This is a genomic window from Ruminococcus sp. AF20-12LB (assembly GCF_003478985.1).
In the GTDB taxonomy this organism is placed as follows: Bacteria; Bacillota; Clostridia; order Lachnospirales; family Lachnospiraceae; genus Blautia_A.
Genome location: NZ_QUGH01000009.1, coordinates 115,343 through 172,484, shown reverse-complemented (window position 1 = coordinate 172,484; position 57,142 = coordinate 115,343). Strand labels below are relative to the sequence as shown.

Genomic DNA, 57,142 nt, shown 5'->3' with positions numbered 1-57,142 from the left:
TGCCACGATTTTATCATGTCCCTTCCGGAGGGTTACGATACGGTTCTCGGAGAAGGTGGTGGAACTCTTTCCGGTGGCGAAAAACAGCGGATTTCCATTGCAAGAGCCATGCTGAAAGATGCGCCGATCATTATCCTGGATGAGGCAACTGCAAGTGTGGACCCGGAAAATGAGGCGGAGCTGCAGAAGGCAATCGATGTGCTGATTCATAACAAGACCATTATCATGATTGCCCACAGACTGAAAACAGTCCGAAATGCGGACCAGATCCTGGTATTAAACGGAGGAAAGATCACCCAGAGAGGAACCCACGAGGAACTTTCCGCCCAGAGCGGCCTTTATGCAGATTTTATTCATGCAAGAGAAGAGGCAGCCAGCTGGAAACTGGCGTAAGGCAGATTTATGCCTGAGATAAAATAAGGGGTATTGCCGGCAGTTCTTAACGACTGCCGGCAAAATGGTGTTCAGGAGATGTTTACAATTCCGGGAGAAAGTGCTATATTACTAGAGTTTGTATTTTTAAACATAGGCAGGCGTTCATTTATCTACAACAGATAATCCAGAGAATGTCTGTTATTCTGTAGTAATATTGTATAAATATGGAGATTAGGAGTTGTAAATAATGATCGACCAGACACTTGCACAGGCTCTGCAAAAAGAAATTCCCATACTTACAGCCCAGATCCGCAGCCTTTATGCGGAATTTGATAAAAAATTTCATCTCAATGGAGCGAAGATTCCCATTACCTTTGGTATGGAGACAGATCTTCTGGGATCCTATACAAGAGGCAGTTACCACGAAAAAGAGCATTTTCATTTTTCCCTGCTGTTTATCGGCTACGCGGTAAAAAATCCTCTGAAAAAAGAGGACAGGCTGGACCTTTACAAACATGAATATGCCCATTATATGCAGCATAATTTTCACATTCCCCAAGAGTATCAGTGGCAGCACGGAACCCACGGAAGTGCCTGGAAATACTGCTGCTCCCTGACCGGCGCGGCGCCAACGCCATATTATAAGGCAGGGGAAGCCCTGATGAAACACGACTACGAGAAAAAGCTCCGAAGCCCAATCCATGACCGGACAGTAACAGTACGGGATACTTACCGGAGAAAGCAGCAGCATGAAAATACCCGGAACAGCATTGTGCGCTACGAGATCGGAGAAGATGTGAGCCATCCGAAATTCGGAACCGGAAACATTGAACATGTGGAGCAGCTTCCAGGCTCAGTAAGGCTTCATATCCGGTTTGGAGAAGAATTGAAAGTGATCGATCAGAAGTGGCTTCTCCGGACAAAATATAAATAGAACAAAATGGTATAAAAAAATCTCCAGCACAGAAAAACTGTGATCCGGAGATTTTTGAATTTTATAAATTCGATATTTTATTCAGAAACTTTCACAAACTGGCTGTTATAAAGATTCTGATAGAATCCGCCTTTTGCCATAAGTTCCTCGTGATTTCCCTGCTCAATGATACTTCCGTCTTTCATGACAAGGATCTCATCCGCATTACGGATAGTAGAGAGACGGTGGGCAACAATGAAGCTTGTTCTGCCCTGCATCATCCGGTCGAAGGCTTCCTGGATCAGCATTTCAGTACGGGTATCAATGCTGGAGGTTGCCTCGTCAAGGATCAGCATCGGTGGCAGGCACAGCATGACACGGGTGATACAGAGAAGCTGTTTCTGTCCCTGGCTTAAGCTGTCTTCATAGAGAATGGTATCCAGGCCATTTGGAAGACGGCGGATAAATTCCCAGCTGTGGGACATTTTTGCTGTCTGGATCACTTCCTCATCAGAAGCATCCGGTTTTCCGATACAGATGTTATCACGGACAGTTCCATGTTTGATCCAGGTATCCTGGAGAACCATGCCATAGCTTCCGCGGAGGGCATGTCTGGAAACTTCGGTGATTGGTTTTCCGTCTACGGAGATACTTCCGCCGGTGACGTCGTAGAAACGCATTAGCAGGTTGATAAAAGTTGTCTTACCACAGCCGGTAGGACCTACGATGGCGATTCGTCGGCCAGGCTCTGTGTGAAGGTTAAATCCTTCAATGAGAGGTTTGTCCTCTTCGTAGCGGAAAGAAATATTCTGGATATCTACGGCACCTTTTACATCATCAAGAGTTCCGGACGGGTCCGGGCTTTCCGGTTCTTCTTCCAGAAGGTCAAAGATCCTGGTAGCGCAGGCCAGAGCGTTCTGAAGCTCTGTAATCACGGAGCTGATATCATTAAATGGTTTCATGTACTGGTTAGCATAGGCCAACAGGACGGAAAGCCCACCTACCGTCAGATGACCGCCCGGGATCAGGAATGCACCTACAAGAGCTACACCTGCATAGATGATGTTGTTGACACATCGTGTGGACGGGTTGGTGAGACTGCTGTAAAAAACAGCTTTCTGGCTGGCATTTCGAAGCTCCTCGTTGATCGAAGCAAAACGCTCCGAAGAACGGTTCTCATAGCCAAATGCCTGAACCACTTTCTGATTTCCGATCATTTCCTCGATCAGTGCAGTCTGACGTCCACGGGCATCACTCTGTGCACGGAACATCTGGAAGGAATGGGAGGAGATGAATTTTGCCACAAAAAAGCTCACCGGTGTCAGGACAATGACCATCAGTGTGATCCACACGTTTTTGGAAAACATGAAGATCAAAGTTCCGATGATGGTGATGATACCGGAAAACAGCTGTGTAAATCCAAGGAGCATACCATCAGAAAGAATATCCGTATCCGCAATGACACGGCTGATGATATCACCGGTGCTGTGTCCGTCCAGGTAGGACAGCGGAAGTTTCTGGATATGGCGGATGGATTTCGCACGGATATCCTGTACTGTGCGGTAGGTCATACGGTTGTTGATGATGCTCATGACCCAGGTGGCAATACCGGAAAGCACGATCATGACAAGAATACGGGAAAGATAGAATCCCATTCTGCCAAAATCAACTTCATGGGCAGCAACCACCTCATCAATGGCATAGCCGAAAAGTACGGGAACATACAGCTGCAAAATTACGGTAACTGCGGCAAGGATTACACTTAAGACAAGAAGAAAACGGTATTTTCCGATAAAGCGGAGCACCTTGAAGAAGGTTGCCATGCTGTTTTTGTTCTGGGATTTTTTGTCTGTTTTGCTCATGCCAGGACCTCCTTTCCGGTTGCTTTTTCATATTTGATCCGTTCTTCCGGGAACTGTGAGAAAAAGATCTCACGGTAAGTTTCACAGGTGGAAACCAGCTCCTGGTGGGTCCCTTTTCCGGCGAGCTGGCCATCGTCCAGTACCAGGATCAGATCGGCCTGACGGATGCTGGCTGCTCTCTGGGATACCAGGAAGGTGGTGGTGTTTCCGCCAAGCTGGTGGAGGGATTTCCGAAGTGCCGCATCTGTGGCAAAGTCAAGAGCACTGGCACTGTCATCCAGGATCAGGATCTCAGGTTTTTTCACAAGAGCACGGGCGATGGTAAGACGCTGGCGCTGTCCTCCGGAAAGGTTCCGGCCGTTCTGCTCCAGGCGGAAATCCAGCTGTCCCTGTTTCTTTTCCACGATCTCACTGGCCTGGGCAGTAGTAAGAGCCTCCCACATTTCCTCATCTGTGGCATCTTCCCGTCCCCAGCTTAAGTTTTCACGGATGGTTCCCTGGAAAAGAGCTGCTTTCTGAGGAACCACGCCGATCTTTTCACGGAGCTCTTTCTGAGAGTAGGTCTGTACATTCTGGCCGTCAAGGGTGACGGTTCCACTGCTTGCGTCATAGAAACGGGCGATGAGATCCACAAGGGTGGATTTACCGCTTCCGGTACCGCCGATGATTCCAATGGTAGAGCCTTTTTTTGCGGAAAAAGTGATGTCCGAAAGGCTGGGTGCGCCGGTTCCTGCATAGGAGAAGGTCACATGGTCAAAAGCAACGGCACAGTCGTTCTTTGCAGCTGCCGGTGCGGAAGTTTTCTCCGGGTAAGTCATGGTGGAATCTACTTTCAGGATTCCGGCAACACGGTCTGCACAGGCCATGGATTTGTTCAGGGTGATGATCAGGGAAGCAAGTTTGATCAGCTCCACGATCATCTGTGCCATGTAGTTGTAAAGGGCAACGACTTCACCCTGTTGCATGTTTCCAAGATTGACCTGTACGCCTGCAGTCTGGATCAGGATCACGGTTGCGATATTGATCAGTACATAGGTGGCCGGATTTAAAAGTGCGGAGATTTTTCCCACAAACTCATTCAGCTTTGTGAGAGCAAGGTTACTTTCGTCAAACTCCGCAACTGCGTGATCTTCCCGGCAGAATGCACGGATCACACGGACACCGGTCAGGTTTTCTCTGGTAAGGCGTGTGACAGTATCCAGGCGTCCCTGTACTTTTTTGAAAAGAGGGATACTTAAGAACATGATCACAAAGACAACCAGGAACAGTACCGGGATGGCAACTACGAAGATCAGCGCACAGCGCACGTTGATGGTAAAGGCCATCATCATGGCACCGAAAACAATGAACGGGCTTCGAAGAAGAAGACGAAGGCCCATGTTTACACCGTTCTGTACCTGGTTTACATCGTCAGTCAGACGGGTGATCAGGGTATCGGTTCCAAGGGTATCCAGCTCCGTATAGGAAAGCTTCTGGATGTGGTCAAAGACTGCCTGGCGTACTTCTGTGGCAAAACCTACGCTGGCTTTTGCCGCAAAAAACTGGGCCGTGATGCTGACTGCCAGTCCTGCGGCTGCCATCAGTATCAGGATAAAGAATTTCTGTACGATGTAGCCGTGATCGTTATGGGCAATACCCACATCAATGATCTGGGCGATGACGATAGGCACCAGCAGGTCAAACACAACTTCCAGAAACTTGAAAAAAGGAGCCAGAATGCTTTCTTTTTTGTAGTTTCGAAGATATTTTGCGAGTGTTCGCATTTCTTTTTCTTTCCTCCATTTCCTTTTTATTACAATAAACCTCTGTTATTATACTCCCTCCGGGATGATACGTATAATATTGTTTTTAATGTATTATAATATAAAAATTATATTGAAGAAAACGTGAGTTTATGGGAAGATGATCATAGTATCTGCAAAAATGAAAAAATCATTAGTATGCAGTACAGAAGAATATAGATTGCGAATATCCGCTTGACACAAAGACAGAGAGTGTTTGATGCGGATCATCCGGGAACGGAATGCGGAAATTACAGAAATTATTATATGCAATTAAAAGGAGAAGGATATGGAGATCAGACAGTTGGAATATTTTCATGAGATCGCGGCAACGGGAAGTATCCATGAAGCCGCAAGAAGGCTGAACATGTCCCAGCCGCCCTTAAGCTACCAGATCAAACAGCTGGAAGCAGAGCTGAATGTGAAGCTTTTTGAGCGGACCAGGGCAGGGGTGACACTGACAGAAGCGGGAAAGCTTCTTTATGACAGGACAGAGAATATTTTGAGCTACGTTCGTTCCACAGAACTGGAAGTATCCAAAGCAGGGAAAAAACAGGTTTTACGTATCGGGATCACGCCAACCACAGTGACCACTATTATGCCTTATATTTCCAGATTTTCCAGGGAAAATTGTGATGTAAATTTTGAGGTAAGGGATGCGATCACCTTTACACTTCTGAATTATCTGATGGATGGGATCATTGATGTTTCGGTAGTGCGTACACCTATCAAGCTGGAAGGTTTAAATTATCTGGAACTGGATGAGGAACCCATGATCGCGGTCCTTCCTCCGGAGATCCCGGAAAATGAGACAAAAAAAGAGGGCATCAGCCTTAAAGAGCTGACCGGATGCCCTCTCATTATTTACCGGCGGTACGAAGAATTTCTGATGAAAGCTTTTGGAGAAAAAAATCTCCAGCCGGATATTTTCTGTGTCTGCGACGATCCCAGAGATGCCATGCTCTGGGTGCAGGAAGGTCTTGCAACCGCCGTTTTTCCAAGATCCATGGAAGATCTCTGTACAGATCTTCCGATCCGCATCATTGAAGAAGAGAAGCTGAAGACCAGGATCCTTCTTGCCTGGAAAAAGGATCGCAGGCCTTCTGCCGTGATGCAGGATTTTATCAATATCTGTGAGAAATATGCAGGAAACCCTGCAATCTGATCATGGACCTGGAAAGGGGATGTATGCAGAAATCAGTCTTTGAGATGCTCTTCCTTCCAGTGCTTCCATTTCTGAACAGCTTCCGGATTCTGCTTTTCCAGCCGTTCTTCCAGCTTTTTCCGGCGCTGTTCCAGCCGTTCCAGGACTTCCGGATGCTCAGCAAGGATTTTTTCTTTCAGCTTGCCACGGCGCTTTTCCAGAAGCTGAAGGATCAGTTTCCGGTCGGAAGTTAATTCTTCAGGCAGCTCATCCATATGTAATTCAATTCTTCGAAGCAGTTCATCCTCATCCAGAACACCCAGCCCATGCCAGTTATCCAGAAGCTCTTCCAGACCTTCTTCGGAGAGACGTTGGATATCCGGGATCTGGTGCAGCTGTTCGATAATGTGATGGACAGATTCTTCAATCTCTTTTACTGCATCGTCACCAAAAGCCCAGGCGAACTCTTCCAGGGTATTTTCTTCCTCTGCCGGAAGAAAAGCAATACTGCGGCGCAGAAGCTTTGTCTCGTCTTCCTTTGGAACATCCAGCTCATAAGGAGCTTCGATCCCTGCGTCATGCAGAGCAGCAAGAATGGTACGGCGGACCATACCGTCCTTGATCATATGCCCGATGCCGAACTGACGCAGCTGGTCATTGATCTGGGTAGAATGCTCTGTGAGGTAAAAACGGATCCCACGTTTTTTCAAGCTTGCGGAGATGGCATCCAGGCGGTCTGCTGCTGTGACATCAATGCTGTTGATAGCACTGGCATCTACGATCACCACCCTGGTGTCTTTTTGGATGCTGTTCTCAATATCTTCCTGAAAAATCTTTATATTTGCAAAAAAAAGGTTTTCACTGAAACGGTAGATCACAACGCCTTTAATAGGGTAGGCGAAACGGTTTCTGGACAGATCAAAATAAGCATCTCTTCCAGGGATCATACCACGGAAGGAGCGCGGCGGGTTGGTGGCCTTCAGAATCACAGCTACGAAAGAGAGCAGGATACCAATGATAACCCCATAAATGGTTCCGAGACAGAGTACACTGAAACCGGCAGCCATGAAGATGTAGAATTCTGTACGGCTTACTTTGAAAAGACGTACAGCCAGATGGGTTTCCACCACATCCATCAAAGCAGAGATCACTATGGCTGTCAGTACAGGAACCGGAAGATATCCGATAAAACCGGTGCCGGAAAGAAGGATCAGAGCCATGGTGATCCCGGCAGTGATGGAAACCGCCTGAGATTTTCCACCGTACTGTTCATTGAGGGAGGTGCGGGAGATACTGCCGTTTACCGGGCAGCAGCCTACTGCGGCGGCAGCAATATTTCCGGCGGCACAGGCCAGGATTTCCTGACGGTCGTTCAGCTTATAATCATTGCGGAACGCAAAAGTATTTTCTGCAAGAAGAGTTTCTGCCATAATGACAACGGCAACCATAAGACCGCGGCCTGCCGCCTGGGTCAGATCAACATTTCCGAAATCCGGGATCATCAGGGAGGGAAGCCCACGTTCTACAGACTGCAGGAGGACTACGCCTTTTTCGTCTACATGAAAAACAATAGTGGAAAGAACACCCAGAGCCATAATAACGATGGCCATGGGGAATTTCGGTGCCAGCTTTTTAAATGCGCGGATCAGCAACAGAGTACCAAGCCCCATGAAGAGGGAAAGCCAGCTGATATTTTTGGCGGCAGCAAAAATATGCTCTGCCAGTTCCAGGAGTTCTCCGGATCCTGCAGGACTTCCCATAAGTTTCGGGATCTGCATCAGGATGATGGTAACTGCGATACCGCTGATAAAACCGCCCATAACAGGTGTGGAGATAAAGTCCACGATCTTATCTGCGTGGAGCAGAAAAAAGATAAACAGCCACAGACCTGCAAAAAGTGCGATGGCAGGAACATAATCCATGGCAGCTTCCGATTCAGCAGCAATACTCAGAGTAGACAGTGCACCGCCTACAATAGCAGCGGGGGCAGCATCAACTCCGAATATAAACTGTCTTGAAGTGGAAAATAGAGCAAACAAAAGGATCGGCAGAACAGAACCGTACAGTCCGTATACCGCGGGGATCCCGGAAATCTGGGCATATCCCATAGAAATAGGGATGGAAACAGCTGCTATGATGATGCCGGAGAAAATATCTTTGGGAAGGTATTCCTTCCGATATCCACGCAGCGTGGAAAACAGGGAAAGTTTCATATAGTCACATCCTTTTCTGAAAAATATTTTCTATTATATACCAAAGAGAGTCTGCAGGAAAGAAGCAAAGCAAAGGTTCCGGGTGAAAAATCGTGGACAAAGAATAACTGCCATATTATAATAAATGCGAAATTGCAGTAACCGTAAGAGAATACAGGCTGCAAAACTGATAAATCATCAATCATCAGGAAAGGTTAAGATATAAATGAAAAAAGCGATCATAGCAATGAGCGGCGGTGTAGACAGCTCCGTGGCAGCTCTTTTGACAAAGGAATCCGGTGACGAGTGCATCGGCGCTACCATGAAACTTTACAACAACGAAGATATCGGTGTCCGCAGGGAAAAGACCTGCTGTTCCCTGGACGATGTTGAGGATGCCAGAAGTGTAGCCTATCAGATGGATATGCCTTACTACGTGTTCAATTTTACCGCAGATTTCCATACAGAGGTTATGGACAGGTTTGTGGAGGCCTACGAAAACGGCTGCACACCCAATCCATGTATCGACTGTAACCGATATTTGAAATTTGATAAAATGTTCCACCGTATGCAGGAGATCGGCTACGATTATATTGTAACCGGACATTATGCAAGAGTGGAGTACGATGAGAAACGAGGCCGCTACCTTCTGAAAAAAGCAGTGGACGATACAAAGGATCAGTCATACGTTCTCTATATGTTGACCCAGGAACAGCTGGCACATGTAAAGCTTCCGCTTGGAGGTCTCCGGAAGGACCAGGTCCGTGTCATTGCCGAAAAACATGGCTTTATCAATGCCAGAAAGCATGACAGTCAGGATATCTGTTTTGTCCCGGACGGCGACTATGCGAAATTTATTGAAAAGTATACAGGTAAAAAAACACCTGAGGGTGATTTTGTAGATAAAGAGGGAAACTATATCGGACGCCATAAGGGAATCATCCATTACACGATCGGCCAGCGTCGCGGTCTTGGCATTCCGGCAGCCAGTCGTCTTTATGTCTGTGAAATCTCTCCGAAGACCAATACGGTAGTTCTCGGGGACAACGCAGATCTTTTCAGCAGTGAACTTGAGGCAGACAGTGTAAATCTGATTTCTGTGGACAGTTTAACTGAGCCGAAAAGAGTGACTGCCAAGATCCGTTACCGTCACAAAGAGCAGCCTGCCACTGCATGGCAGACACCGGATGGTATCCTTCATGTGAAATTTGATGAACCGCAGAGAGCCATCACAAAAGGTCAGGCTGTGGTGATGTATGACGGAGATGAGGTTGTAGGTGGTGGCGTTATAAATAAAATCTATAGCCAGTCATAAATAAAGGTGAGAACCTAAACAGATAAATCCCATTGACATACTAGGAAAATGGTGATATGATTGCATCATCAAAAAACGGAGCACACAAAACAAGGTGAGCAACGTGATGATCAGGAGGAAATCATGAAGGTTTTACAGAAGTCAACAAGGGTGTTTATCGAAGAAAAGCGAATGTGTTGTTGTCGCTGATAAGCAGATGATCATAAGATAAGAAATTACTATTTTATCGAATATAAGAATAAAAGAAAAGAGGACAAACACATGAGCAAAATTACAAGAGATCAGAGAAAATTCAAATTTGAAACATTACAGCTTCACGTAGGACAGGAACAGCCGGATCCGGTTACAGATGCAAGAGCAGTACCGATCTACCAGACTTCTTCCTATGTATTCCGCAACTGCGATCATGCAGCAGCACGCTTCGGACTTGCAGATGCCGGTAACATTTACGGACGTCTTACAAACCCGACAGAGGACGTATTCGAGAAGAGGATCGCAGCACTTGAGGGTGGTTCCGCAGCACTTGCAGTAGCATCCGGCGCAGCAGCTATCACATACACAATCGAGAACCTTGCACAGCAGGGAGATCATATTGTAGCAGCCAAAAATATTTACGGCGGTACAACAAACCTTCTGGAGCATACGCTTCCGGCATACGGAATCACAACAACATTTGTTGATGTATTCAATCTCGAGGAAGTGGAGAATGCGATTCAGGAGAACACAAAAGCTGTTTATATTGAGACTCTTGGAAATCCAAATTCTGATGTTGTAGATATTGAGGCTCTTGCAAAAATTGCTCACAAACATAAAATTCCGCTTGTTGTAGATAATACATTTGCAACACCATACCTCGTAAGACCGATTGAGTACGGCGCAGATATCGTTGTTCATTCCGCAACAAAATTCATCGGTGGCCACGGAACTACTATTGGTGGTGTGATCGTAGAGAGTGGTAAGTTCGACTGGGAGGCATCCGGTAAATTTACATCTCTTACAGAGCCAAACCCAAGCTATCATGGCGTAAGCTTCACAAAAGCATGCGGACCGGCTGCATTTGTTACAAAGATTCGTGCGATTCTTCTTCGTGACACAGGAGCAACAATTTCTCCGGTGAGCTCTTTTATCTTCCTTCAGGGACTTGAGACACTGTCACTCCGTGTAGAGCGTCATGTTGAGAACGCACTGAAGGTTGTACAGTATCTGAATGCTCATCCACAGGTAGAGAAGGTTCATCATCCGTCTGTATCCGCAGATCCAAGCCAGCAGGAGCTTTATAAGAAGTATTTCCCCAACGGCGGCGGTTCCATCTTTACATTCGAGATCAAAGGAGATGCGCAGAAGGCAAAGGATTTCATTGATAACCTTGAACTGTTCTCACTTCTTGCAAACGTTGCAGATGTGAAATCCCTTGTTATCCATCCGGCTACTACAACACACAGCCAGTGCACAGAGGAAGAGCTTCTTGATCAGGGAATCAAGCCAAACACGATCCGTCTTTCCATCGGAACTGAGAATATCGATGATATCATCCAGGATCTTGATGAGGCATTCAAGGCTGTCCAGTAAATAAGACAATTGAATAAGAAGAACACCTTCTGAAATCAATAGCACAGAAAAATCTGCCCCGGGATATATGAGAATATAGTCCCGGGGCAGATTTTTTTGTGTTTTTTCAGGCGGATCCCGATGCCACAAGTTCTTCTAATGTTCCAAATGTATATTCCATCTTTTCCCATTTTGTCAGCAGCTCATCCAGAATGGAAGCATTGGTGGAAGAGGTGCTGTGCAGCAGCACGATGGCACCCGGGTGGATCCGTCCCAGAAGCTTTTCAAAAGCTTCTTCTTTCGAAGGCTGATTATCCTGATACCAGTCCACATAAGCCAGACTCCAGAAAAAAGTGTGATATCCAAGCTCTTTTGCCATTTCTAAGTTTTTCGTGCTGTAGATGCCCTGGGGCGGCCGGTAAAATTTTGTCATTTTTTTCCCAGTGGCTTCCTTATAAAGAACCTCCACATCTTCAAGCTGCTTCTGAAAGGCTTCCTTTGTGGAGATGCCGGACATATCCGGGTGTGTCATGGTGTGGTTGCCTATGGTATGGCCTGCATCTACGATCTCACGGATCAGTTCCGGTTTTTCACGGATCAGAGTCCCCACAACAAAAAATGTGGCATGCACCTGATGCTTATGTAAGGCATTCAGAATGGCAGGCATATTTCCATTGTCATAGCCTGCGTCAAAGGTAAGATATATTTTTTTCTCATCGGTATCGGCTGCATACCAGGCATTGTATTTTTTTAATTCTTCAATAGAAGAGTTTCCTGTGGGTCGTTTGCCTTCTTCCTGAAAACCGAGTCCCCAGTTTTCGTTTTGGAATGTCATAGAAGCAGAAGAGGTCTGGCTGTTTTTGGCAGAATTCGGATCGGATCGTGGGTCGGAAGTAAAATGAGAATAGATCTTTCCTGCAAGACTGCCAAGAGCAAAAGCCATGACAAAGAAAAAAATAAGACGGTAGATGTGTTTTTGTTTCATGGGAACCTCAGAGAAAGTGGAGTTATTAATATGTTTATGAACACGAAGCAGAAGATATGAAAGCAGAAGATCATGAGATCATGTCTGTGAGACAGAGGTTAAAATAAGTAAAAAATAAGAGTCATCAGCGATGGATTTCTTCTGCCGATGACTCTTTTAATTTTCATTATCCAATGGAATATACCTCTCATTTCTTAGATTTAAAACTTATACGGAATTAAAATTTACGTTCTCGGTGGTCCGTACCTCCTTGTTTTAATTATAATGGAAAATCTTTAAATCTTCTGGTGGACTGTACCTCTCTTTCTTAGATTATGGGAAGTAAGTTATGTTTTCGGTGGGTTCACGCTCCTTTTTGATTTAGTTTTTTGTTTTCCGTTTGTTTTATTTGATGGTTAAACTATAACAGATAAAATAGATATTGTCAATACTGAATTTGAAAAATAATAAAAATAAATTTAAAAAGAAAAATAATACAAATAAAATAACTGAAAAATCAGATAATATCGGAACCAGATAAAAGGTATAGACCAAAACCTTTTAGGACAAGCTACCCTCATAAACATAAGAAGAAAATCAGAAAGTGCAGGAGATCATAAACAGTATTATTATTTTCAAGGAGGGAAAAACTTATGCTACGTTATCTGCCTGTTCGAAAAGTTCATGCAAGACAGGTCCTTGATTCCAGGGGGAATCCTACAGTGGAAGCAGAAGTGACTGTAGGTGAAGGAATTGTGGGGATCAACGGATACACAGGAAGAGCCATGGTGCCGTCCGGAGCATCTACAGGTAAATTTGAGGCTGTGGAGCTGCGGGATGGAAACCGTGAGGAATATCTGGGCCAGAGTGTAAAAAAAGCAGTGGAAAATATCAATACACGTCTGGCAGATGCCATTATCGGAGAGAATGCCCTGAACCAGGCATGGATCGACCATCTTCTGATCGAAACCGACGGAACGGAGAACAAAAGCAGTGCAGGAGCCAATGCCACACTGGCAGTATCTCTGGCAGCAGCCCGTGCAGCAGCCGGGGCCCTTCGGCTTCCTCTTTATCAGTATCTGGGCGGCTGCCATACCATGCAGCTTCCGGTACCGATGATGAATATTTTAAACGGGGGAAAGCATGCGGACAATACGGTAGATCTTCAGGAGTTTATGATCATGCCAACCGGAGCTGACTGCCTGGAAAAGGGTATCCGCATGTGTGTGGAAGTCTACCAGCACTTAAAGCTTCTTCTCCGGGAAAAAGGACTCTCCACAGCGGTTGGAGATGAAGGCGGCTTTGCTCCGGATCTTTCAGATTCGGAGGAAGTGCTTACCCTGATCGTTCACGCTATAGAAAAAGCAGGATATAAACCAGGAGAAGAGATCACCATTGCCATTGATGCAGCCTCCAGCGAGCTTTATGATGAGGAAAAGGGCGTGTACTTTTTCCCTGGGGAGAGCCGCATGAAAGGAGAAAAGATCTACCGGGATGCTGGTGAGATGACAGAGTATTATGAAAAACTTGTGGAAAAATTTCCCATTGTTTCCATTGAAGACGGTCTCTGGGAGGATGACTGGGAAGGCTGGAAATATCTGACGGAACACTTGGGAAAAAAGATCCAGCTGGTAGGCGACGATCTGTTTGTCACCAATATCAAACGGCTGCACTGCGGCATCGGGCTTGATGTTGCCAATGCTATCCTTATTAAGGTAAACCAGATCGGAACTCTCACGGAAACTCTGGATGCGGTGGAGATGGCTCAGCATGCCGGGTATCGTGCAGTGATCTCTCACAGGTCCGGGGAAACAGAGGATTCCTTTATCGCAGATCTGGCAGTTGCCTGTGGGGCAGGACAGATCAAAACTGGCGCACCCTGCCGTTCGGACCGGAATGCCAAATATAATCAGCTTCTGCGGATCCATGAACAGCTAGGAATTCTTGGAAGATATACAGATCCTTTTGCAAAAAAATCTCAGAAAAAGCCCTGCATAAAATAAACGGAAAATGGTTGAAATCCCGGTTTAGCTATGGTAAAATAACCTCTAGTTGATTAGGAGGTGTAACCGCGTGAACATTTTGAAGATTATTCTGACTGTAATTTATGCAATAGATTGTATCGCTCTGACTGTTGTCGTACTGATGCAGGAGGGCAAGCAGCAGGGTCTTGGCTCTATCGCCGGAGTAGCTGATACTTACTGGGGTAAGAATAAGGGCCGTTCCATGGAAGGTGGTCTTGTAAGAGGTACCATTATCATGGGAGTTATTTTCTTTGTACTGTCAGTCGTACTGAACATTATCTGATCTGCCAGGGGCAGAACGGAAGTTGGTAACACTCTTGCTGCGTTAGCATGCAGAAGAAACTCGGATGGGGACTTCTTTTGTTAATCAGCAGGAGTGTTTTTGCGTTGATACAGGGGCACGGGTGAGCCTTCCTTCGGAATGATAACAGGGTAAAAATGAAATATAAATATGAAACAGGAGAAAATGTGAAAAGATCGAAAAATTTTGAAAAAAGAAAAAAATTTATAATGGAGCTTCTGGGAGATCCGCTGTATAAGCCCATGCGCCTGCGTGAGATCGCATCCCTCCTTCAACTGGATAAGAGTGAGAAAAAAGAACTTTTTGACGTGCTGGACGAGCTTTGCGCCCAGGGCAAGGCTGAAGTAGATAATAAAGGAAGATACAGCAAGATTTCCGGCAAGCGCAGAGACAGACGAAAGAATAAAGAAGCTCTGAAGGCAGAAAAGCCGGAGCGTGGCCGTAAGGGAAGAGAACACAAAGAGAAGAATCATGAGGAATATCGTTTCTCTGAGAAGGACGGAACCCTCATGGAGGGAACTTTTATTGGCCATTACAAGGGCTTTGGCTTTGTGGAAGTGGAGGATCAGGAACAGGATATTTTTATTCCGGAAAATGACACGGGAAGCGCCATGCATCAGGATAAGGTGCAGATCCTTGTACGGAACGGACATAAAGAGGGAAAACGTCAGGAAGGTGTTGTGCTGAAGGTTCTGGAAAGGGGAATGCCTTCGATCGTGGGAACATACCAGAGCAGTCGTGATTATGGCTTTGTGATCAGTGATAACCCCAAATTTTCCAAAGACATCTTTATTTCCAGAAAAAACTCCATGGGAGCAAAGGACGGAGACAAGGTAGTTGCAGAGATCACAGATTACGGCTCGAGAAACCGGAAGCCGGAAGGAAAGATCACAGAGGTGCTGGGAAACTTACGTTCACCTGGAACAGATATCCTTGCTATTGTGAAGAGCTTTAACATACCAAGTGTATTTCCTGACAAAGTACTTCGCCAGGCTGATCGTGTGCCGGATCATGTACAGGAAGCGGATCTGGATGGAAGACTGGATCTCAGAAATCTTGTTACAGTTACCATTGACGGTGAGGATGCAAAGGATCTGGATGATGCAATTTCCCTGACAAAGGAGGATGGAATCTACCATCTGGGTGTGCACATCGCAGACGTGAGCAACTATGTTCAGGGCGGCAGTGCCCTTGACAGAGAGGCACTGAAGCGAGGAACTTCCGTCTATCTTGCAGACCGTGTCATTCCCATGCTTCCGGAGCGACTTTCCAACGGTATCTGTTCTCTGAACCAGGGACAGGACCGTCTGACTTTAAGCTGTCTGATGGATGTTAATGAAAAAGGAAAGGTGATTTCCCATAAGATCGCAGAAACAGTGATCCGTGTAGATGAGCGTATGTGTTACACAGATGTGAAAAATATTCTGGAAGATACCGATGATGTGGCGAAGAAACGCTATGAAGCTCTGATCCCTATGTTTTTCCTGATGAAAGAGCTTTCCGGGATCCTGCGCAGTTGTCGACATACAAGAGGTTCCATTGATTTTGATTTTCCGGAGAGTAAGATCATCCTGAATGCTGCAGGAAGAGCTATTGATGTGCAGCCTTATGAGGCCAATGTGGCAACCAGGATCATTGAGGATTTTATGCTTCTTGCCAATGAAACAGTTGCACAGGAATACTGCACCGGAGATTATCCTTTTGTATACAGAACTCATGAAAATCCGGATCCGGAAAAGATTGAAAGTCTTCTGATGCTTCTTCATAATGAAGGAGTCAACATACAGAAATCCGGACAGGAGATCACGCCTGGTGAGATCCAGGAGATCCTGGAAAGTATTGAGGGAATGCCCAATGAGGCACAGATCAGCCGCCTGACCTTGCGTACCATGAAACAGGCAAAATATACTACGGAATGCAGCGGACATTTCGGACTTGCAGCGAAGTATTACTGCCACTTTACTTCTCCGATCCGAAGATATCCGGATCTTCAGATCCACAGGATCATCCATGACCGTCTGAGAGGCCGACTGGTAAGGGAAGGACGTACCGAGCATTACAAGGAAATCCTGGATGAAGTGGCACGCCAGTCCAGTGTATGCGAACGGCGTGCAGACGAAGCGGAAAGAGAATCCGATAAGCTGAAGAAAGCAGAGTATATGTCCTATCATCTTGGAGAGGAGTATGAGGGGATCATTTCCGGCGTTACAGGATGGGGACTTTATGTGGAGCTTCCGAATACCGTGGAAGGACTGATCCATATCAATACATTACGAGATGACTATTATGTATTTGACCAGGATGCATATGAACTGCGGGGAGACATGACAGGAAGGATCTTCCGCCTTGGGCAGAAGGTCCGTGTCCGTGTGGCAGATGCGGATAAAATGCTGAAAACCGTGGATTTTGTCCTGGCTGAGGAAGACTGAGGGAGCGCGAAATGGCAAAAAAAACAGGAATGAAACTGATCGCAAATAATAAAAAGGCTTTTCATGATTATTTTATCGAGGATACTTATGAGGCCGGGATCGCACTTGCAGGAACCGAGGTGAAATCCTTACGTTCCGGTAAATGCAGCATCAAGGAGGCCTTTGTCCGTGTGGAAAACGGAGAAGTTTATGTATATGGAATGCATATCACTCCTTATGAGAAAGGAAATATTTTTAACAAAGATCCTCTTCGTGTGCGTAAGCTTCTGCTGCATCGCTACGAGATCAATAAGATCGAAGCTAAATTAAAGGAAAAAGGACTGACTTTGGTACCACTGAAGGTTTATTTCAAGGACAGTCTGGTAAAAATAGAGATTGGCATGGCGCGTGGTAAAAAGCTTTACGACAAGCGCCAGGATATTGCAAAGAAGGATCAGAGAAGAGAAGCGGAGCGGGACTTTAAAGTAAAAAATCTTTATTGATCAGCTGATTTCAACCGAAAAAATAAAAGTATGATAAAATGCGGGGAATGAGAAATGACAGAGGTACAGGACAGACGTAAAAAAACGGTAGAAGCATCAATGACGGAGCAGGTTCATCTGATCATGCAGCAGCATCTGAACGGAGGCGGAAGACTTTTTGGCGGAGCACTGATGCAGTGGCTGGATGAGGTTGCCGGAGTGGTAGCTATGCGTCATGCGGAGACATATCGGGTAGTAACTGCGGCAGTGGACAATCTTCAGTTCAAGCATGCGATCTATGAGGGAGAGATCGTAGTACTTAAGGGATATGTGACTTATGTGGGAAGAACTTCCATGGAGGTTGAGATCGATACGTATGTGGAACAGCCGGATGGCATGCGTCATACTGTAAACCGGGCATTTTTTGTGATGGTGGCTGTAGATGAAGACCAGAAACCGATCCAGGTACCGGAACTGATCATTACCACAGAAGCGGAAAAAGCCCGGAATGAAGCTGCGAAAATGCGTCGTGATATGCGCAGGCAGCGAAAGGAAAACGGATTCTGACCTCAGCTGTTCCAATTAGAAACATCAAGACGTACCGCGCGAATTATGCGATCAGCATAAGTTCTGTGCATCGCGAAGCGTGTTGCTGAGAACGGAATGAACAGTAACAAAATATCTAAAGATTCTGTGAAATTCAGAACGGTCAGGTTGACAAGAAAGTGATACTCTGTAATAATAGAAAAGGAAAACCTGACAGAGAATAGGACCATTTAATATGGAGGAGATATAATGAAAAAACGCTATTTGATTCTTGCCGGAATTCTTGCAGCGAGCATGCTTGCAGCCGGTTGCGGAAAGAAGAACTCTGTGGCACCGGAGCAGAAGGTGGAGGCAACGGCAACCCCGACGGTAACGGAAGCTGCAAAAACGGATGTGGTGGAGATGCAGACCTCTGCTGATGAAACAGCAAATATCAAGAATGTAATGGGAACCAAGAGTGAGACCACTACCAGTATTGTATTTACCAACAAGATGAACTCCACGATTTCTGCAATTTATGTCCGTCCTACCAGAGATGATGGCGATGACAGCGATGAGACCTGGGGAAGTGATCTTGTAAATGGTAAATTCACACTGGCTTCCAACGACAAGGCTGTTTATTATATGGAGAAGAGCCAGAAGGATGATAACGGGGATACAGCAACAAGTTTTGATGTAAGAATCACATTTTCTGACGAAGATCAGAATGAATGTTTCTTCCGCCAGCTGCCGCTTCTGACAATCTCACAGCTGAGTCTTTGTATGGATGGTGAGGGTGAAGACGGAATCCCATATGCTACATATCTGGCGAGCGGAAGCACCAAAGAGGTGTCTACCCTGAAGGATGTAAAGGCAAGGCTTGGCATTGAGGATGAAAGTGACAGTGACAGTACAGATTCTTCGGACAGTACGGTCGTGACTCCGACTCCGAAGAACTCTGATAATAATGGAGGCAGTACAGACAGCAGTTCGTCCGGCATTTCGGACTCCACATCCACACCGGATCATCCAACATCTGCACCGGCTTCCTCTGATTCTTCTGATGCACCGGATCCTACGGAAGCACCATCCGGCGAGGATGATCCGTCATCTGTAGCAGCAAGATATATTGGTCGGCCCATGTCTGAACTTGAGAATGCATGCGGCAGCCCAAATGGTAGTGATTATGAGGACGAGCCGGAGTCCGGTAAGACAGGTTATTATTATTATGATACGTTTACGGTATCCACAACTTTTGATGATGACGGCAATGAAGTTGTATCCGGCGTATGGTAAAGGAGAATAAACATATGAAAAGAGTGTTACTGAAATTAAGCGGAGAGGCTCTTGCAGGAGAGCAGAAGAGAGGCTTTGATGAAGCAACTGTTACAGAGGTTGCCAAACAGATCAAGACTATAGTGGATGAAGGACTTCAGGTTGGTATCGTGATCGGAGGCGGAAATTTCTGGAGAGGACGTACCAGCGGAGCCATGGACAGAAGCAAGGCAGATCAGATCGGCATGCTTGCTACTATCATGAACTGTATCTATGTGTCTGACATCTGCAGATATGTGGGACTTAAGACAGAGGTGTTCACCCCGTTTGTATGTGGCGCATTTACCACACTTTATTCCAAGGATGCGGTAGAGGAGAGCTTCGCAGAAGGAAAGGTTGTATTCTTTGCAGGTGGTACCGGCCATCCGTATTTCTCTACAGATACAGCTACTGTACTTCGTGCTGTTGAGATCGGCGCAGATGCCATTCTTCTTGCCAAGGCTGTTGACGGAATCTATGACAGTGATCCGAAGGTAAATCCGGATGCCAAGAAGTATGATGAGATTTCCATTGATGAAGTAGTTGCAAAGAAGCTGGCAGCTATGGATCTTACCGCTTCCATCATGTGTATGGAGCAGAAGATGCCGATGCTGGTATTCGGCCTTGATGAAAAGGACAGCATCGTCAATACCGTACATGGCAAGTTCTCCGGAACAAAGGTAACCGTGTGATCAAAAGGGAATAATAAAAAATAACCATACAGGGAGATATGTGAAATGGATGAGAGAATTCAGGCATACGAAACAAAAATGGGAAAAACACTGAATGCTTTGGAGAGTGAGCTGACAACCATCAGAGCCGGCCGTGCAAACCCGCATATTCTTGACAAACTTACCGTAGATTATTATGGAGCACCAACTCCGCTCCAGCAGGTTGCAAACATTTCTGTACCGGAGGCACGTATGATCCAGATCCAACCGTGGGAATCCAGCATGATCAAAGCGATTGAAAAAGCGATCCTTTGCTCTGATCTGGGATTAAACCCGAGCAACGATGGAAAAATGATCCGCCTTGTTTTCCCGGAGCTTACCGAGGAGCGTCGTAAAGAGCTGGTGAAGGACGTTAAGAAAAAAGGTGAGGGTGCCAAGGTTGCAGTAAGAAATATCCGTCGTGATGCCAACGATGCATTTAAGAAGCTTGCAAAACAGGATGTTTCTGAGGATGAGATCAAAGAGCTTGAGGATCAGATTCAGAAACTTACAGATAAGTACATCAAGGAAGTTGACAAGGCGATCGAGAACAAGTCTAAAGAGATTCTGACTGTATAAGTGTAAGAAATACGAGGATAGAGAGGGCTTCTTTGAAGAAGCTCTCTTTCTGTATGGAGGAGATTTATGAACGTACCAAATCATATCGCGATCATTCTGGACGGAAACGGACGCTGGGCAAAGGAACGTGGAATGCCGAGAACCTACGGACATGTAAAGGGATGTGCCAATCTGGAAAACATTTGTTATGATATCAAAGACCTTGGTGTGAAATATCTTACGGTCTACGCTTTTTCCACAGAAAACTGGAAACGATCCAGAGAAGAAGTGGAGGCACTGATGAAACTGTTTCGTGGTTATCTTAAGAAATGTATCAAGATTTCCAAGAAAAATAATATGAAGATGAAAGTCATCGGAGATATTACTGCCTTTGCACCGGATATCCAGAAGAGTGTCCGGGAATTAGAGGAATATTCCAAAGATTTTGACGGTATTTATTTTCAGTTGGCATTAAATTACGGAAGCCGTGATGAGATCCGCCGTGGAATGCAGAGGATGGCACAGGATGTAAAAGACGGAAAAGTTGAGCCGGACAGCATTACAGAAGATACTATTGAGAGCTATCTGGATACTGCAGGTGTACCGGATCCGGATCTTTTGATCCGTACAAGCGGGGAGCAGCGGCTTTCCAATTTTCTGCTCTGGCAGCTTGCTTATTCCGAGTTTTATTTTACACCGGTTGCATGGCCGGATTTCAATAAAGAAGAGCTGATCAAAGCCATCGAGAAATACAATCAGAGAGACAGACGCTACGGTGGCGTCAAGGAGGAGTAGATCATGTTTAAGACAAGACTGATAAGTGGTATCGTCCTTGTCATTATTGCCCTGGCAACTATCATTTCCGGAAGCTGGATCTTATTTTTTACACTTCTGGCTGTTTCATTGATCGGAATGAGAGAACTTTACAAGGTAATGAAGGTAAGTGATGAGCATGTTACCGTGCTGGAACTTGTAGGATATCTTGGAGCAGTGCTTTATTATATTGCCATGAAAGCTGATTTCGGAAATTACGGAACTATGGCGATCATCATCAGTATGATTCTGATCCTGTTTGTTTACGTATTCGGTTATCCGAAATATCATGCGGAACAGGTGATGGCAGCATTCTTTGGAGTTGTATATGTTGCTGTGATGCTTTCCTTTATCTATCTTACCAGAAGCCTTCCGGATGGAAAATTCCTGGTCTGGCTGATATTCCTGTGCTCCTGGGGATGTGACACCTGTGCTTACTGTGTGGGAATGCTTATCGGAAAGCATAAAATGGCGCCGGTTTTAAGCCCGAAAAAATCCATCGAGGGAGCTGTAGGAGGCGTTGCGGGAGCGGCGCTTCTTGGAGTGATCTATGCAGCGGCAACACAGGGAAAAATGGCTGAGTATGCCTTGATCTGCGCAGTTGGAGCTCTGATTTCCATGGTGGGTGATCTGGCTGCATCTGCGATCAAAAGAAACCAGAACATCAAGGACTATGGAAAGCTGATCCCGGGCCATGGAGGAATCCTGGACCGTTTTGACAGTGTGATCATCACAGCCCCTGTTATTTACTATCTTGCAAAAACGATTCTTGGAATTTAGGAGACATTGAAATGAAGAATATTGCAATCTTAGGTTCTACCGGCTCCATCGGGACCCAGACACTGGATGTGGCAAGAAAAAACGAAGATATTCGTGTTGTTGCAGTCAGTGCAGGCAAAAGTGTGGAGAAACTGGAAGAGCAGATCCGGGAGTTTCATCCACTTCTGGCAGCAGTCTGGGATGAAAAAGCAGCCCAGGATCTGAAAACGCGTATTGCGGACACGGATACAAAGGTAGTCAGCGGAATGGAGGGACTTCTGGAGCTTGCGTCCATGCCGGAATCAGAAATTCTTGTCACTGCGATCGTGGGAATGATCGGAATCCGTCCTACGATGGAGGGAATCCGTGCCGGAAAGGACATTGCCCTGGCAAATAAGGAAACCCTTGTCACAGCCGGTCATCTGATCATGCCGATGGCAAAAAAGTATGGCGTATCTATCCTTCCGGTAGATAGTGAACACAGTGCTATTTTCCAGGCTATCCACGGAGAAGAAAACAAAGAGATTCACAAGCTTCTGATCACGGCATCCGGTGGCCCCTTCCGCGGACGTACCACAGAAGAGCTGCGAAAGGTCACTGTTGCAGATACTCTGAAGCATCCAAACTGGGTAATGGGACGAAAGATCACCGTAGATTCTGCAACCCTGGTAAACAAAGGGCTGGAAGTTATGGAAGCCAAATGGTTGTTTGACATGGATCTGGATCATATTCAGGTGGTGGTGCAGCCACAGAGTATCATCCATTCCATGGTGGAGTTTAAAGATGGTGCGATCATGGCACAGCTTGGAACTCCGGATATGAGACTTCCGATCCAGTACGCTTTGTACTATCCACACAGACGATATCTGGACGGAGATCGCCTTGACTTCACAAAGCTTCATGAGATCACATTTGAGGTTCCGGATATGGAGACATTCCGGGGACTGCCTATGGCGATCCAGGCGTCCCGGGAGGGCGGAAGTATGCCGACTGTCTTTAATGCAGCCAATGAGCTTGCAGTAAAGAAATTCCTGGAGGAAAAGATCGGTTTTCTGGATATTTATGAGATTATTGCACAGTCTATGGAAAGACATAAAAAAATCGCACATCCGGATCTGGATGAGATCCTTTCTGTAGAGCAGGATACTTATCAGTGGATCGAAAGCAGGTGGTAAATTGAGATTTGTGATTGCTGTAATTATTTTCAGCGTTGTGATACTGATCCATGAGCTGGGACATTTTCTTCTGGCAAAAAAGAATCACATCGAGGTATTGGAATTTTCTCTTGGTATGGGACCCAGGATCATAAGTACAGTAAAGGGTGGTACACGTTATTCTGTGAAATTGTTTCCTCTTGGAGGCTCCTGTGCCATGGCCGGAGAGGATGCGGAAGATGACAGTCCGGGAACCTTTAATTCTGCTCCTGTGTGGGGCAGGATCGCAGTGGTTGCTGCCGGTCCGGTATTTAATTTTCTTCTGGCATTTATTTTGTCTGTGATCATTGTGGGCTGTATGGGCTATGATCCGGCAACCGTATTAGAAGTAACCCAAAATTCTGCTGCGGATAAGGCAGGATTGAAAAAGGGTGATGTGATCACGGAATATCAGGGCTACCATATTGATCTGGGGAAAGATCTCTATGTATATTCGTATCTCAATGAACTGAAAGAGGGAGATACTATTCGGCTGAAAGTAAAACGTGATGGAAAGAAACTGGAGATTTCCTATAAACCAGATATAAATGTGCGGTATCTTCTTGGCTTTAACCGTTCTGATGTAAATTCCATGACTGTGGAATCACTGATCAAGGGAATGCCTTTGGAAGAAGCAGGTCTGGAAGCCGGTGATGTAATCACGAAGATCAATGGTGTGGAGGTTCCGGACGGAAATGCATATGAAAAATACATCGAAGAGCATCCGTTATCCAATGAACCTGTGACGATCACCTATGAGCGCAACGGACTGGAATATGAGGCAGAGATAACGCCAAGGGAATACAGAACACCGGTTTCCGGTTTTGGATATAACACATACAGTGAAAAAACTTCCGGCTTTAATGTTCTGAAATATGGTGCTGTGGAAGTAAAATACATGATCCGTACTACGATCTTAAGCCTGAAAGAGCTTGTGACCGGTAACCTTGGAATGAAAGACTTAAGTGGTCCTGTGGGTGTTGTGGATGCCATTGGCGACACTTACGAACAGTCCAAAAGTGAGGGAACGCTGATGGTCTGGATGAATTTGTTGAATATGGCAGTCCTTCTTTCTGCAAACCTGGGAGTGATGAACCTTCTTCCTCTTCCTGCGCTGGATGGAGGGAGGCTGGTATTTCTGGTGACAGAAGCGATCCGGAGAAAACCGGTAAACCGTCAGGTAGAAGGCATGATCCATTTTGCGGGACTGATGCTTTTGATGGCGTTGATGGTTATAGTTATGTATAATGATATTCTGAAGATATTCTGATGAGGATTATGGAGTAAAGATATATAAAAGATGGAATGGTCAGGAAAATGTCCGGATTGTTCCATCTTTTTTTAGTGAAACATATGAAACCAAGATGAAACACATGAAACAAGATTGACATTTTATTTGGGACTTTGTACAATCAAAAATGTAGATGACGATATTAAATCGTGTAAAATACCAAAAGAAATAAAAAATAAATTTCAAATAATAAGAAAAATCACATAAGGAGATGAGACAATGGCAGGTACAATCAGAAAGATTGCACAAATGGCACATGTGTCTCCAGCAACTGTTTCAAGATATTTTTCAGGACAGAATGTGGTGAGTGATGAATTATCCAGAAGAATTGAGGAGGCAGCTAATACGGTTGGTTATGTGCCAAATCATCCAACGCGTAAGTCAGATGGTGTGATCGTAGTTCTGATTCCTAATCTGGAATTTGGATATTTCAGTGAATCCATAAAGGAGATTATCCGGCAGATGCCAAAATACAAATGTAGAGTGATATTTCTTCCTACATTTCCGGGAGATGACAGTTATAAGAGTATCCTGAAGGAATTGTATGTGATGGGAGTTATTTATCTGGAGGAGGAGATTGACCGTGAGGTGATACGATATATCCGGGCAAAGAATATCAAAGTGGTTATGCTGGGAGGCGCAGCTTTTGATAGTAGATGCGATATGGTACACATTAATGATATGATGGCTGCTTACGAGGGAATGAAATATCTTCTTGAAATGGGACACAGGAAGATACTGATTCTGACTGATCTTTCTACAAGCATCAGTTCAGGATTCCAGCGGTTAGTTGGCTGTAAGAAGGCAATGGAGGAATATGGACTTATGTTCAGTGATGACATGGCAGAATACGGTCAGCTTACCTTCGAAAAAGGCTATCGATCTATGAACAGTGCATTGCGAAAGAAAAAGAAGTTCACTGCAGTATTTGCTTTTTCCGATGAGACTGCGGTAGGAGCAATTACAGCGTTAAATGAACATGGCCTGAAGGTTCCGGAAGATGTATCCGTTTTGGGATTCGATGGATTAAGTATATCAGAGCGGGTGGTTCCTAAACTTACTACGATTTATCAGCCCCTGGATAAGATGGTGGAATGGACTCTTGAGATTTTGTGTAACAAAAGTAGAAACAGAGAAGAAAATATAGAGTATACACTACCCTATAAATTATTGGAAAGAGGAACTGTACTCAGAAGGGAGGAAATATAAAATGGGGGGGAAGAGCTTTAAAGATATTCTTTGGAGAATATTTAGATTTGTTTTCTTGGGATTTATGGCACTGATCTCAGTAGGACCATTGGTATGGATCGTGATGTCATCCTTTAAATCCAATAAGGAGATCCTATCATCTGCATTTGCACTGCCTACATCATTAAGCTTTGATGGTTATAAGGCTGCATTGGACTTGGCTCCAATTTTTAAGTTTTATGGAAACAGTGTTGTGATTTCTTTTACAAGTACCCTGCTAAATATCCTGATTGTTTCCATGGCTGCCTATGTGTTGGCCAGATATACGTTTAAGGGAAGTACCTTTATCACACTGCTTTTATCTGCGTCTCTTCTTGTACCTACTTCGGCACTTCTGATGCCAATCTATAAGATCATGATGGGAATCGGATTGTTTGATACAAGGTCAGGGCTTGTACTTGTGTATGCGGCACTGGGACTTCCTACTTCACTTTTTGTATTCAAAAGCTATTTTCAGGGCATCCCCAAGGAACTGGAAGAAGCTGCCTATATTGACGGAGCCGGGTTTTATCGGACATTCTTTGTAATTGTATTTCCGCTGGCTAAATCAGGACTTGCAACAGGGGCAATTTTACAGTTCCTGACGTCATGGAATGAGTTCATGTTCGGACTCGTTCTTACCAAGAGCACAGAAGTAAGAACCCTTCCTCTTGCTCTGAATTATTTCACATCTCAGTTTTCGTTTAACTATACGGCGATGTTTGCGGCATTGACTATGGTAATTCTACCAAGCATTGTAATCTATGTATTGCTGCAGGAACAGGTTACTACCAGTATGGTAGCTGGATCTGTCAAAGGTTGAAGATGAAATTTTATAAATCAAATAAAAGGAGGCAATTAATATGAAAACAAAAAAGGTGATGGCCACAGTATTGTCAGCAGTGACAGCATTATCCATGGCAGGAGGCATGGCCACAACAGTAAAAGCGGATGATGTGACAGAAATCACATTTCCTACATCCTGGGTTGGTGTCAGTGTTAATACAGAATGGTTCCAGGATCGTCTGGAAGCTTTTAATGAGGAGTACGGTGACAGTATCAAGGTCAATGTGGAAGAAATCGCAGGTGATCAGAACTATGTGGATAAGCTGAAAGTTCTGTATTCTTCCAATTCTCTTCCAGATACATTCAGCACAGGTGGATATAATCTGATTGATTCAATGAAGGATCAACTTGTCGACCTTACTGATTATGTAGATGATGACTGGAAAAAACTTGCAACTGACACATGTTGGGATGTAAACTCCCGCGATGGTAAGATTTATGGAATTCCTTATACCAGACAGGTAATAGGATACTTTTACAACAAAGATCTCTTTGCTCAGGCAGGAATTGAGAAACCGGCAAAGACATGGGACGAGTTCTTTGAGCAGTGTGACAAGCTTGTGGATGCAGGCATTACACCACTTTCCATGGATACCGCCGATTCCGGTTGGGTAACTTCACTGATGCTTGGTGCTATGATTGGTGAGAGCGATGAGGGAGAACAGTTTATGAATACAATGCTCCCGACAGATTATAATACAAAAGAATTTATCGATGCAGCAACCAGGATTCAGACCATGTTTCAGAAATATACAACTCCGGATGCAGTTGGTGGAAAATATGAGAATGCTGCAAGCAACTTCTTTATGGGACAGACAGCTATCATCGCAAATGGTCCTTGGATGATTAGCGATTTCTATGATACTTCTATGGTTGAAGATGGATTTGCAGATAAAGTCGGTACTGCAATGTATCCTGGTGATGTTATGTATAACAGTGGAAAAATTGGCTTTAATGTTGCTTCCAAGGACGAGAAAACACTGGATGCAACTCTTAAATTTGTTAAATTCCTCACAAACGAGGAGAGCCAGCTTAAAATGCTTGAAATTACAGGCGATATTCCGGCTATGGAGGGTCTTACATCTGATAATGTAAAGCCACTTGTAAATGAAGTCATCGCAAACGGCGATAAAGCAGCGCACAGCATTAATGATTTCCAGAGCCTTTGGTATGCAAATGTAGTGGATGAGATCAGTATTCAGTATCCGCTCCTTGCGCAGGGAGAAATTACTCCGGAAGAGTTCGCACAGGCTCTTACAGACGCTGCACAGAAAAACTGATAATTATATGATTTCCGCGGCTTCGGCAGGACATACCTTCTTCTGAAGTCGCCGGAGGTTAAGAACAGACTGAAACAGGAGAGATGAGAAATGAAAGTTAAAAAATGGAAACTGGCAAGCTTTCTTTTGCCGTGTCTGCTCCTTTTTGCATTGATTTACCTAGCTCCGATGTGTATGGTGTTTGGAAGTTCATTTTTTGAATGGAAAGCAGGCGGTGTATTTAAATTTATTGGACTGGATAATTATATCAATGCTTTCCGGAACGACGCACGAATGCTTACAGCACTGAAGAATACGGGAATCTGGGTTGTGCTTCAGTCTGTTGTGCATGTGATGCTAGGAACTGTGATCGCGTTTATGCTTTCAAAAAGAAAAAAAGGTTGGAAAGTCCTCAGAACTATCTATATGATCCCGAATGTGGTATCTGCAGCGGCACTGGCTGTTATTTTCTTGAATGTATTTAATGCGCAGTATGGTATTATCAATTCTTTTGTAAAAACAGTAACCGGGAAACCATTTATGAAAAACTGGTTCTTTGATCAGAACAGTGCCTTTATCACAGTTACATGGAGCTGGCTTCTGTATACGGGAATGATCATCATTCTTGTGCTTGCAGGTGTTCTGTCCATTCCCGAGGATGTTGTGGAAGCGGCCAAGATCGATGGTGCCACAGACATGCAGATCAATATGAAGATTCGTCTCCCGCTGATCCGTACTATTATTGGAACCTGTGAGATTCTGGCGGCAACCAGTATGCTGAGAGAATTTGAACTCATTTATCTGACAACCAACGGAGGTCCGGGAGATACAACACTGAATCTTCCGCTATACCTGTACAAAACATCTATGACAGATAATAATTATGGTTATGCCAACATGATGGGAGTGATTCTTATTATTGCAGGGGTAATTGTAGTAAGTGCCATTAATCGGTTGTTTAAGATGAATGAGGCAGACTACTAAAAAGACAGAAAGAGGAGGAATTACAGATGAAAATAGCAGTAATCGGCGGTGGTGGAGTACGTTCTATGTTTTTGGCAAAAAGCCTTGCTCAGAGCAGTTTGGAATTGGGGATCAACCAAGTGATTTTTATGGATAATGATCCAAAGAAGCTTAATATCTATGGTAAAATGGCACAGCAGGTTGCAAAGCGTCTGCAGCCAGCCTTGCAGCTGGAGCTTACAGGAGATCCTGTAGAAGCCATTAAAGATGCAGATTATATCATAACAACGATTCGTGTTGGAGAGGATGATATGCGTATCCAGGATGAACGAGTAGCTCTGAATCTGGGGGTTTTGGGACAGGAAACTACCGGTGCGGCAGGTTTTTCTTTTGCTATGCGTTCTGTGCCGGCTCTGGTAAAATATTGTGAGCTTGCAAAAAAATACGCTTCTCCGGATGTAAAGATCTTTAACTTTACCAACCCGGCGGGAGTAGTATCCCAGACTCTGCGTGATATGGGATATGATTTTACCTATGGTATCTGCGATGCTCCAAGCAGCCTTCTCCATTCCTTTGCAAAAATGTATAAGGTTCCGCAAAATTCTGTGACGGGAGACTGCTATGGATTGAATCATCTTTCTTTTTTTGACAGTATTAAGCTGGATGGAAAAGAGATTTTGCCGGAGCTTTTAAAAGATGAAAGATTGTATACGGATACGGATATGCGTTTTTTTAAAAAAGATCTGGTAGAGCATATGGGATGTATTCTTAATGAATATTTGTACTATTTTTATTACAGAGAAGAAGCAGTTCAGCATATTCTGGATGCGGGTATCACCAGAGGAGAAGTGATCCGTGATGTGAATATCCATATGACGGAGGAACTGTCACACATGGATGTTGAAAATGATTTTGAAAGTTGCCTGAAGGTTTATGATAAGTGGTATGGCAAACGTGAAGATGCTTATATGGCAAATGAGACTGGCGTATCCAGAGCAAAAGAACCCTATCATTTTGATATTTATGCAAAGGATGATGGAGGCTATGCAGGTGTTGCTCTGAAATATATCCGTTCCAAATTAAGTGGAAAAGACAGTGAGATGATTCTTTGTGTACCGAATAACGGAGCAATTCCGGGACTCCTTGATACAGACGTTGTGGAAGTTACATGTGATCTTAAAGATGGTGAGATGATTCCGCATAAAGTTCCAAATCCCGGGGAATTGCAGATGGAACTCATTCGCAGGGTAAAGGTTTACGAAAGGCTGGCTTCTGAAGCAATCCGCACAAGAAGCATAAGTAAAGCAATTGACTGCCTTATGGTGCATCCTCTTGTCAATTCCTACTCACTGGCCAAGAAACTGGTGGAAACATATTTAGCCACAAATAAAGACTATATGGAGGAATGGAACTGATATGAGTTTTGTAGGTGGCGTAGGCTATTCCAATATCGATCTGATCTATTCTGGTCTTGATAGACTTCCTGATAAGGGAGAGGAGATTTTCGCCAGAGGATTTTCCATGCAGTTTGGTGGTGGGATTCCGGCTACCATGATCAATCTTTCAAGGCTTGGAGTTGAGTCCAGAATTATTACTTTTGCGGGGCATGATCTTTTTTCGGAATTTGTGAAAAAAACACTGAATAGCTATCCGGTAAAAACTGTGAATCTTTATAAAGGAAACAAGATGCCGGTGGTGCTGTCTTCCACCTTGCTGTATTGTGGTGACAGAAGTTTTATTTCCTATACAGATGGAATGGATATTAATGATGCTGTTATGGATGAAGTTTATGAAAATCTGAAAGGCGCATATGTGGTAGATATGCATGTTGGATTTTTAGATGTGTATAAAAGACTGAAAAAAGATGGTTGTATCCAGATTTTTGATACGGGATGGGAAGATGATCTGACATTGGAAAAATACAGGGATTATCTGGAAATCGCAGATTATTATATTCCCAATCAGAAAGAGGCCATGAAGATCACAGGAACGTCCAGTGTGGAAGCGGCTGCTGACGTTCTATCGGAATTTTTTTCTGACGTGACGATCAAAATGGACAAGGAAGGGTGCCTACTTAAAAATAAGGATGGAATAAAAATCATATCTTCTGTACAAAATGTAAAAGCTATTGATGCAACAGGAGCAGGAGATGCATTTATGAGTGGCTTTATTTATGGACTTTATCATCATCATCCAACTGAACAGTGTATTAAGTTTGGAAATGTAACAGGAAGTGCGTGCGTTCAGGGAATGGGTTGTATCAGCAATTTTGTCAATGAAGAACAGCTCTTGGAAATTGCGGAAACGCTAGAAGTCAGGGAACTTTGAAGAGGTGGAAAAAATTTATAATTTGTAACTGAAGAAGATGTCTCTTATTTGTATATCAGGTAAGAGACATTTTTTTTATGCAAACATATACTAGCAGAGAACCAGTGTGTTTTCAGGCACAAAAAGGAGCCTCTGTTTATGAAAAATCATTCTTATATTTCAATGCAGCAGGATATGCCGGATCAGGGACAGCTGCAGGTGACGGTGCTGGACAGTGCCAGTAACCGTCCTGTGGAAAATGCTGCAGTGCGGATCTCGTACACAGGAGTCCCGGACAATGTGATCGAAGAAGTTCACACGGATTCCTCCGGAAGAACGCCGATGCTGGAACTGGCAGCTCCTCCGCTGGAATACAGCATGAAACCGGTGGAGCAGCAGCCCTATGCAGAATACACAGTTCAGATCAGTGCGGAGGGTTTTACACCAAAAGAAATAGCCGGGACAGAAGTTCTTCCCTATTCCATTGCTAGGCAGGGAGCATCCCTTAGCAGACAGCAGGGTAATGGAGTGGATTATCAGCGGATCGTCATCGGACCCCATACGCTTTTTGGGGAATATCCTCCCAAAAATCCAGAAGCAGAGATCAAGCCGATAAATGAAACCGGCGAGATCGTATTAAACAAAGTGGTGATCCCGGAATATATCGTAGTCCATGACGGACCGGTAGGGGATACCTCTGCACAGGATTATTATGTAAGATACAAGGATTATATCAAAAACGTGGCCAGCAGTGAGATCTACGCAACCTGGCCGGAGGACACGATACGGGCTAATGTGCAGGTACATAAAGGCTACCTACACTTACTTTTGCTGGATTTTTGGATAAATATCTAAAGTAAAAGAGATGTCATCGCCATTTTTCCATGTATTTTTTGCGTTTTTAGTATAAACAGCCTTTTCTATCAGTTCACGGAGAAATCGGTTCTTTGTAGAGGTATCCCACGTCCAGTAATTTGCGAGAAGATCCTCGCACTTGGGAATAAAAGAGGAACGTTGAAACTGAAGTTCCTGTTCATGTTCAATTTCTTGCTTCAGAGAAAGAATTACTGCATCGCAGGCAGACAGCTCGGCAGCAGTAGCACGGGAGCGTTCAAGAAATTCTTCCGTGGAGTAAATTCCCTGTTCAAGAAGATCATACTGCCTTTGTTTCCTTTTCTTTAAAATATCAATTTCTTTTAATTTTCCTTGAATCATTTTTTCTCTTTCAGAAATAGAAAGAGAATACTCCTGATCGGAAACACTGTTATTTAGTCTGTAGCCATCTACAAGCTCCTGGATTCCGTCAAGAAGAGCCTTTTCAACAAGAGGAAGCTTGCTGCTTATATTGCTACAAGAACTGTATGGGCACCGGATCAGATCACCCTGTCTTCCATTAGGGGATTTACGAGTCATAACATGATCACATTTTCCACAACGAACAATACCGGCAAGAGGGTTACGAAGAACATGCAAAGAGTTAAGCGGCCGTGCAGGATTTTTGTTTACGATATCTTGAGCTTGCTGAAAGAGTTCCCTTGATACAATAGCAGGATGCCTGCCCTTGACAAGAATATAATTCTGAGCGAAAGGACGGGAGATAGTTATTTGCCCATCTTTTATATGCTTTACTGCTTTCCGACTGTTCCATCGTATCATTCCTTCATATACTGGATTTCTGAGGATTGCCTGCACACGAGAAATGGTCCATAGGCCACCATCCATGGTCTTGATTCCGGAATCATTTAATTTACGGCAGATCTTAGCCATTCCAATTCGTTCGCCGGATACTCCATGGACATATAAATTGAATATAAGCTTGACAATCTCTGCCTGGTCAGGAACAGGCTGCAGTGTCCATCCTTTTTCACCAACAAGTTTTACACGGGAATATCCATAAGGCGGCTTACTGCCGCAATATTTTCCTTCTTTTGCGGAAGATTCGCGACCTGCAGTGAGACGGCGGCGAATGGTCTTGTATTCACGCCGGGACATAAAAAGTCCGAATTCAAAATACTCTTCGTCGTATTCGTTGTTTGGATCGTAAGTTTTAAGTGGAGTAATGATTAATGTGTTGGAGTATTGGAAAGATCTGGCAACAACACCCTGGTCAATGGTATCGCCTCTAGCCAGACGTTCCACTTCAACAACAAGGACACCATCCCACATACCGGATTCAACTTCACGAAGAAGTTGTTGCATAACAGGCCTTGCAGAAATCGTCTCACCGGAAACAATCTCTTTATAGATCGCCCCTACATTATAGCCACGCTTTTTTGCAAGATCCAGCAGGATCCGCTCGTGTCGGGCGAGAGTTTCGCCTTCACCTCGGGCTTCAGCCTCCCGATCAGCACGGGACTTACGCAGGTAGATACATACATTTAAAAGTTCCATAATATCACCTCGGTTTAAAATATGTAAAAATGGGTACAAAAATAACGACCACACAAATGTTCTGATTGTGCAGCCGCTCCGAAGATGATACAATATTTTTGCTGAAAACGGATATCTCTTCGGAGATCCACCACCGTCCCGGTATTGGCGTACTGGGGCGGTTTTTATATGTTTAATTGATTTTTATATTAAAAATTGCGGAATATTTTTTGTATGTTGTGTTGGTATATTGATCAACATAAATCTTGAAGTTTCCGGCATGATCAACACCGATGATTCCCTGAGCGTGACACTTGGCACCAACAGGAAGTTCCTGAGGATAATATGCCTGATCGTTTGGATAAGAATATCCAGTATAGCCTTTTGCGTCTACAATTCTTTGAAGATCCATTGAAATATATAATCCATCACCATATCCAAGATTTTCATAAGTATAATCAATGAGATATACAGCGTCCGGATAAACATCCGAATATGGATTACGTTCGTCCATTTCTGTGACGGAATTGATTCTTAAACTCCACTGACCAGGAACTTTCCAGGTCTGTCCTATATTATACGTTTTTACAACAGTGGGTTTCGGATTGACATTTACATAAGATTCAAAATGATAAGTTCCGAAAGTTGCTGTTATTGTTACATATCCAGAACGTTTTGCGGTAGCCTTTCCTTTGGAATTAATAGAAACCACAGAGTTATTTGAAGATTTCCAGGCGATTTTCTGTTTTGTTCCATAAATAGAGTACTGATAGGTTTTTCCGACAGTCATTGTAGATACGGCTTTTCCTGCTCTGGGTGATTCTGTTATAAGTTTACACCTATATACATTCTTTCCCTTTTTTGCTGTAATGATTGTAGAACCATTTTTTTTATATGTTGCTACACCGCGGGAAATAGTAGCGCATTTTTTATTCGAACTACTCCATTTGTAACCACTTCCGGGAACATTGAATCCCATACGCTCTGAGCGTGCAAGATAAGCCGTAACAGTTTTACCTTTTTTTAAGGTGATAGGTTTTCGATAACCACCGCCACATGAATAATTCCAACCACTTGCAGCTTGAACAGGGATGCTACAGAAGAGCAGGCATAAAGCCAGCAACAACGAGATACACCAGGTTTTCTTTTTCATAAGAAACGCCTCCTTTAAATTATAATATCCACAAATAATACGATATTCATCATAGAAAATTGCTTATTTGTATTTTTTATTATAGAACGAAAAAAGGTGTTGCCATAACGACAACACCTTTAAGATAATCCAAGTAACAAGATGGGCGGCGTATCTATCATCTCAGGTACTCTTGCGAGTGTGTCGGGAGCCTTTCCGACCTTTGCTACTTGGTTATTACTCTATGCCATCATTATGCATTTATTATAAAACATCAATTCTCATCACGGCCAGCTGGGGAACAAAATAGATCATATAATTATCCACAGCAACATACTGCCCATATTTGGAACGGTAGCAGTCGATCACTTCAATGAGATAATCCTCCGGTACATCCAGATACTCAGCCATCTCATGAAGATTCCGACAGCGGGCTTCGTAAGCCTTAATGATCCCGATCAGGCCAACACGGAGATTATAGCCGTAAAGCCTGGCGCGGTATTCCTGCTTTCGGTTCATCACATCAGATGCCTGTTCCAGGATATTGCCGGTAGTGGTGTAGTGGTGACCAAGTTCTTCAGCCAGCACACAGGACTTTTCAGCCTGAGTGTCAATACTTTTTCGAATAGCGATACGATTGCCGCGGATCAGCCCATCATGTTTTTGGAGCGGCCGTTCCTTTACTGTAAGGCCGGCCTGATCGGCAGTACTTAAAAGTTGTTCGTAGGTCAAATAAATCAGTCCTTTTAATTCAAATTGCGGATTTTAAGGACGGATACGCATAACTATGCTCGTACATATATTCAGGAGCACAGTCAATATCTTCGTCCATCCAGGTGACAACTCCATCTACGATTTTGCAGTCTTTGAATATTTTTTCATCAGTTAATGGAGCGAAAGCGGGGCCGTTTAATACCGAAGCATCAAAAAGTCTCTGCTCACCAGTTGAAAAAGTGAGAAGCATCATCATATCATCCAATGGCTTTACTGCAATAATCTGTACATTTTCCGGGCGTTCACTAGCGTAAACAATTCCATTTGAAATAAACATAAAGAATTCCTCCTTACTGTAAAGGCTTAATCTTATCAAAGTGTTCGCCTCTGACAGCTTTGTTCCAAGCTGCATAAGCTTCATCTTCGTGCAGAGCAAGCCAACCGACCAGCATTTTAAACTGTTTTTGCGGAAGCGATCCAGCAAGCAGTTCACCGTCAATACCAACAGAAGCTCTGTATTCACCGTAAGTAACATGGACATGCGGCTTATTATGCTGGACAGTGTCATTAAATAACATTTTAATAACCATCCCCTCAAATCTACTTAATTCTGGCATTTGCATTTCCCCTTTCTATTTCCATTGAGAATCATCGTTCATAATATCCAGATCATGCTGAACACCTTCAGGAGTTTGTTCTACATCTGTACGAGTATGAGCGGCGAGAGGTGTGAGATCAACAGTGACAATGTTATCGGGATCTTTACCTATATATTTAGATTGCGGAGCAAAATCACGCAATTCAATAATGTGCTCATATTCTTTCTGAAGAACAGTATCAACCATATCTTTACCGTGGGTGTCAAGCTCACGGTATTTTTTTATAAATTCATGATTATTAGTTGAGACAGGTTTAACGTCGGAAGCTGAAGTATTCGTATATCCGAAAGTTCTTAATATATCTGAAAGATTATAAGCTTTGCACATAATTAAAAACGCGTCAGGACTAGGTTGGCTATTACCACTTTCCCAGCTGTAGATTGTTTTTTCAGATGCTTTGAAACCTTTAGATATTAATAAATCAGAAATTTCTTTTACAGATTTCCCTGCGTTAAGCCTGCATTTTTTTAATGTTTCACCGATAGAACTTTTCATAAATAATCCCTTCGTTTCTTCTTGGTATCTTGAATATATCATTATGTTTTTAACGTGTCAATAAGAATTCTAAGAATATTAGAAAAAAGTATTGACATTCTGAGAATAATAGAATATTATACAGATAAATTCTTAGAAACTTAGAAAGGAGGCGCGGATATGGATGGAGCAACACAGAGAGTTTCTGAGTATATAAGACACAAAGGGTTCAATCTATCAGATATATCAAGAAAAACCCATATTCCATACATGGCATTGTATGACAGTCTTTTTAATGAGAAAAGAAATCGCGATTTGCGAGTAGATGAATTTTTAGCATTATGCAAGCATCTCGATGTGAATCCGATATTTTTCTCGGATGAACAGAGAAAGGCGGTTTAAATGGAAGAAATGGAAAAAGAAATTATTTACCTGCGTAATCAGATAAACATGCTTAAGATCTGTCTGGTAATTACGCAGGTAAGTGCAATTATTGTATTGGTTTCTTTGCTGTATCAATATTCTCGACTGTCTCGTGATTATCAAGAGCTTCTTCAAACTTGTCAAGGGTTTCTTGACACTGTGAAAGCTGTTTACTTTGCTCTTCGACAGATTGCTTCAACTCATTGATCGCTTCGATCTCACTTGAGGAAGAAGTATCTATATTGTTAAGTAACTGTTGAAACATTATGTTTTGAGATTTTAAAAGCTGGATTTGAACATTTTCTACTTGCAACTGCTTATTAGCTGATTCAGTTGAAGAACAGGACTGTGCAAAAGTAAGAGAGAGCGTAATGACAGTGCCGATAATGAATTGAACAATAGCAACAAATAAAGATGTTGGAAGTTTGATTCGACAGTTGCCAATAGGTATAGCAACAGAATCCGGCAAGTTATAGGTCTTGATTGCTGATTTATCAACAATAACATAGTCGTCATTCTCAGAGATTCCACCTAAATCAGTTGGAAAATCATATGTGTGAGAATGGGATAAAAAAGTTAATTCAGGTGTTGCCCTGTTAAGTGTTAATGATAATTCTGTAAAAGCAGGATTGTTTTTTAGAGAATTAGAAAAACTTTTGTGTATGCTGTCAGAAAGGGACTTTGCCAATTGTTGTGATAAACAAGGACCTATAGTTTTGGCAATAGAATCTGAATAAGCGGTTTTGAAATTTTTACACAAATTTCGATACGGCTCCATGATTTTAGCTACACTTTGAGTAGTAGCAAAAGCAGTAGAAGAAGTTACGGCTTTATGAAATTGTGATGTACAAAGCAAACTATCAGACATGATTTTAGTCATGCGTTTGAGAGAATCATTGTAATCCGACATAAAATACCTCTTTTCATTATATTATGAAAGAATTTTAGCATTTTATGAAAGATATTACAACAGTATTACAGAAAAGAAGGCTTGTAGAATAACCATTGAGGCCAGTAAGGCTGGATAGGAGGTAAAAGAAAGTGAACAGATTTGATCTCTTGAAACAGACAAATATAAAGCTTGCAGCCCGTGTAATTATGGAACTCGGGGAAAGGTTTCATAACAATCCAGAAGCTTTGGTGGAACATCTGGAAGGCAAGATAACAGAAGAAGACCTGCACCAGATTAATGATGCAGGTCGTAAGGAAGGGTTAAGACCGATCGTCTTTATCCCGTAGGCAATAGTAACAGCCATTTCCGTTTGGGCATCCCATCATTTTTGCATAAATCAAACAAGACATATAAGAATTATCCATTCTAATGTGTTCTGGCTTAATTTTATCAATTTTGCATTCTGCTGTTTCATTATCCAAGTCGTGAATTTCGCCGGTATTGATATTAAGCAGAAAACGTTTGCCATTAAACGGCGTCTGAGATCTTCGCATAATCAACCCTCCTTCCATATGTACTCGGGTGTGTCAGCACCCTGTATATACAGAATAGGAGCGTACTGTCGAAAACACAAGAAAAAGCGTTCGACAAAGTAGTAAAAATTCTATAAACACAATAAACATAATCTTCATACGATAAAACAGGAGGTGAACTAGATGGCAGTTATCAAAGAAATCAAAAACGGATCCGGAGGAGTAATCCGGATTCATGACGACTACTGCAAGAACAATACTCCGGAAGACAACCAGAAGATCATAGATAACATATCTCGGATAGTCAATGATTATTACATAAGAAAATCAGTGGGGTAGAGGAGACGAATAAAGATGCAGAAGAACTTAATCATCAGCCTGATTACAGGCCAGCTCGTAGCATTACTTCCACTCTGGGACTGGGGCGATAAGCTCACATTCCTGACAGGAAGTATATGCATAACGATCGTGGCCATGATCACAATCACATGGCTGGAGGATAAAACCAGAACAATAAAAAGAGCCCTCACATCTGCAAATGTAAAGGGCTTGCGTAATTAAAGACAACTTCAGTATATCAAATTCACAGGAGAAATCAAGAGGTAAAAATGATTAAAGTAAAAACAACAGATGAATGCGCACAAACAACGTTCGAAGGAGACAGCCATCTCCTTCTGAATGAGCTGACAGTTGCCGTTGCAGCCCTTATGCAGATTCTTATTGAAGATCGTGATGCGACAGCCGAGGAAGCTGAGCGGGAAATAAAGAAAAGCTGCATAATCGGTATCTGTTTCACAGAACATCGATTAAAACACAAAACGAAATAAAAAAGGCTCAGGCGGTGCAACACCTGAGCCAGGACCATCCGGTCCCTGGAGTAAATTAGTTTACATAAATATAACACCAGGGAGCCGGAAAGTCAAGCATCCGGCGGTTATGTACCGCTATATTTTTAACCTTTTTTTTGAGGGGACAAGATCCCCTTGCAGGCTTGATTAAACGTATTAGAGATGAGACGAGGGACACTTTTATGAAGTGTGGGTATATAAGGCAGACCTGGGACTGTGGGAACACCAGAGAAGTAGAAGAAAAACATACAGGAAGATATGGAGCCAGGGGACAGAAAAGACAGAAGAGGAGAAAAGCCACTCCAGAAGAGATCGCTAAACAGAACCAATGGAAAAGGGAACGGGATGTCCGCCGTCTGATTAAATGGAATTTCGGAATAGGAGATTACTGGTTCACACTGACATACAAGAAAGGATCACGCCCACCTTGGAAACAGATGCAGAAAGATATGTCAAAGTTTATCCGGAAGCTCCGGGACAAGTATAAAAAATATGGATGGGAACTGAAGTATATATACCGGTTAGAAATCGGGAAGAATGGAGGACCCCATGTACATATTTTAATCAATCGGAAGTCAAACGATGAAACAGACACAGGCCTGCTGGTAGAAACACTCTGGGAACATGGCCATGCACAGACAAAAAGGGTGTATGACGTTGATTCTGGAGAACTAGCACAGTACATAACCAAGCCGCTGCAGGATCATGAGCCGGAAGATCTGAAACGGTATCACCCGTCCAGGAATCTAATCCGCAAAGATCCAGAAAAAGAAGAGATAAACAGAAGAAGCTTGCTGGACAAGCATGGAAGGCCGCGAGATCCGAAGCCGCCAAAAGGCTGGGCGATCGTGCCAAACTCAGTAAAATGCGGAAAAAACAAGATAACAGGATACGCATACCGACATTACATATTGATCAAAACAGAAAAGAGAAGGAATTAACATGCAGCAAGTAAATGTTTTTATTGAGACAAGCAGCCGGTTTCGCGGAAATGTGGAAAGAAAATGCGGATATGTGCTGTCGACTCAGCTCCGGACAGGGAAAGCGACAAGGGAGCATTTTGGAAGGGTAACTGGAACATATCATCAGGCCATATTGCTTACCATGGTGGATGCATTGGATCACATGACGAGAACCTGTGACGTGTGCTTTTACATAAGCGATCTGTATGTTACAAGTCGCCTGGGAAAGATCACGGAAATGGCCGGATCCGGCTGGTTGGACACAAAAGGAAAGCCAATCGCGAACAGAGAGGAATGGCGCAGACTGTTTAAAGCTATAAATCAGCTTCCGGATCCACACAAAATCTCTGCAAAAACAGAGAAACACAGTTATTCCGCATGGCTGCGAGAGGAGATGAAGCACCGTGAATGTGGAAGAATACTGGGGCAGGGGCTGGAGCCTGCGCCCGGAACAGGACATATTAACAATGGAATGTCTGGGTACCATTACTAAATCAGGTACCCGGTTTACATACTACAAAGACGAAAAAGGAGGAATATGGTTTGATGATGAACCGATCGGAGGAAAACCAGAATGGATGCAGAGAGCAGACAAGGAACGAAGACGAAGGCATAGACGGCATCCTTGAGAAATTAATGGCATATGTCTGCGATGAATTGTGCTGGTTTCGAGAAGAAATGCAGGGAGATTTGATGGACAGGATATGCGGACGTTGCGGATTACAACAGTATGCTGACAGAATCCGGGAGGAATATGAGAAGATCAATAACTTTGATAAGAGCCAGACCGGTCAGCTTATGAACAGATATCGTAAGATCACACTCTGCAAAGACTGCAGGTACAGAGCTAAAGGAAAGTCAGGATATCACTATTGTAGAGGGTTTGGCCTTCCAGCTGTACAGTTGAGAGAAAATGATGGATGCAGCATGGGAGAGGAAAGATAAGGAGGATATCATGAGAACAATAGCAATCATCAATTTAAAGGGCGGTGTGGCCAAGACCACATCAAGCATTAACATCACATACATACTGATGCGGAAAGGATACAAGGTGCTTCTGGTTGATAATGACAAGCAGGGGGACTGTTCACGTGGAATGAACCGCCGTACCCAGGATGGGGAAGGGATTGACCGGATCATGGTAGACCGGCATCCGGATATGGAAAAACTGATCAACAAGACTGACTATCTGCATCTGGATATCATCACAGCAAACCTTGGTCTCCTGACTGCAAACATGGAAGTAACCATGGACCGTGTACGCCCACAGCAGAACCGGTTGAGAAAGGCACTGCAGCAGGTAGCCGATAATTACGATTTCTGCGTGATCGATAATGCTCCGGATATCAATGTGTCGGTGATCAACGCCCTGACTGCCGCAGACGATGTCCTGATTCCGGTAGAAGTAGATGATAACACGCTGGAAGGTATGAACGAGCTTCTGGATCAGATCGATGATGTAAAAGAAGAATTGAATCCGGATCTGAAGAACGTGCGCTGCTTTATAACAAAATATCAGAAATTCAACCAGGCGCACCTGCAGGGAGCGGAGATCATAGAAGAACAGTACCCGATCATGAGAACGAAGATACGCTTTTCCGGTGTAGTAGCAAGGAGCACATTCGTGCGCATGCCTGTAGCCCTGCACAGTCCCAGATCAGCGGCAGCAGAAGACTATGAAACCCTTGTGAATGAGTACCTGGATATGATTGGAGATGAAGACGATGGCGAAATTTGATCTGAAAGGACTTCTCAATGACAGATCAGTCCCGGACCGGCAGCAGGACCAGAAGATCGTATACCGAAATCCAAAAGATCTGATCCCGTCAGAAGAAAACTTCTACAACACAGAGAAGCTTGAAAGGCTGAAACAGTCGATCAAGCTTCTGGGGATCCTTCAACCGCTCCTGATCGAGAACAGGGATGGGAAGGATTACGTTATAGCCGGCCATTGCCGCCGGAAGTGCTGTATTGATCTGCTCAATGAAGGAAATGACAGATTCAGCCGGGTTCCATGTATATATAAAACACAATCGAAACTGGAACAGGATGCGGGTCAGGAAAACGACATAGTACGCCAGATCATGATCATCCAGGCGAACTGTTATCGTGATAAATCCGACTGGGAAAAAATGACTGAAACGCTCAAGATGGAAGGCCTTGTGAAAGAACTCCGTGAGAAATCACAGATGGAAGGAAAGACAAGAGACATCCTGAAAGACCTGATCGGAACATCCGGTGGCCAGTTGGGAAGATATCATGCAATCAGCACAAACCTCTGCGAACAGCTGATGTCAGAATTTGAAGAAGACAGGATTAAGATTTCCGTGGCCTATGAAGCGTCCAAACTCAACAGAGAGTATCAGAAACAGGCCTGTGAGTTATACGAAGAAACAGGAATCCTGACACTGGACGATATCAGAGACCTGTACCGGCAGCAGGAAGCAGAGAAAGGTATTCCTGGCCAGATGACCATCGAAACAGCAACAGGCCAGAATCGGCCGCCGGAAGATGATACGGAGATTCCGGCAGAGACACAGATTGAGCGTTTCTATGAGAGCACAAACAAGAACATGAAGAACTACATCATCCAGGAAGACAAGAACATGACCATCTTCATGCTTTCGAACTTGTATGGATCAGCACGTGTCCGAAACGGACACCTCAATTACCAGGGATCAACCGCCGGGATCACCTTTAATCCAGGAGGGGTATTTGAACACGAGCTGTCCTGGCAGTCCCTTGCCAAGATCCTGATCGGGAAGTATGGGCATAAGAAACCGGTCAAGATGGTACCTGTAGATACACCGGATAATGCAGAATACACAATATCGGCAGCAGTGAAAGCATTCTGTGGGGCATATCCTGAAAAATTAAAAACAATCATGAGAATATGCAGGCTATACAATAACAATGGAGAAGCTGCCAGAGCAGTGCAAAAGAGGATTGCGCCGCATGGATATCACGGATGTACCGGACCTGAGGTAGGCTATACATTCATGAGCTTTAACGCAGGACTGGAGATTGAGGTTGGCAAAGAAAAAGTGTCCATGAAGTACGGAAGGTTGATTGCAGAAGCAAAGAAACTTTACGATCCATGTGATTCTAAGTTCAATGAAGAAGAACGCTGCCAATCAGTAGCGGAAACACCGGACGAAAAGCAGCACGATTTTGTTGAAGATACCAAAATCACAGATCATTTCAGTGATACCACCGAGATGCCAGATGCCTGGCCGCCGGAACTGAAGGACATCCCAATTCCAACGGAAACAGAAATAATGGGATATTTGTACGATGAAGAGCGAAAACTCAGGGAAATTCTTGAAGTGGAAAAAGAAGAACCTGGGATGCCGCACATGGAGATTATGAGACAGCAATTAATCACAGCAGGATTGAGATTGATCAAGAATCTTGTCGAAGATTGTCGAGAAGAATAAACAAGGGTGTTTTCGAAAAACCGATTAACATATAAACCCATCAGTCCTGCCGCATGAGCCTGTCAGAAATGCGGCAGGGGAAAGGAGGGTGTCCGATTCGGACACACGGAAAATGAATTACGATAACTTGAAATTCCCAAAACAGGGAAAGAAAAAAAGAAAGAGGTCAAAAGCTTGGAAATATCCATGCAAAAGAAAGAGGGAAAGTATTATTCCTGGAGATAGAAAAGATAGATGTTACATATGCGGAAGTCATATAAACATAGAAAATCATCATATTTTCTTCGGAAGTAGAAACAGAGATAATTCAGACTGGTGTGGCCTTACGGTTCATCTGTGTCTAGAACATCATAAAGAAGGCAGGATATCTGCTCATAAGTACCGGGAAGTTAACGATGCACTAAAGCGGATTGCACAGAAAGCGTTTGAAGAGAAAATCGGCAGTAGAGAAGATTTTATGCGAATATTCGGAGAAAACTGCCTGGAGGAAGAAAATGAGAAAGAGGATGAACCTGTATAAGGTAGTAGACCAGAACGGGAAGCAAGTGTTTGAGAATCTTCTGACGGCTAAACAGGTCACAGAAAAGACCGGCTGCACAAAGAATAATGTAGCACAGGCGGCAGCCAATTTTGCTCTTGTGAATAAGAAGTATCGAATTATCCCGGAAGACATCAAGCTGAGTAAAGCATTAGATGTTGAGCTCCTGGCAGAATGGGACAGGTATCGGAAGTGGATGCTGAAGGCAGTAGGGAGGATGAAGTGAACAAAAGGCAGAAAAAGAAACTGTTCAACAGAAAATGTGGATACCGGCTTGTAAAGCTCCCACACAATTTCCAGACGTGGGTATTCCAATACTACACTGGTATCGGAGCAGTAACATACAAACGCATTTGCACAGAGAAAATCCCAGACAGAGCGAAATGCTTGATAAACACCAGAAACGTGGAGAATTTCAACCGGATCATGGCAGAAAGGAGAAAATGATGGAGAACACATGTAAAACCTGCATCAACAACGATGATGGTCTTTGCGACCGCAAAGGAATCCTTGTAGAAGATGAAGATTTCTGTGAGTATCACTGGGCAGCAGGAAAGAAGATCAGAATGAAAAGACATGAGAAGAAGATGGATATCACACCAGAACTGATGCTGTCAGCATATAACACGCTGATACAGGGATGTAAAAGCCGGCCGGCCAGTGAAGATGGAACCTGCAGCAACTGCATCTTGTATCAACACTGTCCAGGTACATCAAATCTTCTTCCGGAAGACTGGCAGGAGATACACTATCCGTTTTTGACAGGAAACACACTGCATTACATAAAAGCCGGCAAGGTCAAGCAGATTGTATTTGCCAGACGGGAAGATGCAGAGGAAAGACTTGCGGAAATGAAAGAAGGTGTGAAATGAGTTATAAGAACAACGAAGGCTATCCAGATCCGACAGCTGGCAAGGCAGTCCGGTCAGCTGGTAGGATGCCGACACATATCTACAATGCCTTTTGTGTCCTGAATAATACGGCAGGTCTGCTGGGGTTGGAGATTACAGGGCTGAGGGATAAAAAAACGGGTCGTGAATGGCCACAGAGGAGGTGAGAATGATGTGGGTAATATTTCTTGGTTCCGGCATGGTGTTCGGAGCCGCAGCCCTGGTACTGATCTGGATAGGAAGCAGAGTGATCCTGTCAATTAGGCGGCAGCAGAAGAAGTTTGAGATTGAAGATGAAACATACAACAAAGTAAAAGAAGCTATCAAAGAAAAGGAGAACAAAAATGAAAAGTAAGATTATTATCGGAACCGTGGCAGCAGTAGCAGTTCTTGGCGGAGGATACACTGTATCAAGAATGGATTTTATCGGCACAGGTAAAGTTGGTATCGTCTACAACTATAAAGATGGAGTACAGGACACAGTACTCACCCCGGGAATGCATTTTATCGCACCGATGAACAAAGTAAAGGAATTCAGTACCAGCAACGAGATCCTTGTTCTCACAAAGGACAAAAGGGACGGCAGTAAAGAGGATGATTCTTTTAAAGTGGCCACATCAGACGATGCCAGCATTGCAGTATCTTTCCAGATGAGTTACCGATACGATCCGGATACAGTGATTGATACATACAAACGTTTCAAGGGAATGGACGGGGAAGATATTATCGAAAACCGTGTCAAAACTGTTTTGAAGTCAAAGATTTCTGAGGTTACAACCGATTATTCAATGATGGACATCTATTCCGGAAACAGATCCGAGCTGAATAACGCTATCACGGAATATCTTAACAAAGATTTTCATAAAAAATACGGCATTGAAGTCCTGGATGCTTCCATCGTAGATGTGCATCCGGATAAAAAGCTGAAGCAGGCCATTGATAATAGAGTGACAGCCTTGCAAGAGAAACAACAAGCTCAGGCAGAGCAGGAAAAGGTTAAAGTCCAGAAAGAAACAGAAAAACTCCAGGCTGAAGCAGATGCCCAGATCGAACTGACTAAGGCAAAGGCAGACGCAAAGAAAGCTAAGGTTAAAGCAGCAGCTGAAGCAGAAAACACAAAAACCAAGGCAAAAGCACAGGCAGAGGCTAATAAAGAACTCAGTGCATCCATTACAGATGAATTGATCAAAATGAAGGAGGCAGAAGCTCACTACAAAAACGGCTGGGTTACAGTCCAGGGAGCCGATGCCGTGATCGCGGATAAATAAAAGAAATGCAGAGAAAGCCGGGAGCATACACGTTCCCGGCTAAAAGCATCGAAAGGGGAGGATACCAGTGGGCGAGATCAAGATCACCAGGAAGCTTCTGGATAACTACAGAAAGTTAAAGAGGGAAATACCGGTCCTCAGCATGGAACTGGCTGAAATGAAACAGGGGGAGGCTGGTCTTGGAAACAGTACGATATTTGACTACACCACCGGCTTTGCGCGACCACAGAGTGTAGTTGGATTCGACCAAGCACGATATGACCGGAGAAAGCACACATACGATCATAAAATGGCACAGGCGGCAGCAGTGGAACGATGGATCCAGAGCATTGAAGATGGCCAGACAAGATATGTGTTCAAGGCATTTTACCAGCAGGGAATGACCTGGGAGAAGATAGCAGAAAAGACAGGATATTCCCAGAGCCCGGATTATCCAAGGCTCTATATCAGAGATACATATTTGAAAAAATGTGAGATTAAGTAAAAAATATCGTTTATATCGGAAATATCGTTATAGAATACAATAGAAGCCAAAGGCATAAAGGCCGGCGGCTTTCAGATATTGACTGACAGGGCCGACCACCCTGTAATGGAACGTAGCTTAGTGGCAGAGCAACTGTGTAACCAGAAATTGACTGATGAAGTCGATGGCGATGGTTCGAATCCATCCGTTCCGATCAGGTGTACACACCTGCATATATAATATTCCAATCATCACAAGAAAGCATCTGGCAGCGGGTGCTTTTTTTATATAAAAAATGACAATAAATGCGACGAAAAATATAATAACTTGACAAAGTGATAATTGAATGATATAGTATGGATGTAGCAATCGATTGCTAATAAGGAGGAAGACAAAATGGCAAGGGGCATAGCAGAGCGTATGGCAGAAATAATTTCTGACCGTAAAATGACGCAAAAGGATCTGGCATTTTTATCAGGAGTGACAGAATCTGCCATTTCCCATTACTTAAAGGGAGATCGCATACCGAGAGGCGCCACTCTGATTAAAATTGCGAAAGCACTTGATACATCAACGGATTATTTATTGGGCCAAGATAATACAGGTGGCTTACAGAAAGAGTTTGATGATGCACGAGTGATTTTAGCACGAAATGCTTCAAAAATGAGTAAAGAGCAAAAAATGGAACTTATCAATCTTTTAATGTAACAAGCAGGAGAACATATGCGTCTGGAAGATGAGCAGTATGAAGAGATTAAGAGGACAGTGATAGATACCTTTTCTGTGTATGGAATCAGATGCATTCCAATTAGTGCATTTGAAATGGCTACAAAAATGGGAATCAAAGTTATTCCGTACTCGGCATTGAGTGAGGAAAAGAGAAGTGCAGCAATGCGTGAAAGTAAAGATGGATTTTCAATAGGCAGTTCTCGTAGCCAAGAGTGGATGATTTTTTATAACGATGCTTGCGAAAGTTATGGAAGAATCAATCAGACCATAATGCACGAAATTGGTCATTACGCAATGGGCCATATCAAAGATGGAGAAGAGGAAGAATCGGAGGCAAAATTTTTTGCTAAATATGCACTTGCGCCGCCGCCGTTGATTCATACTTTCATAGAACATATCACTCCAGATTCGATAAGAAACGTTTTTGATCTAAGTAATCAGGCAGCGAAAAATGCTTATTGGTATTATCGAAGTTGGCTGTATAATAGCGGAAGTTATTATACAGATTACGAAAAGAAAATACTTGAGTTATTTAAGGCTGAATGTTAAGTAAAGGTGTATAAGTCAAAAGGCTTTATACATAAACAAAAAACCAAGCACCCATTTATATGGAGATGCTTGGCTCTTGCGAAAAATGTAAATGCAGTTGTTCAACTGGTTACAATTCTCTCTCGACAATTGAATTGTAACACTGTATTTATCCTTTTGCAAGAGTTACTTGCGAAAGGAGGGGATATTCATGTGGATTTTTAGAACGTGGATTACCAGGAAAGATGGCACGAAAGATTATGCCAAGGATCATGGTAAAAAAGCCTTTAGATTCTGGGTAGGTCCTGGACCGGAACCAGATAAAAAGAAGAATCAGTAGTATTTTAATTAAAGAGGCGTATTTACCAGTTGGACGCTTCTACCCAAAAGAAAGGCATAGGTAGAAGAATATGGCTAAGACAAAATCCAGTGTTAGAGGAACTCAGAATAAAAAGATCGTGGTTGTAAAACCATATACACGAAGTGATGGTGTAAAAGTCAGAGAACATAGACGATCAACACCAAATTAGATATTATGTGATAGGAGATAGGTTTATGAATTTAAAAGAACAGATTTTAAAGGATTTAAATGAGATGGACGGAAGCGCAGTTGATAACAAATATAATAATATATATGGGAAATACAAAATTGCAGTAGCCGAATTGCAAAAAGATGGACTCATTGTTGGCGCAACGGTTTTTTATTACAAAAATACACAAGAACCGGAAGTTGTTTCTTTAAAAACAGCTGAATTGACGCAAAAAGGAAAAGCGTTGTTAAGTGTGTAAAGACGATGCATACAAAAAGGCACCCTACGGGGTGCTTTTCTAATGCAATTTTTCCTACAGCGTGCACGGCACCAGCACATACATACCTTACGCATGGATTCACTGTATGTAAGTGTTTGCGCACCTCCTTTCGGCGTGGCAGCAATCGGCTGTCACTATGGTGCCGGCAGGACTGTAATTTACAAATATAAAAAACGAAACGAATGAGAGGTGGTGAGGCTTGCCAAGAGCACCAGATCAGAGAATTGAAGAGGCCAGAAAGATATATGCTTCTGGAGCGAAATTAATTGAAGTTTCTCAGAAGCTCGGAATCCCGGAGGGGACAATCCGAAGCTGGAAAAATAGATATAAATGGGATGATGCAACGTTGCAAAAGAATAAACGCAACGTTGCGAAAAAGAAGGGCGGACAGCCCGGAAATAAAAATGCGGAGGGGCATGGAGGAACCGGTCCGCCGGGAAATAAGAATGCAGTCAGGACAGGAGAGTTTGAAACTCTCTTTTTTGATACCCTGGAACCGGAAGAAAGAACATTGGCAGAGATGATCCAGCCGAACAAAGAGCAGCTGCTTCTCAGAGAAATCCAGCTTCTTGCAGTCAGAGAACGCCGGATGCTGAAAAGAATCCAGTCTCTCCGTGAACTGGAGGTTCAGACCGGATCTGAAGAAGATTCGGTACCATGCGGAATGTCTGTAACGGAATATGCTTCCGGTATTGAAAAAGGAAAACAAACAGAACTTCGAAAGTACGAAGGCATTCTTGGCCAGATCCAGGCTATAGAGGATGCTCTGACTAGAGTGCAGGCCCGGCAGCAGAAAGCAATCGAGATGCTGCATAAGTTTGGTTATGACGATGCAAAACTGGAACTTGCAACCATGCAGCTTGAATTTGAGATGCTGAAGCAGGATAACCAGGCAGAAGAGACTACCGATGATGGTTTCCTGGAGGCAATGAATGCAACAGCGCAGGATGTCTGGGGTGACGAGAATGTATGAAAAACTCAAAACTCTGAAAGATAAGCTGCAGAAGATGAAAACCAACAGAGCCAACAGGCAGATAGGCCAGACGTTTCATTTTTCTCCGTTCTCAAGAAAACAGAAACAGGTCCTGACCTGGTGGTGCAAAGAATCCCCGGTTCACGATATGGATGGAGTTATTGCCGATGGAGCAATCCGATCAGGAAAAACAATCAGCATGTCTTTATCATTCGTTATGTGGGCCATGAGTACCTTCACTGGCCAGAACTTTGCCATGTGCGGAAAGACCATAGGATCCTTCCGGAGAAATGTTCTGTTCTGGCTGAAACTGATGCTCCGGTCAAGAGGATATTCCATCACGGATCACAGGGCAGACAACCTTCTGACCATCCGAAAAGACGGAAAAGAAAATTACTTTTACATATTCGGCGGCAAGGATGAAAGATCTCAGGATCTTATCCAGGGAATCACTTTAGCCGGCGTGTTCTTTGATGAAGTTGCCCTGATGCCGGAATCTTTTGTGAACCAGGCAACAGGCCGATGCTCTGTAAAAGGTTCAAAGTTCTGGTTTAACTGCAACCCGGATGGCCCGTATCACTGGTTCAAACAGAACTGGATAGATAAATCTACCGGATATCTGGGAAAAAAAGAAACTGCCCGGAGGATGCAGCAGGCGGCCGCGGAGGGGAAAGATCCTGGTCTGAAAGATATTCTGTATCTCCACTTCACTATGGACGATAACCTGTCCCTGGATGAAGAGATCAAAGCCAGATACAGGAGCATGTACGTTGGAGTATTCTTTAAACGTTATATCATGGGGCTTTGGGCGGCAGCAGAGGGAATCATTTACGACATGTTCGACGAGAACAAACATGTCCAGGATATCAGAGATTTCTATCAGCTGCTGATCAACGGGAACAGGTATGTTTCCTGCGATTATGGTACACAGAACGCAACGGTATTCCTGCTGTGGAATAAAGGAACCAACGGGAAATGGTACTGCATCCGGGAGTATTATTATTCCGGAAGAGACAAAGGTAAACAGAAAACAGATTCAGAATATGCAGACGACCTGAAAGAGTGGCTGGATGGAACCAGGATCAAAGCGATCATCGTGGATCCATCGGCTGCTTCTTTTATTGCAGAACTCCGGAAACGGGGATATAAGGTCCTGAAAGCCAACAATGATGTTCTGGATGGAATCCGGCTGGTTGGAATGTTTCTGAACCTGGAGAAGATTGTCTTTGCTTCTTCCTGTAAAGAAACCATAAAAGAATTTGCTTCTTACATCTGGGATGAGAAAGCCCTGGAAAGAGGAGAAGACAAACCGGTGAAACAATTCGATCATTGTTGTGACGCTGTGAGGTACCTATGCAGCACCATAATCGGCAGAAAAGCAGCACGTTTCCGAGAGATAAGGAGGTGAGAAAAATATACACATTTACAATACCGAGAGAAAGCTTTGACGAGTTAAACCCAGACAAACAGATACTCCGCCAGCTGATCAGCAAACACATCAGTAAGGTGGACCGGCTGAAGAAGAATATGTCCTACTATGAAGGAAAGCACAAGATCCTGGATGAAACCAAACGGGAAAACCGCCTGGTGTGCAATCATGCAAAAGACATCTCTGATACAGCCAGCAGCTATTTCATCGGCAATCCGGTGACGTACAAATCAGAGGGAGACATCAAGGTCCTCACAGACGCACTGGAGGTGGCCGGAGCGGATGAGACAGACGGGGATAACGGCCTGGAGGCATCCATCTACGGCCTGGCCTATGAATATGTCTATGTGAAGGAAAACGAGAATAATCTGCAGACCAAGAACCTGTCTGCGGAGAATACCTTCATGGTAAAAGACGACAGCATAGAGGAAAACGAACTCTTTGCTGTCTATTATTATATCCGGAAAGATGATTCTGAGAAGCTTCCGGACCACTATATGGCCACAGTAGTGACCACAAACTATAAGTACGAGCTGGACATTGAGAACAGCAATACGATCCAGGCAACCACAGAGCCGGCGGTGCCCCATTATCTTGGTGAGATCCCGATCATTGAATACCTGAACAATAAACTGGCCATCGGAGATTTTGAACTGCAGATCCCACTGATCGATGCATACAATGCGCTGATGAGCGATCGTGTGACCGATAAGGAGCAGTTTATTGATGCGATCCTGGCCATCTATGGAACATTGCTGACCGATGAGGACGAACCGAACACTGAGGATGGAGACGAGAGCATCCGAAAGGCCAAAGCCCGTCTTAAAAAGTACAAGGTTCTTGAGATGCCGGACACAGCCAAAGCAGAATATCTGACCAGGACTTTTGATGAAAGCGGTGTGGAGATTCTTAAGAAAGCCATTGAGCAGGATATCCATAAGTTTTCCCACATTCCCTGTATGTCAGATGAAAGCTTCGGAGGGAACGTCAGTGGTGTGGCTATGGAATTTAAGCTCCTGGGCATGGAAAACATCACAAAGATTAAGACCAGATATTATAAAAAAGGTCTGAGAAAACGAGTTCGGATATTCTGTAACTATCTGGCTTTGCATGGGATCAGCATCGATCCATCCGGGATCACGATGACGTTTACCAGAGCATTGCCGAAAAATCTCCTAGAGATATCCCAGATCGTGGCAAATCTGTGGGGAAAGGTAAGCCGTAAGACCTTGCTTTCCCAGGTCCCGTTTGTGGATGATGTGGATGAGGAACTGAAAGCCCTGGAAACAGAGGAAGAAGAGAATCTGAAGCGGCAGCGGGAAGTCTTTGGACTGCAGGACAATACGCCACCGGAGCAGGATTCCGATGATAAGGAAAAAGTAGATGAGTAGGAAATACTGGGAGCAGAGATCTGCCTGGGATATGTATCAGTTTATGGAGGATGCAGAAGAGACAGCAGATCTCATTGCCAGAGTATACCGGAAAGCCTCTCTCCAGCTGGAATATACCGCAAGAGATATCTTTGAGAAGTTCATGACAAAATATGGTCTGTCAGAAACAGAAGCCTGGCAGATTATAAATTCCATACAGGATAAAAACTCCATTGATCAGCTGAAACAGGAACTCCAGAACAGGAAAAAGGACAGTGAGATTCTGAAACAACTGGAAGCTCCGGCGTACCGTGCAAGAATGGAACGCCTGCAGGATCTTATGACACAGGTAGATGCAGTGATGCAGCAGGTATATCAGCAGGAGAAGCAGTTCGATACCAGACTTCTGGAACAGCTTGGAGAAAAAGCCTATTATCATTCCATCTACAATATGCAGAAAGAAACCGGCCTGGCATTCAGTTTTTCTCATGTAAGCAGGAAACAGATCGACCAGGCTCTGCAGATGAAATGGTCCGGAAAACATTTTTCAGACCGTATCTGGCAGAACACACAGCAGCTTGCAGATTCCTTGAAGGATGAATTGCTGATCAGCCTCCTTACCGGCCGGACAGACCGGGAAACAGCGGAATCCATCCAGGCCCAGTGCGGAGGGGGAGCAAAGCAGGCCAGGCGATTGGTAAGAACAGAATCCTGTTACATGGCAGGAGAATTGACTGCACAGAGTTATATTGACTGCGGGATCAAGAATTATCGCTATGTGGCAGTGCTGGATCTTCGTACCAGTGAGATCTGTCGGGAACTGGATGGAAAGGTTTTTTCGGTGAAAGACCGGAAAGCCGGAGTGAACTATCCTCCCATGCATCCATATTGCCGCTCTACAACGATTTCTGTCATAGATGATAAAATCCTCAGGAACATGAAAAGAAGTGCTTACAACCCGGAAACAGGGCGTACAGAGATGGTTCCTGCGGATATGACCTATGAACAGTGGTATGAGAAATACGTCAAAGGAAATCTAAAAGCAGAAGCCCAGGAGAAAGCAGTCAAGAACGCTTCGTCAGACCGGAAGCAGTATGAGCGGTATCGGGAACTTCTTGGAAAAGACATGCCGAAACATTTTGCAGACTTCCAGGAAATGAAGTATAATGAACCTGAGAAGTGGGAACTGCTCAGGACTTATGCACGTTCTGTAGATAAAGGCACGATATCTCCGTTATCTGGATTCGAGAATTATCAGAAGATTTATGATGAAATCAATGAAAAAGTTGTTGGTATAAAGACTTCTGAGGGAACAGCAGTAACCAGACAGAGTAAACATTTCATGGACAGAGTAATCGGAACCATGAAAGATCCAAAAACGGGAAGATCACGATCAGGAGTTACCGTGGAAGGAATACGGGATGCGCTGGAGAATCCGGCGAAAGTATTTCCTACGAGAACGGATCCTGATTCAAGAAAAAGCCAGAAATATATTGGCAGACATGGAACAGTCTCATTAGATCCTGAGACGGGGATTCTGATTCAATGCAATCCAACAGATGCAGACTATGTAAGGAGAATAGCAAATGGAAATGCGAAGATTTGAACTAAAAAAAGAGCAGATCGAATTTCTTAAAGAAATGTATCCTGACAATGAGCTGGTTCAGAGAGTACTGAATTGTGAAAATAATGGAGTATTTGAAGTAGATGTGGATACCAAAATTGATTTTATGCTTTTTGTGGAAGATGAGTCGGTATATTGGATGGACGCAAATTATGAGCCATCAGCGAAAACATATATGCTTGAATCAATAAGGGATGATATTTATTATCAGACCAACTGATACCACCAGTCAGAAATGGCCGGTGGTCTTTTTATACCCATTTTTAAGAAAGAGAGGATCAGAAATGAAGTTTGAAGAAGCATTAAAGGCAATGAAAGCAGGAAGTAAAGCAAAATTACCGTCCTGGGGAGGATATTGGTATTGGAGTCCAGAGAAAGAAACAATCATCATGCACACAAAAGATGGACAGGAACTGGATATCCGGGAAACCCAGAGCGTTGTATATACGCTTCAGAATATTCTTTCTGATGAATGGATCATTGCAGATGAAGTAAACTGTCCGCAGTTGGGCGGAGAAGCAACATTTTCTTTCGGGGAAGCTATCAAGTACCTGAAAAGAGGGTCCAAAGTAGCTCGTAAAGGATGGAATGGTAAAAAACAGTACATTCAGCTTGCAACTGGGATTTCTTATAAGGCAGCAGATGGCGAAGTTGTAAACTGTGAGCACAATGCTATTGGCAACATGGCAGTGGCTTTTGTAGGAACATCTGGTGTGCAGATAGGATGGCTTGCATCTCAGGCAGATATGCTTGCGGAAGACTGGATTTTTGCGGAGGAGTAGAGAATGAAAAACGAAGAATTTTTAAGGCTTTGTAAGGCGAAAGTAGCTGAATATACAAACTCCCATATGGATAAGACCGATGGAAAGCAGATCACAGTACAGGATGTGTACGTGGTATGGAGTTGTAAGACATTACAGAACAGTAAAGCACTTCTGAGCACGACTGTGCCGGATGGAATGTATTATGAGCTGACATATAACGGAGATAAGCACGAGTTATACCTTGATGCTTATAAGAAGTTTCAGAACATGTGCTTTAAACTGTAATTGCGCCGGCGCAACGGAGGGGAGGTGAAGAGAATGAAAGTAAAATGCATCAAAAGATACAGCGACATCTGCTTGAAAGAAATCGTCGAGAAGGGAACTGTTCTGGAAGTAACAGAAAACAGAGGGGAACATCTGATCGGCGAGGGTGTTGCAGAGGCAGTAAGAGAAGCAAAGGCAGCAGCCAAAGGGAAGGAGTAGGTGATCCAATTATCTCCCGATGAGACGCAGGTGAAGCGTCTTATTTTTTATGCCTTTTTCCGCCAGGCGTTAAAGAAGCGGATTCCACAAACTGAATGGCCCGGGCGTGAGAACGAATAGGCTGGGCAGAAAGGAAAAGACATGAGAAACAAAGTGTTCAAAGCAATGTGTAAAGTTCCGATGAACCTGCAGTTATTCGCAGAAGGCGGAGACGGTGCTGGGGCCGGTGAGGGCAATGGCGGCGGATCTGGAGAAGGTACGGGCGGCGAAGGAGATAATCCTCCATCGTTTGATGACTTCCTGAAAACAGGCAGTAATCAGGCAGAATTTGACAGACGTGTCCAGAAGGCAGTCAATACGGCGGTGACGAATGCCCAGGAGAAGTGGCAGGCACTGACGGATGATAAGCTTTCCGAAGCTGAGAAGCTGGCCAAGATGACCAAGGAAGAAAAAGCACAGTACATGCAGAAGAAAAAAGAAAAGGAACTTTCCGACAGGGAGGCAGCAGTAACCAGAAGTGAGCTCATGGCAGAAGCAAAGAACAACCTGTCAGACGAAGGACTTCCGGTGGAGCTTGCAGAAGTACTGAATTATACAGATGCAGATGCCTGCAAGAAATCCATGGAAACCGTCAAAAAAGCGTTCCAGACTGCAGTTGAGAAAGCAGTCGATGAGAAGCTGAAGGGCGGCAAGCCTCCGAAAAAAGCACCAGAAACAAACACACAGGAAGCCCTTGAAAAGCAGGTATACAATGCGATGATGGGTATTTTTTAAAGGAGAGTGAATAAACAATGGCAATCAATACTTTAGCAACAGCAACCTTATTTATGACACAGCTTGATAAGATCGCTGTCCAGGAAGCAACCACTGGCTGGATGGATGCCAATGCCGGTCAGGTGATCTATAACGGTGGATCTGAAGTAAAGATCCCCAAAATGAGCGTTCAGGGAATGGGCGACTATGACCGTGAGGCTGGATACCAGCGCGGCTCCGTTACCCTGGAGTACGAGACCAGAAAAATGACACAGGACCGTGGCCGTCTCTTCCAGCTGGATCCGATGGATATCAATGAGGCAAACTTTATCCCGACTGCCGGTGCAGTTATGGGAGAGTTCCAGAGGACACAGGTAGTTCCGGAGATCGATGCGTACCGTATCAGCAAGCTGGCTACAGAAACACTTACTGCAGATAAAGCAGGAATGATCGGAGAATCTTATGTACCGGGAACTGCTTCTACATCTGCTCTGCGTAAGCTGAAAGAAGGGATCAAAGCGGTAAGAGAAAACTATAACGGAGCTCTTATCTGCCAGGCAACACCGGACTTTATTATGGAGCTGGAACTGGAACTTGCGGGCAAGATCACTGCAGTGACCTTCTCTAAAGGTGGAATTCAGACACAGGTTCCTTCTGTAGATGGTGTACCGCTGGTTTCCACACCTTCCAACCGTATGTACACAGCTATCAAGATCAATAACGGTAAAGATAGCGGACAGGAAAAAGGCGGATATGAAAAAGGAACCTCTGCAAAGAACCTGAACTTCTTCATCTGTCCGGTAACCACGCCGATCGCTGTGACAAAACAGGACATCATGCGTATCTTTGATCCGACAACAAACCAGAAACTGAACGCATGGCAGATGGATTACCGCCGTTTCCATGATATGTGGATTCTGGATAATAAACTGGATTCCATCTATCTGAGCATCCAGGAGGCGAAAGCATGAGGCTGATCCGTAAAAATGTAGAAAGAGAAGC

The 57,142-nt window shown here is 44.0% G+C and carries 67 protein-coding genes and 1 tRNA gene (2 of these 68 cut by a window edge); 56 read left to right on the top strand and 12 right to left on the bottom strand.

Going from position 1 to position 57,142, the window contains the following annotated elements; genetic code table 11:
• Positions 1-393, top strand: partial view of an ABC transporter ATP-binding protein gene (locus DWX61_RS12645; protein WP_118625644.1) — the final stretch only. Its footprint begins 1,335 nt before the window's first position; 393 of the gene's 1,728 nt are visible here — the last part of the coding sequence; its start codon lies beyond the left edge, outside the window; its stop codon occupies positions 391-393.
• A 229-nt stretch (positions 394-622) separates the two neighbouring features.
• A complete protein-coding gene (locus DWX61_RS12640) occupies positions 623-1,309 on the top strand; it encodes a hypothetical protein (RefSeq protein ID WP_182433999.1) in 687 nt (228 codons plus the stop codon).
• Positions 1,310-1,386: 77 nt separating this feature from the next.
• Here DWX61_RS12640 and DWX61_RS12635 read toward each other — a convergent pair whose 3' ends face one another.
• Together DWX61_RS12635 and DWX61_RS12630 are read right to left on the bottom strand one after the other, a co-directional pair.
• A complete protein-coding gene (locus DWX61_RS12635; protein WP_118625640.1) occupies positions 1,387-3,150 on the bottom strand; it encodes an ABC transporter ATP-binding protein in 1,764 nt (587 codons plus the stop codon).
• Positions 3,147-4,913: an ABC transporter ATP-binding protein gene (locus DWX61_RS12630; protein ID WP_118625638.1), complete on the bottom strand. Its 1,767-nt coding sequence runs from the start codon at positions 4,911-4,913 to the stop codon at positions 3,147-3,149. Before DWX61_RS12630 ends, DWX61_RS12635 begins: the two co-directional genes overlap by 4 nt.
• A 307-nt stretch (positions 4,914-5,220) precedes the next feature.
• Between DWX61_RS12630 and DWX61_RS12625 the strand changes: the two genes are divergently transcribed.
• Positions 5,221-6,096 carry a LysR family transcriptional regulator gene (locus DWX61_RS12625; RefSeq protein ID WP_118625635.1) on the top strand — a complete coding sequence of 292 codons (876 nt, stop codon included), beginning with the start codon at positions 5,221-5,223 and terminating at the stop codon, positions 6,094-6,096.
• A 32-nt stretch (positions 6,097-6,128) separates the two neighbouring features.
• Here the strand turns inward: DWX61_RS12625 and DWX61_RS12620 are convergent, their stop codons facing one another.
• Entirely contained in the window at positions 6,129-8,288 is a 2,160-nt protein-coding gene (locus DWX61_RS12620; RefSeq protein ID WP_118625633.1) for a SulP family inorganic anion transporter, read from the bottom strand.
• A gap of 205 nt (positions 8,289-8,493) precedes the next feature.
• Between DWX61_RS12620 and mnmA the strand changes: the two genes are divergently transcribed.
• Positions 8,494-9,582, top strand: coding sequence for a tRNA 2-thiouridine(34) synthase MnmA (gene mnmA, locus DWX61_RS12615; protein WP_118625631.1), 1,089 nt, complete (start codon positions 8,494-8,496; stop codon positions 9,580-9,582).
• Between the two features lie 261 nt (positions 9,583-9,843).
• Positions 9,844-11,151 (top strand): O-acetylhomoserine aminocarboxypropyltransferase/cysteine synthase family protein, encoded by a 1,308-nt coding sequence (locus DWX61_RS12610; protein ID WP_118515923.1) that lies wholly within the window; start codon positions 9,844-9,846, stop codon positions 11,149-11,151.
• 106 nt (positions 11,152-11,257) lie between these two features.
• On the opposite strand, the gene DWX61_RS12605 is transcribed toward DWX61_RS12610, so the two are convergent.
• Positions 11,258-12,115 (bottom strand): polysaccharide deacetylase family protein, encoded by an 858-nt coding sequence (locus DWX61_RS12605; RefSeq protein ID WP_118625629.1) that lies wholly within the window; start codon positions 12,113-12,115, stop codon positions 11,258-11,260.
• A gap of 632 nt (positions 12,116-12,747) precedes the next feature.
• Here DWX61_RS12605 and eno point away from each other — a divergent pair.
• The 19 genes from eno to DWX61_RS12510 all read left to right on the top strand — a co-directional run bounded on the left by eno (position 12,748) and on the right by DWX61_RS12510 (position 31,929).
• Positions 12,748-14,097 (top strand): phosphopyruvate hydratase, encoded by a 1,350-nt coding sequence (gene eno / locus DWX61_RS12600; RefSeq protein ID WP_118625627.1) that lies wholly within the window; start codon positions 12,748-12,750, stop codon positions 14,095-14,097.
• Between the two features lie 70 nt (positions 14,098-14,167).
• Complete coding sequence (secG, locus tag DWX61_RS12595; RefSeq protein ID WP_118515926.1) at positions 14,168-14,401, top strand: preprotein translocase subunit SecG; 234 nt, start codon at positions 14,168-14,170, stop codon at positions 14,399-14,401.
• A 185-nt stretch (positions 14,402-14,586) separates the two neighbouring features.
• Positions 14,587-16,848 carry a ribonuclease R gene (gene rnr, locus DWX61_RS12590; RefSeq protein ID WP_330674923.1) on the top strand — a complete coding sequence of 754 codons (2,262 nt, stop codon included), beginning with the start codon at positions 14,587-14,589 and terminating at the stop codon, positions 16,846-16,848.
• 11 nt (positions 16,849-16,859) lie between these two features.
• Entirely contained in the window at positions 16,860-17,330 is a 471-nt protein-coding gene (smpB, locus tag DWX61_RS12585) for an SsrA-binding protein SmpB (protein WP_021652954.1), read from the top strand.
• 54 nt (positions 17,331-17,384) lie between these two features.
• The gene (locus tag DWX61_RS12580; protein WP_270427559.1) at positions 17,385-17,876 is read left to right on the top strand and encodes an acyl-CoA thioesterase; all 492 of its coding nucleotides are present in this window, start codon (positions 17,385-17,387) and stop codon (positions 17,874-17,876) included.
• A gap of 228 nt (positions 17,877-18,104) precedes the next feature.
• On the top strand, positions 18,105-19,130 hold the full coding sequence (locus DWX61_RS12575; RefSeq protein ID WP_118625623.1) for a hypothetical protein: 1,026 nt from the start codon (positions 18,105-18,107) through the stop codon (positions 19,128-19,130).
• Positions 19,131-19,144: 14 nt separating this feature from the next.
• Positions 19,145-19,840, top strand: coding sequence for a UMP kinase (gene pyrH / locus DWX61_RS12570; RefSeq protein ID WP_021976283.1), 696 nt, complete (start codon positions 19,145-19,147; stop codon positions 19,838-19,840).
• Positions 19,841-19,885: 45 nt separating this feature from the next.
• Complete coding sequence (frr, locus tag DWX61_RS12565) at positions 19,886-20,437, top strand: ribosome recycling factor (RefSeq protein ID WP_118515929.1); 552 nt, start codon at positions 19,886-19,888, stop codon at positions 20,435-20,437.
• 66 nt (positions 20,438-20,503) lie between these two features.
• A complete protein-coding gene (gene uppS, locus DWX61_RS12560) occupies positions 20,504-21,211 on the top strand; it encodes an undecaprenyl pyrophosphate synthase (protein WP_118515930.1) in 708 nt (235 codons plus the stop codon).
• 3 nt (positions 21,212-21,214) lie between these two features.
• Positions 21,215-22,009 carry a phosphatidate cytidylyltransferase gene (locus DWX61_RS12555; protein WP_021652949.1) on the top strand — a complete coding sequence of 265 codons (795 nt, stop codon included), beginning with the start codon at positions 21,215-21,217 and terminating at the stop codon, positions 22,007-22,009.
• An 11-nt stretch (positions 22,010-22,020) separates the two neighbouring features.
• On the top strand, positions 22,021-23,163 hold the full coding sequence (gene dxr / locus DWX61_RS12550; protein ID WP_118625621.1) for a 1-deoxy-D-xylulose-5-phosphate reductoisomerase: 1,143 nt from the start codon (positions 22,021-22,023) through the stop codon (positions 23,161-23,163).
• A gap of 10 nt (positions 23,164-23,173) precedes the next feature.
• Positions 23,174-24,451 (top strand): RIP metalloprotease RseP, encoded by a 1,278-nt coding sequence (gene rseP, locus DWX61_RS12545; RefSeq protein WP_286188081.1) that lies wholly within the window; start codon positions 23,174-23,176, stop codon positions 24,449-24,451.
• Between the two features lie 240 nt (positions 24,452-24,691).
• Positions 24,692-25,681, top strand: a complete 990-nt coding sequence (locus DWX61_RS12540; protein ID WP_270390605.1) for a LacI family DNA-binding transcriptional regulator — start codon at positions 24,692-24,694, stop codon at positions 25,679-25,681.
• Position 25,682: 1 nt separating this feature from the next.
• Positions 25,683-26,522: a carbohydrate ABC transporter permease gene (locus DWX61_RS12535; RefSeq protein WP_118625617.1), complete on the top strand. Its 840-nt coding sequence runs from the start codon at positions 25,683-25,685 to the stop codon at positions 26,520-26,522.
• A 40-nt stretch (positions 26,523-26,562) separates the two neighbouring features.
• Entirely contained in the window at positions 26,563-27,825 is a 1,263-nt protein-coding gene (locus DWX61_RS12530) for an ABC transporter substrate-binding protein (RefSeq protein WP_118625615.1), read from the top strand.
• Positions 27,826-27,915: 90 nt separating this feature from the next.
• Complete coding sequence (locus DWX61_RS12525) at positions 27,916-28,788, top strand: carbohydrate ABC transporter permease (RefSeq protein WP_110103627.1); 873 nt, start codon at positions 27,916-27,918, stop codon at positions 28,786-28,788.
• Between the two features lie 26 nt (positions 28,789-28,814).
• Positions 28,815-30,182, top strand: a complete 1,368-nt coding sequence (locus tag DWX61_RS12520) for a family 4 glycosyl hydrolase (protein WP_118625613.1) — start codon at positions 28,815-28,817, stop codon at positions 30,180-30,182.
• Position 30,183: 1 nt separating this feature from the next.
• The gene (locus tag DWX61_RS12515) at positions 30,184-31,095 is read left to right on the top strand and encodes a carbohydrate kinase family protein (RefSeq protein WP_118625611.1); all 912 of its coding nucleotides are present in this window, start codon (positions 30,184-30,186) and stop codon (positions 31,093-31,095) included.
• 138 nt (positions 31,096-31,233) lie between these two features.
• Positions 31,234-31,929, top strand: a complete 696-nt coding sequence (locus DWX61_RS12510) for a carboxypeptidase-like regulatory domain-containing protein (protein WP_353652877.1) — start codon at positions 31,234-31,236, stop codon at positions 31,927-31,929.
• Here the strand turns inward: DWX61_RS12510 and DWX61_RS12505 are convergent.
• The 6 genes from DWX61_RS12505 to DWX61_RS18990 form a co-directional block, all read right to left on the bottom strand.
• The gene (locus tag DWX61_RS12505) at positions 31,897-33,465 is read right to left on the bottom strand and encodes a recombinase family protein (protein WP_118625609.1); all 1,569 of its coding nucleotides are present in this window, start codon (positions 33,463-33,465) and stop codon (positions 31,897-31,899) included. The genes DWX61_RS12510 and DWX61_RS12505 overlap by 33 nt on opposite strands.
• 172 nt (positions 33,466-33,637) lie before the next feature.
• Complete coding sequence (locus tag DWX61_RS12500; RefSeq protein ID WP_118625607.1) at positions 33,638-34,597, bottom strand: Ig-like domain-containing protein; 960 nt, start codon at positions 34,595-34,597, stop codon at positions 33,638-33,640.
• A 243-nt stretch (positions 34,598-34,840) separates the two neighbouring features.
• A complete protein-coding gene (locus tag DWX61_RS12495) occupies positions 34,841-35,308 on the bottom strand; it encodes an ImmA/IrrE family metallo-endopeptidase (RefSeq protein WP_118625605.1) in 468 nt (155 codons plus the stop codon).
• 19 nt (positions 35,309-35,327) lie between these two features.
• A complete protein-coding gene (locus DWX61_RS12490; RefSeq protein WP_118625603.1) occupies positions 35,328-35,627 on the bottom strand; it encodes a DUF2442 domain-containing protein in 300 nt (99 codons plus the stop codon).
• A 13-nt stretch (positions 35,628-35,640) separates the two neighbouring features.
• Complete coding sequence (locus DWX61_RS12485; protein WP_118625601.1) at positions 35,641-35,907, bottom strand: DUF4160 domain-containing protein; 267 nt, start codon at positions 35,905-35,907, stop codon at positions 35,641-35,643.
• Between the two features lie 15 nt (positions 35,908-35,922).
• A complete protein-coding gene (locus tag DWX61_RS18990; protein WP_182434001.1) occupies positions 35,923-36,444 on the bottom strand; it encodes a helix-turn-helix transcriptional regulator in 522 nt (173 codons plus the stop codon).
• A gap of 159 nt (positions 36,445-36,603) precedes the next feature.
• Between DWX61_RS18990 and DWX61_RS12475 the strand changes: the two genes are divergently transcribed.
• The gene (locus DWX61_RS12475; RefSeq protein ID WP_118625599.1) at positions 36,604-36,825 is read left to right on the top strand and encodes a hypothetical protein; all 222 of its coding nucleotides are present in this window, start codon (positions 36,604-36,606) and stop codon (positions 36,823-36,825) included.
• Positions 36,826-36,913: 88 nt separating this feature from the next.
• Here DWX61_RS12475 and DWX61_RS12470 read toward each other — a convergent pair whose 3' ends face one another.
• Positions 36,914-37,756, bottom strand: coding sequence for a hypothetical protein (locus DWX61_RS12470; RefSeq protein WP_118625597.1), 843 nt, complete (start codon positions 37,754-37,756; stop codon positions 36,914-36,916).
• 131 nt (positions 37,757-37,887) lie between these two features.
• Between DWX61_RS12470 and DWX61_RS12465 the strand changes: the two genes are divergently transcribed.
• Positions 37,888-38,085: a hypothetical protein gene (locus tag DWX61_RS12465; RefSeq protein ID WP_118625595.1), complete on the top strand. Its 198-nt coding sequence runs from the start codon at positions 37,888-37,890 to the stop codon at positions 38,083-38,085.
• Here DWX61_RS12465 and DWX61_RS18800 read toward each other — a convergent pair.
• Entirely contained in the window at positions 38,059-38,292 is a 234-nt protein-coding gene (locus DWX61_RS18800; RefSeq protein ID WP_092070852.1) for a hypothetical protein, read from the bottom strand. The two genes, DWX61_RS12465 and DWX61_RS18800, sit on opposite strands and share 27 nt — an antisense overlap.
• A gap of 162 nt (positions 38,293-38,454) precedes the next feature.
• Here DWX61_RS18800 and DWX61_RS18985 point away from each other — a divergent pair, with 162 nt between their 5' ends.
• The 30 genes from DWX61_RS18985 to DWX61_RS12320 all read left to right on the top strand — a co-directional run.
• Positions 38,455-38,610: a hypothetical protein gene (locus tag DWX61_RS18985; protein WP_182433998.1), complete on the top strand. Its 156-nt coding sequence runs from the start codon at positions 38,455-38,457 to the stop codon at positions 38,608-38,610.
• Between the two features lie 15 nt (positions 38,611-38,625).
• Positions 38,626-38,832 carry a hypothetical protein gene (locus DWX61_RS12460; RefSeq protein WP_118625593.1) on the top strand — a complete coding sequence of 69 codons (207 nt, stop codon included), beginning with the start codon at positions 38,626-38,628 and terminating at the stop codon, positions 38,830-38,832.
• A 47-nt stretch (positions 38,833-38,879) separates the two neighbouring features.
• Positions 38,880-39,098 (top strand): hypothetical protein, encoded by a 219-nt coding sequence (locus DWX61_RS12455; RefSeq protein WP_118625591.1) that lies wholly within the window; start codon positions 38,880-38,882, stop codon positions 39,096-39,098.
• A gap of 203 nt (positions 39,099-39,301) precedes the next feature.
• Complete coding sequence (locus DWX61_RS12450) at positions 39,302-40,060, top strand: rolling circle replication-associated protein (protein WP_118625589.1); 759 nt, start codon at positions 39,302-39,304, stop codon at positions 40,058-40,060.
• Between the two features lies 1 nt (position 40,061).
• Positions 40,062-40,574, top strand: coding sequence for a ribonuclease H family protein (locus DWX61_RS12445; RefSeq protein WP_092070842.1), 513 nt, complete (start codon positions 40,062-40,064; stop codon positions 40,572-40,574).
• A gap of 50 nt (positions 40,575-40,624) precedes the next feature.
• Positions 40,625-41,026: a hypothetical protein gene (locus DWX61_RS12440; RefSeq protein WP_139148832.1), complete on the top strand. Its 402-nt coding sequence runs from the start codon at positions 40,625-40,627 to the stop codon at positions 41,024-41,026.
• Between the two features lie 10 nt (positions 41,027-41,036).
• Entirely contained in the window at positions 41,037-41,819 is a 783-nt protein-coding gene (locus DWX61_RS12435) for a ParA family protein (protein WP_118625658.1), read from the top strand.
• The gene (locus tag DWX61_RS12430) at positions 41,806-43,518 is read left to right on the top strand and encodes a ParB/RepB/Spo0J family partition protein (protein WP_175442965.1); all 1,713 of its coding nucleotides are present in this window, start codon (positions 41,806-41,808) and stop codon (positions 43,516-43,518) included. The genes DWX61_RS12435 and DWX61_RS12430 overlap by 14 nt, the downstream gene beginning before the upstream one ends.
• Before the next feature lie 112 nt (positions 43,519-43,630).
• Positions 43,631-44,038 (top strand): hypothetical protein, encoded by a 408-nt coding sequence (locus DWX61_RS12425; protein ID WP_092070833.1) that lies wholly within the window; start codon positions 43,631-43,633, stop codon positions 44,036-44,038.
• Positions 44,013-44,282 carry a hypothetical protein gene (locus DWX61_RS12420; RefSeq protein WP_092070830.1) on the top strand — a complete coding sequence of 90 codons (270 nt, stop codon included), beginning with the start codon at positions 44,013-44,015 and terminating at the stop codon, positions 44,280-44,282. The genes DWX61_RS12425 and DWX61_RS12420 overlap by 26 nt, the downstream gene beginning before the upstream one ends.
• A 220-nt stretch (positions 44,283-44,502) precedes the next feature.
• Positions 44,503-44,928 (top strand): hypothetical protein, encoded by a 426-nt coding sequence (locus tag DWX61_RS12410; protein WP_092070824.1) that lies wholly within the window; start codon positions 44,503-44,505, stop codon positions 44,926-44,928.
• A gap of 187 nt (positions 44,929-45,115) precedes the next feature.
• Entirely contained in the window at positions 45,116-45,301 is a 186-nt protein-coding gene (locus DWX61_RS12400; RefSeq protein ID WP_092070819.1) for a hypothetical protein, read from the top strand.
• On the top strand, positions 45,291-46,214 hold the full coding sequence (locus tag DWX61_RS12395) for an SPFH domain-containing protein (protein ID WP_092070817.1): 924 nt from the start codon (positions 45,291-45,293) through the stop codon (positions 46,212-46,214). Before DWX61_RS12400 ends, DWX61_RS12395 begins: the two co-directional genes overlap by 11 nt.
• Before the next feature lie 67 nt (positions 46,215-46,281).
• The gene (locus tag DWX61_RS12390; protein WP_092070814.1) at positions 46,282-46,698 is read left to right on the top strand and encodes a hypothetical protein; all 417 of its coding nucleotides are present in this window, start codon (positions 46,282-46,284) and stop codon (positions 46,696-46,698) included.
• A 106-nt stretch (positions 46,699-46,804) separates the two neighbouring features.
• Positions 46,805-46,891: transfer RNA gene (locus tag DWX61_RS12385), tRNA-OTHER, on the top strand.
• A 182-nt stretch (positions 46,892-47,073) separates the two neighbouring features.
• Positions 47,074-47,385 (top strand): helix-turn-helix domain-containing protein, encoded by a 312-nt coding sequence (locus DWX61_RS12380; protein ID WP_242872579.1) that lies wholly within the window; start codon positions 47,074-47,076, stop codon positions 47,383-47,385.
• 15 nt (positions 47,386-47,400) lie between these two features.
• The gene (locus DWX61_RS12375) at positions 47,401-47,955 is read left to right on the top strand and encodes an ImmA/IrrE family metallo-endopeptidase (protein WP_092070811.1); all 555 of its coding nucleotides are present in this window, start codon (positions 47,401-47,403) and stop codon (positions 47,953-47,955) included.
• A 190-nt stretch (positions 47,956-48,145) separates the two neighbouring features.
• Positions 48,146-48,274, top strand: coding sequence for a hypothetical protein (locus DWX61_RS19345; protein ID WP_255363765.1), 129 nt, complete (start codon positions 48,146-48,148; stop codon positions 48,272-48,274).
• A 215-nt stretch (positions 48,275-48,489) separates the two neighbouring features.
• A complete protein-coding gene (locus DWX61_RS12370; protein ID WP_092070808.1) occupies positions 48,490-48,723 on the top strand; it encodes a hypothetical protein in 234 nt (77 codons plus the stop codon).
• 220 nt (positions 48,724-48,943) lie between these two features.
• Positions 48,944-49,717: a phage terminase small subunit gene (gene terS, locus DWX61_RS12365; protein WP_092070805.1), complete on the top strand. Its 774-nt coding sequence runs from the start codon at positions 48,944-48,946 to the stop codon at positions 49,715-49,717.
• 34 nt (positions 49,718-49,751) lie between these two features.
• Entirely contained in the window at positions 49,752-51,125 is a 1,374-nt protein-coding gene (locus DWX61_RS12360) for a PBSX family phage terminase large subunit (RefSeq protein WP_286188080.1), read from the top strand.
• Complete coding sequence (locus tag DWX61_RS12355) at positions 51,122-52,537, top strand: phage portal protein (protein WP_286188078.1); 1,416 nt, start codon at positions 51,122-51,124, stop codon at positions 52,535-52,537. The genes DWX61_RS12360 and DWX61_RS12355 overlap by 4 nt, the downstream gene beginning before the upstream one ends.
• Entirely contained in the window at positions 52,530-54,122 is a 1,593-nt protein-coding gene (locus tag DWX61_RS12350) for a minor capsid protein (RefSeq protein ID WP_182433997.1), read from the top strand. The genes DWX61_RS12355 and DWX61_RS12350 overlap by 8 nt, the downstream gene beginning before the upstream one ends.
• Complete coding sequence (locus tag DWX61_RS12345) at positions 54,103-54,360, top strand: hypothetical protein (protein WP_227588774.1); 258 nt, start codon at positions 54,103-54,105, stop codon at positions 54,358-54,360. The genes DWX61_RS12350 and DWX61_RS12345 overlap by 20 nt, the downstream gene beginning before the upstream one ends.
• 64 nt (positions 54,361-54,424) lie before the next feature.
• Entirely contained in the window at positions 54,425-54,922 is a 498-nt protein-coding gene (locus DWX61_RS12340) for a DUF2829 domain-containing protein (RefSeq protein WP_118625583.1), read from the top strand.
• A 3-nt stretch (positions 54,923-54,925) separates the two neighbouring features.
• Complete coding sequence (locus DWX61_RS12335) at positions 54,926-55,189, top strand: DUF6275 family protein (protein WP_092070786.1); 264 nt, start codon at positions 54,926-54,928, stop codon at positions 55,187-55,189.
• A 33-nt stretch (positions 55,190-55,222) separates the two neighbouring features.
• Positions 55,223-55,387 (top strand): hypothetical protein, encoded by a 165-nt coding sequence (locus tag DWX61_RS18980; RefSeq protein ID WP_173739707.1) that lies wholly within the window; start codon positions 55,223-55,225, stop codon positions 55,385-55,387.
• Between the two features lie 141 nt (positions 55,388-55,528).
• Complete coding sequence (locus DWX61_RS12330; protein WP_286188077.1) at positions 55,529-56,161, top strand: DUF4355 domain-containing protein; 633 nt, start codon at positions 55,529-55,531, stop codon at positions 56,159-56,161.
• Between the two features lie 17 nt (positions 56,162-56,178).
• Positions 56,179-57,111 (top strand): hypothetical protein, encoded by a 933-nt coding sequence (locus tag DWX61_RS12325; protein WP_092070780.1) that lies wholly within the window; start codon positions 56,179-56,181, stop codon positions 57,109-57,111.
• Positions 57,108-57,142: the start of a Rho termination factor N-terminal domain-containing protein gene (locus DWX61_RS12320; protein ID WP_118625581.1), read on the top strand. It continues 205 nt past the right edge of the window; 35 of the gene's 240 nt are visible here — the first part of the coding sequence; the start codon lies at positions 57,108-57,110; the stop codon falls past the right edge of the window. The genes DWX61_RS12325 and DWX61_RS12320 overlap by 4 nt, the downstream gene beginning before the upstream one ends.

Bases quoted from the DNA above. Each gene is read 5' to 3' on its own strand.
- DWX61_RS12640 (WP_182433999.1), top strand. From the start codon at position 623: ATGATCGACCAGACACTTGCACAGGCTCTGCAAAAAGAAATTCCCATA.
- DWX61_RS12635 (WP_118625640.1), bottom strand. From the start codon at position 3,150: ATGAGCAAAACAGACAAAAAATCCCAGAACAAAAACAGCATGGCAACC.
- DWX61_RS12630 (WP_118625638.1), bottom strand. From the start codon at position 4,913: ATGCGAACACTCGCAAAATATCTTCGAAACTACAAAAAAGAAAGCATT.
- DWX61_RS12625 (WP_118625635.1), top strand. From the start codon at position 5,221: ATGGAGATCAGACAGTTGGAATATTTTCATGAGATCGCGGCAACGGGA.
- DWX61_RS12620 (WP_118625633.1), bottom strand. From the start codon at position 8,288: ATGAAACTTTCCCTGTTTTCCACGCTGCGTGGATATCGGAAGGAATAC.
- mnmA (WP_118625631.1), top strand. From the start codon at position 8,494: ATGAAAAAAGCGATCATAGCAATGAGCGGCGGTGTAGACAGCTCCGTG.
- DWX61_RS12610 (WP_118515923.1), top strand. From the start codon at position 9,844: ATGAGCAAAATTACAAGAGATCAGAGAAAATTCAAATTTGAAACATTA.
- DWX61_RS12605 (WP_118625629.1), bottom strand. From the start codon at position 12,115: ATGAAACAAAAACACATCTACCGTCTTATTTTTTTCTTTGTCATGGCT.
- eno (WP_118625627.1), top strand. From the start codon at position 12,748: ATGCTACGTTATCTGCCTGTTCGAAAAGTTCATGCAAGACAGGTCCTT.
- smpB (WP_021652954.1), top strand. From the start codon at position 16,860: ATGGCAAAAAAAACAGGAATGAAACTGATCGCAAATAATAAAAAGGCT.
- DWX61_RS12580 (WP_270427559.1), top strand. From the start codon at position 17,385: ATGACAGAGGTACAGGACAGACGTAAAAAAACGGTAGAAGCATCAATG.
- DWX61_RS12575 (WP_118625623.1), top strand. From the start codon at position 18,105: ATGAAAAAACGCTATTTGATTCTTGCCGGAATTCTTGCAGCGAGCATG.
- pyrH (WP_021976283.1), top strand. From the start codon at position 19,145: ATGAAAAGAGTGTTACTGAAATTAAGCGGAGAGGCTCTTGCAGGAGAG.
- frr (WP_118515929.1), top strand. From the start codon at position 19,886: ATGGATGAGAGAATTCAGGCATACGAAACAAAAATGGGAAAAACACTG.
- uppS (WP_118515930.1), top strand. From the start codon at position 20,504: ATGAACGTACCAAATCATATCGCGATCATTCTGGACGGAAACGGACGC.
- DWX61_RS12555 (WP_021652949.1), top strand. From the start codon at position 21,215: ATGTTTAAGACAAGACTGATAAGTGGTATCGTCCTTGTCATTATTGCC.
- dxr (WP_118625621.1), top strand. From the start codon at position 22,021: ATGAAGAATATTGCAATCTTAGGTTCTACCGGCTCCATCGGGACCCAG.
- DWX61_RS12540 (WP_270390605.1), top strand. From the start codon at position 24,692: ATGGCAGGTACAATCAGAAAGATTGCACAAATGGCACATGTGTCTCCA.
- DWX61_RS12535 (WP_118625617.1), top strand. From the start codon at position 25,683: ATGGGGGGGAAGAGCTTTAAAGATATTCTTTGGAGAATATTTAGATTT.
- DWX61_RS12530 (WP_118625615.1), top strand. From the start codon at position 26,563: ATGAAAACAAAAAAGGTGATGGCCACAGTATTGTCAGCAGTGACAGCA.
- DWX61_RS12525 (WP_110103627.1), top strand. From the start codon at position 27,916: ATGAAAGTTAAAAAATGGAAACTGGCAAGCTTTCTTTTGCCGTGTCTG.
- DWX61_RS12520 (WP_118625613.1), top strand. From the start codon at position 28,815: ATGAAAATAGCAGTAATCGGCGGTGGTGGAGTACGTTCTATGTTTTTG.
- DWX61_RS12515 (WP_118625611.1), top strand. From the start codon at position 30,184: ATGAGTTTTGTAGGTGGCGTAGGCTATTCCAATATCGATCTGATCTAT.
- DWX61_RS12510 (WP_353652877.1), top strand. From the start codon at position 31,234: ATGAAAAATCATTCTTATATTTCAATGCAGCAGGATATGCCGGATCAG.
- DWX61_RS12505 (WP_118625609.1), bottom strand. From the start codon at position 33,465: ATGGAACTTTTAAATGTATGTATCTACCTGCGTAAGTCCCGTGCTGAT.
- DWX61_RS12500 (WP_118625607.1), bottom strand. From the start codon at position 34,597: ATGAAAAAGAAAACCTGGTGTATCTCGTTGTTGCTGGCTTTATGCCTG.
- DWX61_RS12490 (WP_118625603.1), bottom strand. From the start codon at position 35,627: ATGTTTATTTCAAATGGAATTGTTTACGCTAGTGAACGCCCGGAAAAT.
- DWX61_RS12485 (WP_118625601.1), bottom strand. From the start codon at position 35,907: ATGCCAGAATTAAGTAGATTTGAGGGGATGGTTATTAAAATGTTATTT.
- DWX61_RS18990 (WP_182434001.1), bottom strand. From the start codon at position 36,444: ATGAAAAGTTCTATCGGTGAAACATTAAAAAAATGCAGGCTTAACGCA.
- DWX61_RS12475 (WP_118625599.1), top strand. From the start codon at position 36,604: ATGGATGGAGCAACACAGAGAGTTTCTGAGTATATAAGACACAAAGGG.
- DWX61_RS12470 (WP_118625597.1), bottom strand. From the start codon at position 37,756: ATGTCGGATTACAATGATTCTCTCAAACGCATGACTAAAATCATGTCT.
- DWX61_RS18800 (WP_092070852.1), bottom strand. From the start codon at position 38,292: ATGCGAAGATCTCAGACGCCGTTTAATGGCAAACGTTTTCTGCTTAAT.
- DWX61_RS18985 (WP_182433998.1), top strand. From the start codon at position 38,455: ATGGCAGTTATCAAAGAAATCAAAAACGGATCCGGAGGAGTAATCCGG.
- DWX61_RS12460 (WP_118625593.1), top strand. From the start codon at position 38,626: ATGCAGAAGAACTTAATCATCAGCCTGATTACAGGCCAGCTCGTAGCA.
- DWX61_RS12455 (WP_118625591.1), top strand. From the start codon at position 38,880: ATGATTAAAGTAAAAACAACAGATGAATGCGCACAAACAACGTTCGAA.
- DWX61_RS12450 (WP_118625589.1), top strand. From the start codon at position 39,302: ATGAAGTGTGGGTATATAAGGCAGACCTGGGACTGTGGGAACACCAGA.
- DWX61_RS12445 (WP_092070842.1), top strand. From the start codon at position 40,062: ATGCAGCAAGTAAATGTTTTTATTGAGACAAGCAGCCGGTTTCGCGGA.
- DWX61_RS12435 (WP_118625658.1), top strand. From the start codon at position 41,037: ATGAGAACAATAGCAATCATCAATTTAAAGGGCGGTGTGGCCAAGACC.
- DWX61_RS12430 (WP_175442965.1), top strand. From the start codon at position 41,806: ATGGCGAAATTTGATCTGAAAGGACTTCTCAATGACAGATCAGTCCCG.
- DWX61_RS12425 (WP_092070833.1), top strand. From the start codon at position 43,631: ATGAATTACGATAACTTGAAATTCCCAAAACAGGGAAAGAAAAAAAGA.
- DWX61_RS12420 (WP_092070830.1), top strand. From the start codon at position 44,013: ATGAGAAAGAGGATGAACCTGTATAAGGTAGTAGACCAGAACGGGAAG.
- DWX61_RS12410 (WP_092070824.1), top strand. From the start codon at position 44,503: ATGGAGAACACATGTAAAACCTGCATCAACAACGATGATGGTCTTTGC.
- DWX61_RS12400 (WP_092070819.1), top strand. From the start codon at position 45,116: ATGATGTGGGTAATATTTCTTGGTTCCGGCATGGTGTTCGGAGCCGCA.
- DWX61_RS12395 (WP_092070817.1), top strand. From the start codon at position 45,291: ATGAAAAGTAAGATTATTATCGGAACCGTGGCAGCAGTAGCAGTTCTT.
- DWX61_RS12380 (WP_242872579.1), top strand. From the start codon at position 47,074: ATGGCAAGGGGCATAGCAGAGCGTATGGCAGAAATAATTTCTGACCGT.
- DWX61_RS12375 (WP_092070811.1), top strand. From the start codon at position 47,401: ATGCGTCTGGAAGATGAGCAGTATGAAGAGATTAAGAGGACAGTGATA.
- DWX61_RS19345 (WP_255363765.1), top strand. From the start codon at position 48,146: ATGTGGATTTTTAGAACGTGGATTACCAGGAAAGATGGCACGAAAGAT.
- DWX61_RS12370 (WP_092070808.1), top strand. From the start codon at position 48,490: ATGAATTTAAAAGAACAGATTTTAAAGGATTTAAATGAGATGGACGGA.
- DWX61_RS12360 (WP_286188080.1), top strand. From the start codon at position 49,752: ATGAAAACCAACAGAGCCAACAGGCAGATAGGCCAGACGTTTCATTTT.
- DWX61_RS12350 (WP_182433997.1), top strand. From the start codon at position 52,530: ATGAGTAGGAAATACTGGGAGCAGAGATCTGCCTGGGATATGTATCAG.
- DWX61_RS12345 (WP_227588774.1), top strand. From the start codon at position 54,103: ATGGAAATGCGAAGATTTGAACTAAAAAAAGAGCAGATCGAATTTCTT.
- DWX61_RS12340 (WP_118625583.1), top strand. From the start codon at position 54,425: ATGAAGTTTGAAGAAGCATTAAAGGCAATGAAAGCAGGAAGTAAAGCA.
- DWX61_RS12335 (WP_092070786.1), top strand. From the start codon at position 54,926: ATGAAAAACGAAGAATTTTTAAGGCTTTGTAAGGCGAAAGTAGCTGAA.
- DWX61_RS18980 (WP_173739707.1), top strand. From the start codon at position 55,223: ATGAAAGTAAAATGCATCAAAAGATACAGCGACATCTGCTTGAAAGAA.
- DWX61_RS12330 (WP_286188077.1), top strand. From the start codon at position 55,529: ATGAGAAACAAAGTGTTCAAAGCAATGTGTAAAGTTCCGATGAACCTG.
- DWX61_RS12325 (WP_092070780.1), top strand. From the start codon at position 56,179: ATGGCAATCAATACTTTAGCAACAGCAACCTTATTTATGACACAGCTT.